54 protein-coding genes and 2 tRNA genes (2 of these 56 running past the window's edge) are annotated in these 56,437 nt (G+C 64.1%); 34 read left to right on the forward strand and 22 right to left on the reverse strand.

The genetic code is table 11. From position 1 onward, the window contains the following. On the forward strand, window positions 1-1,874 hold the 3' portion of the coding sequence (locus tag P2G62_RS12865; protein ID WP_275735305.1) for an alpha/beta fold hydrolase. Its footprint begins 184 nt before the window's first position; only the last 1,874 of its 2,058 coding nucleotides appear in the window; the start codon falls outside the window, past its left edge; the stop codon is at window positions 1,872-1,874. A gap of 101 nt (window positions 1,875-1,975) precedes the next feature. Here the strand turns inward: P2G62_RS12865 and mnmA are convergent, their stop codons facing one another. After that, window positions 1,976-3,115, reverse strand: coding sequence for a tRNA 2-thiouridine(34) synthase MnmA (mnmA, locus tag P2G62_RS12870; protein ID WP_275735306.1), 1,140 nt, complete (start codon window positions 3,113-3,115; stop codon window positions 1,976-1,978). Between the two features lie 126 nt (window positions 3,116-3,241). Here mnmA and P2G62_RS12875 point away from each other — a divergent pair, with 126 nt between their 5' ends. The 6 genes from P2G62_RS12875 (at window position 3,242) to P2G62_RS12900 (ending at window position 11,106) form a co-directional block, all read left to right on the forward strand. Next, window positions 3,242-3,520, forward strand: coding sequence for a DUF1153 domain-containing protein (locus P2G62_RS12875; protein WP_275735307.1), 279 nt, complete (start codon window positions 3,242-3,244; stop codon window positions 3,518-3,520). Window positions 3,521-3,615: 95 nt separating this feature from the next. Continuing rightward, entirely contained in the window at window positions 3,616-4,329 is a 714-nt protein-coding gene (locus tag P2G62_RS12880) for a response regulator transcription factor (protein ID WP_275735308.1), read from the forward strand. 71 nt (window positions 4,330-4,400) lie between these two features. Then, on the forward strand, window positions 4,401-6,527 hold the full coding sequence (ligA, locus tag P2G62_RS12885; RefSeq protein WP_275735309.1) for an NAD-dependent DNA ligase LigA: 2,127 nt from the start codon (window positions 4,401-4,403) through the stop codon (window positions 6,525-6,527). Further along, complete coding sequence (gene recG / locus P2G62_RS12890; RefSeq protein ID WP_275735310.1) at window positions 6,524-8,614, forward strand: ATP-dependent DNA helicase RecG; 2,091 nt, start codon at window positions 6,524-6,526, stop codon at window positions 8,612-8,614. The genes ligA and recG overlap by 4 nt, the downstream gene beginning before the upstream one ends. A 75-nt stretch (window positions 8,615-8,689) precedes the next feature. Beyond that, window positions 8,690-10,765 carry a PAS domain-containing methyl-accepting chemotaxis protein gene (locus tag P2G62_RS12895; protein ID WP_275735311.1) on the forward strand — a complete coding sequence of 692 codons (2,076 nt, stop codon included), beginning with the start codon at window positions 8,690-8,692 and terminating at the stop codon, window positions 10,763-10,765. A gap of 218 nt (window positions 10,766-10,983) precedes the next feature. After that, the gene (locus P2G62_RS12900) at window positions 10,984-11,106 is read left to right on the forward strand and encodes a hypothetical protein (protein WP_275735312.1); all 123 of its coding nucleotides are present in this window, start codon (window positions 10,984-10,986) and stop codon (window positions 11,104-11,106) included. 151 nt (window positions 11,107-11,257) lie between these two features. Here P2G62_RS12900 and P2G62_RS12905 read toward each other — a convergent pair whose 3' ends face one another. After that, window positions 11,258-12,661 (reverse strand): methyl-accepting chemotaxis protein, encoded by a 1,404-nt coding sequence (locus tag P2G62_RS12905; protein ID WP_275735313.1) that lies wholly within the window; start codon window positions 12,659-12,661, stop codon window positions 11,258-11,260. 48 nt (window positions 12,662-12,709) lie between these two features. Then, complete coding sequence (locus P2G62_RS12910) at window positions 12,710-13,138, reverse strand: iron-sulfur cluster assembly scaffold protein (protein ID WP_275735314.1); 429 nt, start codon at window positions 13,136-13,138, stop codon at window positions 12,710-12,712. A gap of 61 nt (window positions 13,139-13,199) precedes the next feature. Between P2G62_RS12910 and hisI the strand changes: the two genes are divergently transcribed. After that, window positions 13,200-13,562: a phosphoribosyl-AMP cyclohydrolase gene (gene hisI / locus P2G62_RS12915; RefSeq protein WP_275735315.1), complete on the forward strand. Its 363-nt coding sequence runs from the start codon at window positions 13,200-13,202 to the stop codon at window positions 13,560-13,562. A 20-nt stretch (window positions 13,563-13,582) separates the two neighbouring features. On the opposite strand, the gene gluQRS is transcribed toward hisI, so the two are convergent. The 7 genes from gluQRS to P2G62_RS12950 all read right to left on the reverse strand — a co-directional run bounded on the left by gluQRS (window position 13,583) and on the right by P2G62_RS12950 (window position 21,072). Further along, a complete protein-coding gene (gene gluQRS, locus P2G62_RS12920) occupies window positions 13,583-14,422 on the reverse strand; it encodes a tRNA glutamyl-Q(34) synthetase GluQRS (RefSeq protein ID WP_275735316.1) in 840 nt (279 codons plus the stop codon). 1 nt (window position 14,423) lies between these two features. Continuing rightward, window positions 14,424-15,764 (reverse strand): methylenetetrahydrofolate--tRNA-(uracil(54)-C(5))-methyltransferase (FADH(2)-oxidizing) TrmFO, encoded by a 1,341-nt coding sequence (trmFO, locus tag P2G62_RS12925; protein WP_275735381.1) that lies wholly within the window; start codon window positions 15,762-15,764, stop codon window positions 14,424-14,426. A 46-nt stretch (window positions 15,765-15,810) separates the two neighbouring features. Further along, window positions 15,811-16,161 carry a DUF6614 family protein gene (locus tag P2G62_RS12930; protein ID WP_275735317.1) on the reverse strand — a complete coding sequence of 117 codons (351 nt, stop codon included), beginning with the start codon at window positions 16,159-16,161 and terminating at the stop codon, window positions 15,811-15,813. Window positions 16,162-16,329: 168 nt separating this feature from the next. Beyond that, window positions 16,330-17,040 carry a porin gene (locus P2G62_RS12935; protein WP_275735318.1) on the reverse strand — a complete coding sequence of 237 codons (711 nt, stop codon included), beginning with the start codon at window positions 17,038-17,040 and terminating at the stop codon, window positions 16,330-16,332. Between the two features lie 8 nt (window positions 17,041-17,048). Then, window positions 17,049-19,790: a DNA gyrase subunit A gene (gyrA, locus tag P2G62_RS12940; protein ID WP_275735382.1), complete on the reverse strand. Its 2,742-nt coding sequence runs from the start codon at window positions 19,788-19,790 to the stop codon at window positions 17,049-17,051. A gap of 221 nt (window positions 19,791-20,011) precedes the next feature. After that, entirely contained in the window at window positions 20,012-20,494 is a 483-nt protein-coding gene (locus P2G62_RS12945; protein WP_275735319.1) for a disulfide bond formation protein B, read from the reverse strand. Continuing rightward, window positions 20,494-21,072 (reverse strand): YqaA family protein, encoded by a 579-nt coding sequence (locus P2G62_RS12950; protein WP_275735320.1) that lies wholly within the window; start codon window positions 21,070-21,072, stop codon window positions 20,494-20,496. The genes P2G62_RS12945 and P2G62_RS12950 overlap by 1 nt, the downstream gene beginning before the upstream one ends. Window positions 21,073-21,206: 134 nt before the next feature. On the opposite strand from P2G62_RS12950, the gene P2G62_RS12955 reads away from it, so the two are divergent. The 6 genes from P2G62_RS12955 (at window position 21,207) to P2G62_RS12980 (ending at window position 30,565) form a co-directional block, all read left to right on the forward strand. Continuing rightward, window positions 21,207-22,049, forward strand: coding sequence for a neutral zinc metallopeptidase (locus P2G62_RS12955; protein ID WP_275735321.1), 843 nt, complete (start codon window positions 21,207-21,209; stop codon window positions 22,047-22,049). A 60-nt stretch (window positions 22,050-22,109) separates the two neighbouring features. Next, window positions 22,110-22,193 (forward strand) — tRNA-Leu (locus P2G62_RS12960). A gap of 849 nt (window positions 22,194-23,042) precedes the next feature. Beyond that, window positions 23,043-26,834: a Hint domain-containing protein gene (locus P2G62_RS12965; RefSeq protein WP_275735322.1), complete on the forward strand. Its 3,792-nt coding sequence runs from the start codon at window positions 23,043-23,045 to the stop codon at window positions 26,832-26,834. A 231-nt stretch (window positions 26,835-27,065) separates the two neighbouring features. Beyond that, window positions 27,066-27,869 carry a Hint domain-containing protein gene (locus P2G62_RS12970; protein ID WP_275735323.1) on the forward strand — a complete coding sequence of 268 codons (804 nt, stop codon included), beginning with the start codon at window positions 27,066-27,068 and terminating at the stop codon, window positions 27,867-27,869. Between the two features lie 161 nt (window positions 27,870-28,030). Then, window positions 28,031-30,181: a Hint domain-containing protein gene (locus tag P2G62_RS12975; protein ID WP_275735324.1), complete on the forward strand. Its 2,151-nt coding sequence runs from the start codon at window positions 28,031-28,033 to the stop codon at window positions 30,179-30,181. Window positions 30,182-30,310: 129 nt separating this feature from the next. Continuing rightward, complete coding sequence (locus P2G62_RS12980; protein WP_275735325.1) at window positions 30,311-30,565, forward strand: hypothetical protein; 255 nt, start codon at window positions 30,311-30,313, stop codon at window positions 30,563-30,565. A gap of 92 nt (window positions 30,566-30,657) precedes the next feature. Here P2G62_RS12980 and P2G62_RS12985 read toward each other — a convergent pair whose 3' ends face one another. Beyond that, window positions 30,658-30,855, reverse strand: coding sequence for a DUF1127 domain-containing protein (locus P2G62_RS12985; protein WP_275735326.1), 198 nt, complete (start codon window positions 30,853-30,855; stop codon window positions 30,658-30,660). 87 nt (window positions 30,856-30,942) lie between these two features. Here P2G62_RS12985 and P2G62_RS12990 point away from each other — a divergent pair, with 87 nt between their 5' ends. The 5 genes from P2G62_RS12990 to P2G62_RS13010 all read left to right on the forward strand — a co-directional run bounded on the left by P2G62_RS12990 (window position 30,943) and on the right by P2G62_RS13010 (window position 35,793). After that, window positions 30,943-32,355: a PLP-dependent aminotransferase family protein gene (locus P2G62_RS12990; protein WP_275735327.1), complete on the forward strand. Its 1,413-nt coding sequence runs from the start codon at window positions 30,943-30,945 to the stop codon at window positions 32,353-32,355. Continuing rightward, window positions 32,352-32,864 (forward strand): hypothetical protein, encoded by a 513-nt coding sequence (locus P2G62_RS12995; RefSeq protein WP_275735329.1) that lies wholly within the window; start codon window positions 32,352-32,354, stop codon window positions 32,862-32,864. Before P2G62_RS12990 ends, P2G62_RS12995 begins: the two co-directional genes overlap by 4 nt. 153 nt (window positions 32,865-33,017) lie before the next feature. Further along, a complete protein-coding gene (locus P2G62_RS13000; RefSeq protein WP_275735330.1) occupies window positions 33,018-33,896 on the forward strand; it encodes an ABC transporter permease in 879 nt (292 codons plus the stop codon). Continuing rightward, complete coding sequence (locus P2G62_RS13005; RefSeq protein WP_275735383.1) at window positions 33,896-34,702, forward strand: ABC transporter permease; 807 nt, start codon at window positions 33,896-33,898, stop codon at window positions 34,700-34,702. The genes P2G62_RS13000 and P2G62_RS13005 overlap by 1 nt, the downstream gene beginning before the upstream one ends. A 14-nt stretch (window positions 34,703-34,716) precedes the next feature. After that, window positions 34,717-35,793, forward strand: a complete 1,077-nt coding sequence (locus P2G62_RS13010) for an ABC transporter ATP-binding protein (protein ID WP_275735384.1) — start codon at window positions 34,717-34,719, stop codon at window positions 35,791-35,793. Between the two features lie 149 nt (window positions 35,794-35,942). Here the strand turns inward: P2G62_RS13010 and typA are convergent, their stop codons facing one another. The 5 genes from typA to P2G62_RS13035 all read right to left on the reverse strand — a co-directional run bounded on the left by typA (window position 35,943) and on the right by P2G62_RS13035 (window position 40,035). Continuing rightward, the gene (gene typA, locus P2G62_RS13015) at window positions 35,943-37,763 is read right to left on the reverse strand and encodes a translational GTPase TypA (protein ID WP_275735331.1); all 1,821 of its coding nucleotides are present in this window, start codon (window positions 37,761-37,763) and stop codon (window positions 35,943-35,945) included. 71 nt (window positions 37,764-37,834) lie between these two features. Further along, window positions 37,835-38,164: an SMR family transporter gene (locus tag P2G62_RS13020; RefSeq protein ID WP_275735332.1), complete on the reverse strand. Its 330-nt coding sequence runs from the start codon at window positions 38,162-38,164 to the stop codon at window positions 37,835-37,837. A gap of 2 nt (window positions 38,165-38,166) precedes the next feature. Continuing rightward, window positions 38,167-38,784 carry a YitT family protein gene (locus P2G62_RS13025; RefSeq protein WP_275735333.1) on the reverse strand — a complete coding sequence of 206 codons (618 nt, stop codon included), beginning with the start codon at window positions 38,782-38,784 and terminating at the stop codon, window positions 38,167-38,169. A 118-nt stretch (window positions 38,785-38,902) separates the two neighbouring features. Continuing rightward, window positions 38,903-39,316, reverse strand: a complete 414-nt coding sequence (locus tag P2G62_RS13030; protein ID WP_275735334.1) for a hypothetical protein — start codon at window positions 39,314-39,316, stop codon at window positions 38,903-38,905. Between the two features lie 101 nt (window positions 39,317-39,417). Further along, the gene (locus tag P2G62_RS13035) at window positions 39,418-40,035 is read right to left on the reverse strand and encodes a YitT family protein (protein ID WP_275735335.1); all 618 of its coding nucleotides are present in this window, start codon (window positions 40,033-40,035) and stop codon (window positions 39,418-39,420) included. Window positions 40,036-40,234: 199 nt separating this feature from the next. Here P2G62_RS13035 and P2G62_RS13040 point away from each other — a divergent pair, with 199 nt between their 5' ends. Then, window positions 40,235-40,360 (forward strand): hypothetical protein, encoded by a 126-nt coding sequence (locus tag P2G62_RS13040; protein WP_275735336.1) that lies wholly within the window; start codon window positions 40,235-40,237, stop codon window positions 40,358-40,360. 166 nt (window positions 40,361-40,526) lie between these two features. Next, window positions 40,527-40,766, forward strand: a complete 240-nt coding sequence (locus tag P2G62_RS13045; protein ID WP_275735337.1) for a hypothetical protein — start codon at window positions 40,527-40,529, stop codon at window positions 40,764-40,766. A 76-nt stretch (window positions 40,767-40,842) separates the two neighbouring features. Here the strand turns inward: P2G62_RS13045 and P2G62_RS13050 are convergent, their stop codons facing one another. The 5 genes from P2G62_RS13050 to P2G62_RS13070 all read right to left on the reverse strand — a co-directional run bounded on the left by P2G62_RS13050 (window position 40,843) and on the right by P2G62_RS13070 (window position 44,086). Further along, complete coding sequence (locus P2G62_RS13050) at window positions 40,843-42,057, reverse strand: NADP-dependent isocitrate dehydrogenase (protein ID WP_275735338.1); 1,215 nt, start codon at window positions 42,055-42,057, stop codon at window positions 40,843-40,845. Window positions 42,058-42,157: 100 nt separating this feature from the next. Next, window positions 42,158-42,565: a hypothetical protein gene (locus P2G62_RS13055; protein ID WP_275735339.1), complete on the reverse strand. Its 408-nt coding sequence runs from the start codon at window positions 42,563-42,565 to the stop codon at window positions 42,158-42,160. Then, the gene (locus P2G62_RS13060) at window positions 42,562-43,158 is read right to left on the reverse strand and encodes an HD domain-containing protein (protein WP_275735385.1); all 597 of its coding nucleotides are present in this window, start codon (window positions 43,156-43,158) and stop codon (window positions 42,562-42,564) included. The genes P2G62_RS13055 and P2G62_RS13060 overlap by 4 nt, the downstream gene beginning before the upstream one ends. 2 nt (window positions 43,159-43,160) lie before the next feature. Then, window positions 43,161-43,427 (reverse strand): hypothetical protein, encoded by a 267-nt coding sequence (locus P2G62_RS13065; protein ID WP_275735340.1) that lies wholly within the window; start codon window positions 43,425-43,427, stop codon window positions 43,161-43,163. After that, complete coding sequence (locus P2G62_RS13070) at window positions 43,427-44,086, reverse strand: alpha/beta hydrolase (protein WP_275735341.1); 660 nt, start codon at window positions 44,084-44,086, stop codon at window positions 43,427-43,429. The genes P2G62_RS13065 and P2G62_RS13070 overlap by 1 nt, the downstream gene beginning before the upstream one ends. Before the next feature lie 215 nt (window positions 44,087-44,301). Between P2G62_RS13070 and P2G62_RS13075 the strand changes: the two genes are divergently transcribed. From P2G62_RS13075 to P2G62_RS13125, 11 genes are all read left to right on the forward strand, one after another. Then, a complete protein-coding gene (locus tag P2G62_RS13075; protein WP_275735342.1) occupies window positions 44,302-44,760 on the forward strand; it encodes an Rrf2 family transcriptional regulator in 459 nt (152 codons plus the stop codon). Between the two features lie 127 nt (window positions 44,761-44,887). After that, the gene (locus P2G62_RS13080; RefSeq protein WP_275735343.1) at window positions 44,888-45,952 is read left to right on the forward strand and encodes an aminotransferase class V-fold PLP-dependent enzyme; all 1,065 of its coding nucleotides are present in this window, start codon (window positions 44,888-44,890) and stop codon (window positions 45,950-45,952) included. A 14-nt stretch (window positions 45,953-45,966) separates the two neighbouring features. Further along, window positions 45,967-47,487, forward strand: coding sequence for a Fe-S cluster assembly protein SufB (gene sufB / locus P2G62_RS13085; RefSeq protein WP_275735344.1), 1,521 nt, complete (start codon window positions 45,967-45,969; stop codon window positions 47,485-47,487). 102 nt (window positions 47,488-47,589) lie between these two features. Beyond that, window positions 47,590-48,132 (forward strand): hypothetical protein, encoded by a 543-nt coding sequence (locus P2G62_RS13090; RefSeq protein ID WP_275735345.1) that lies wholly within the window; start codon window positions 47,590-47,592, stop codon window positions 48,130-48,132. A 24-nt stretch (window positions 48,133-48,156) separates the two neighbouring features. Continuing rightward, window positions 48,157-48,786: a hypothetical protein gene (locus P2G62_RS13095; protein ID WP_275735346.1), complete on the forward strand. Its 630-nt coding sequence runs from the start codon at window positions 48,157-48,159 to the stop codon at window positions 48,784-48,786. Between the two features lie 29 nt (window positions 48,787-48,815). Continuing rightward, window positions 48,816-49,586 carry a Fe-S cluster assembly ATPase SufC gene (gene sufC / locus P2G62_RS13100; RefSeq protein WP_275735347.1) on the forward strand — a complete coding sequence of 257 codons (771 nt, stop codon included), beginning with the start codon at window positions 48,816-48,818 and terminating at the stop codon, window positions 49,584-49,586. After that, complete coding sequence (locus P2G62_RS13105) at window positions 49,586-50,878, forward strand: SufD family Fe-S cluster assembly protein (RefSeq protein ID WP_275735348.1); 1,293 nt, start codon at window positions 49,586-49,588, stop codon at window positions 50,876-50,878. The genes sufC and P2G62_RS13105 overlap by 1 nt, the downstream gene beginning before the upstream one ends. Window position 50,879: 1 nt before the next feature. After that, entirely contained in the window at window positions 50,880-51,371 is a 492-nt protein-coding gene (locus P2G62_RS13110; protein WP_275735349.1) for a YIP1 family protein, read from the forward strand. Further along, window positions 51,368-51,952 carry a YIP1 family protein gene (locus P2G62_RS13115; protein ID WP_275735350.1) on the forward strand — a complete coding sequence of 195 codons (585 nt, stop codon included), beginning with the start codon at window positions 51,368-51,370 and terminating at the stop codon, window positions 51,950-51,952. Before P2G62_RS13110 ends, P2G62_RS13115 begins: the two co-directional genes overlap by 4 nt. Window positions 51,953-51,963: 11 nt before the next feature. Then, complete coding sequence (locus P2G62_RS13120) at window positions 51,964-53,184, forward strand: cysteine desulfurase (protein WP_275735351.1); 1,221 nt, start codon at window positions 51,964-51,966, stop codon at window positions 53,182-53,184. A 157-nt stretch (window positions 53,185-53,341) separates the two neighbouring features. After that, window positions 53,342-53,418 (forward strand) — tRNA-Arg (locus P2G62_RS13125). A gap of 136 nt (window positions 53,419-53,554) precedes the next feature. Here the strand turns inward: P2G62_RS13125 and hpbA are convergent. Then, entirely contained in the window at window positions 53,555-55,591 is a 2,037-nt protein-coding gene (hpbA, locus tag P2G62_RS13130) for an N-methyl-L-proline N-demethylase HpbA (RefSeq protein ID WP_275735352.1), read from the reverse strand. Between the two features lie 167 nt (window positions 55,592-55,758). Between hpbA and P2G62_RS13135 the strand changes: the two genes are divergently transcribed. Beyond that, entirely contained in the window at window positions 55,759-56,388 is a 630-nt protein-coding gene (locus P2G62_RS13135) for a TetR family transcriptional regulator (protein WP_275735386.1), read from the forward strand. Window positions 56,389-56,390: 2 nt separating this feature from the next. Next, window positions 56,391-56,437 carry the beginning of an NAD(P)-binding domain-containing protein gene (locus P2G62_RS13140; protein WP_275735353.1) on the forward strand. 697 nt of this gene lie beyond the right edge of the window, so only the first 47 of its 744 coding nucleotides appear in the window; its start codon is at window positions 56,391-56,393; its stop codon lies off the right edge, out of view.

Here is a 56,437-nt window from a genome sequence, read left to right on the forward strand (position 1 = left end):
GCAAGGCCGCGCCCGCGCAAACGACCGAACAGGAGACGCATGTGAATCAGATCAAGGTAGAGCCCGCCAAGGCAGAACCTGCCGTGAAATTGCCGGTGCCGCTGGCCCCCGCAGCCGAAGCGCCGTCCGAAACCGAAGTCAAGCGCAGCGCCGAAGAGGCTTTTGCAAGCCTTGACCATTACGTTCATGCCCAGATGGCCAAGCTCGAAGGTGGGATCTCGCCGATCTCGCTGGGTCTGGCCTATTCCGACTGGGCCGCGCATCTGGCGATGAGCCCGGGCAAACAGGCCGAACTGGTCTGGAAATCCTCGCGCAAGGTGCAGCGCCTGATGGCCGAGATGATGTGCCAGATGATGGGCGGCGACGGCGTGCCCTGCGTCGAACCGCTGAAACAGGACCGTCGTTTCTCGGGGCCGGAGTGGTCGAAATTCCCGTTCTCGCTCTATTCGCAGAGCTTCCTGCTGGCGCAGCAGTGGTGGCACAACGCCACGACCGGGATTCACGGTGTCGAGGACAAGCACGAAAAGGTGGTCGAATTCTATGGCCGTCAGTTGCTCGACATGTTCTCGCCGTCGAATTTCCTGGCGACCAACCCGCAACTGATCGCGCGGACCAAGGAAGAAGGCGGCAAGAACCTGTTGCGCGGCGCGCAATACATGATCGAGGACATGGCCAAGAAGCTGAGCGGCAAGGACGACGCCGCCTCGATCGAATTCACCCCGGGCGAGGAAGTCGCCTGCACGCCGGGCAAGGTGGTGTTCCGCAACCGCCTGATCGAGCTGATCCAATACGCGCCGACCACCGAAAAGGCGCATGCCACGCCGCTGTTGATCGTGCCGGCCTGGATCATGAAATATTACATCTTGGATCTGGCGCCGAAAGACAGCCTGATCAAGTGGCTGGTGGGGCAGGGCTTCACCGTGTTCTGCATCAGCTGGAAGAACCCCGACGAGGGCGACCGCGATCTGGGCTTTGACGACTATCGCCGTCTGGGCCCGCTGGCCGCGCTTGACGCGATCCAGGCGATCACCGGCGCCAAGAAGGTGCATGGTCTGGGCTATTGCCTCGGCGGGACCCTGATGTCGGTTACGGCGGCGGCGATGGCGCGTGACGGCGATGATCGTCTGGCCTCGCTGACGATGCTGGCGGCGCAGGTCGATTTCACCGAAGCGGGCGAGTTGAGCCTGTTCACCAATGCCGACCAGCTTGCGCTGCTGGAAGACATGATGTGGGACGAAGGCTATCTGGACAAGACCGCGATGGCCGGCACCTTCTCGATGCTGAAATCGCAGGATCTGATCTGGTCCCATATGGTGCGCGAATACATGATGGGCGAACGCGAGGCCGCGTCGGAACTCGGCGCCTGGTCGAAAGACGCGACCCGGATGCCCTACAAGATGCATTCGGAATACCTGCGCCATCTGTTCCTGAACAACGATCTGGCCGATGGCCGGATGGTGGTGGACGGCGCGCATATCTATCTGGCCGACATCAAGGCGCCGGTCTTTGCCGTGGCCACCGAACACGACCACATCGCGCCGTGGAATTCGGTGTTCAAGCTGACCTATCTGATCCGCAGCGGCGTGACCTTCGCGCTGGTTTCGGGCGGGCACAATACCGGCATCGTCGCCCCTCCGGGCAGCCCGCGGGCCAAGCACCGGCTGATGAGCCACGAACCGGGCAGCGCCCATCCGGGGCCGAAGGAATGGGCCGCCAGCGTGCCGAAGGTTCCGGGGTCGTGGTGGGGCCCCTGGGCCGAGTGGATGCGCAAGACCGGGGGGGGCGAGGATGTGACCCCGCCGCCGATGGGCAATGCCGAGGCCGGTTATCCGGTGATCGAGGCTGCGCCGGGCAGCTATGTGATGATGCGCTGATCGCGGTCGGCCATCACGGTAAAAAGGGCGCCATCGCGGCGCCCTTTTTCATTGGGGGTTTCAGTCAGTGTGTCGGATAGGCAGGGCGTCGGACAGGCGCCTCAGCGCCCTTTCCAGATCCAGCCGCCGCCCAGAATGCGCGTGCCTTCGGGCGCGTAGAAGACGCAGGCCTGACCGGGGCTGACGCCCTCTTCGGGGGACAGCAGTTCGACCTCGGCCTCGGTCGCCGAAATCGGACGGATCACCGCCGGGCGCGGCGGCCGGGTCGAGCGGACGCGCACCAGCACCTGCCATTCCGGCTGGCTCTCGAAAGGTGCATCGCCCAGCCAGTTGATCTCGCGCACCGGGATGATCCGGGTCGACAGCGCCTCTTTCGGGCCGACGATCACGCGTCGGCTGTCCGGCTCCAGTTTGACGACATAAAGCGGATCGCCCAGGCCGCCGATGCCCAGACCGCGCCGCTGGCCGATCGTGTAATGGATCACGCCCTTATGCGTGCCCAGAACATTGCCCGCCATATCCACGATCTCGCCCGGGTCGGCCGCACCGGGGCGCAGCTTTTCGATCACGCTGGCATAATTGCCGTTCGGCACGAAACAGATGTCCTGACTGTCGGGCTTGTCGGCCACCGCCAGCCCGTATTTCGCCGCCAGCGCCCGGGTTTCGGCCTTGCTGGCCAGATGTCCCAGCGGGAAGCGCAGATAGGCCAATTGTTCGGGCGTGGTCGAGAACAGGAAATAGCTCTGGTCGCGGTTCGGATCGGCCGCCGAATGCAGCTCGGGGCCGTTTTCACCCATCTTGCGCTGGATGTAATGCCCGGTGGCCATGCAATCGGCCTCCAGATCCTTGGCGGTTTCCAGCAGATCCTTGAATTTCACCCGCTCGTTGCAGCGGATGCAGGGCACCGGCGTCGCGCCCGCCAGATAGGCGTCGGCAAACTCGTCGATCACCGCCTCGCGGAAGGTGTTTTCGTAATCCAGCACATAATGCGGAAAGCCCATCGCCTCGGCCACGCGGCGGGCGTCGTGAATGTCCTGCCCCGCGCAGCACGCGCCCTTTTTCGCCAGCGCCGCGCCGTGATCGTAAAGCTGCAGCGTGACGCCCACGACATCATAGCCTTCCTCGGCCAGTTGCGCCGCCACGACCGAGCTGTCGACCCCCCCCGACATCGCCACCACGACCCGGGTTTCGGACGGGGGCTTGGCAAAACCGAGGGAATTGAGTGGAAATTCCGTGCGCATCTGAAGGGTCCTTTAACCAGACCCGGAGGAATATAGGAAAATGCGAACTACTCACAACCCCACGTTTCACCCGTCGTTAAGGCGATAAGCGCATCTTGGGCCCCACGAAGATGAAGGGGTGTGCCCATGTATCTGAAAAAAGTCGATGGTCCGCGCTCGGTCACCTTGCCGGACGGCACGATTCTGACCCGTGCGGATCTGCCGCCGAAGGAAACCCGACGCTGGGTCGCCTCTCGCAAGGCCGTGCTGGTGCAGGCTGTTGCCCATGGGCTGATTCCGCGGGCCGAGGTTCTGGAACGCTATGATCTGTCGGAAGAAGAGTTCGCACTCTGGACCGAAGCCGTGCAGAAGCATGGCATTGCCGGGCTCAAGGTAACGGCCATCCAGAAATACAGACAACTTTAGGTTGCAATGTAACAAAATCGTGCGAAGGTAACTGGGCGTTAACCAATTGCTGCAAAGGTGAATGGTGATCGAGGGATTAATGCGGAGAACCCAGGATGCGGATTTTGTTGGTGGAGGACGATCCCACGACCTCTCGCAGCATCGAACTGATGCTGACCCATGCTAATTTGAATGTCTATTGCACCGACCTTGGTGAAGAGGGAATCGACCTCGCCAAGCTCTATGACTACGATCTGATCCTGCTGGATCTGAATCTGCCCGATATGAACGGACACGAGGTTTTGCGTCAGTTGCGGCTGTCGCGTGTCGACACGCCGATCCTGATCCTGACCGGCGCCGACGATACCGAGAACAAGATCAAGGGGTTTGGTTTCGGTGCCGACGATTACATGACCAAACCGTTCCACCGCGAAGAGCTGGTGGCGCGCATTCATGCGATCATCCGGCGTTCGAAAGGTCATTCGCAATCGGTCATTCGCACCGGCAAGATCTCGGTCAACCTTGACACGAAAACCGTCGATGTGGGTGGCAAGCCCGTGCATCTGACGGGCAAGGAATACCAGATGCTGGAGCTGCTGAGCCTGCGCAAGGGCACCACGCTGACCAAGGAAATGTTCCTCAACCACCTTTACGGCGGCATGGACGAACCGGAACTCAAGATCATCGACGTTTTCATCTGCAAGCTGCGCAAGAAACTCTCCGAAGTGACGGGGGGCGATAATTACATCGAAACCGTCTGGGGCAGGGGCTATGTGCTGCGCGATCCCGACCCGGGCGAGATGGATCGCCGTGTCGCTGTCGGCGCCTGAAACAGGGGCCTCCCCTCTGGACGCTCCCTTCGGCTGACCCTATCACTTGAGGCCAGCCGAGGGGGAAGATGATGACGGGAACCGATACACCCGATGTGAGCCAGCTGACGCAGGCAGAGGCCGCGGCCGAGCTGCCGGGGCTGATCGCGGCGCTGGAGGCGGCCAATACCGCCTACCATACGCTCGACGCGCCCGAGATTTCGGATGCCGAATATGATCGGCTGAAGCGGCGTCTGGCCGAAATCGAGGCGCGCTTCCCGGCACTTGCCCGCCCCGACAGCCCGACACGCAAGATCGGGGCCGCTGTGGCCGAAGGCTTCGGCAAGGTCACCCACGAAGTCCGCATGCTCAGCCTGGAAAACGGCTTCTCGGACGAGGATGTCACCGATTTCGACGCCCGCGTGCGCAGCTATCTGGGGCTGTCCCCCGACGCGCCGCTGCCCTGTACCGCTGAACCCAAGATCGACGGTTTGTCGCTGTCGCTGCGCTATGAACGCGGCGTTCTGGTGCAGGCCGCCACCCGCGGCGATGGTGAGGTCGGCGAAAACGTCACGGAAAACGCCCGCACCATCGCCGATATTCCGCAGCGCCTGACCGGGGCGCCCGACCTTCTGGAAGTGCGTGGTGAAGTCTATATGAGCCACGCCGATTTTGCCGCGCTCAACGCCCGTCAGGCCGAGCGGGGCGAGAAACCTTTTGCCAATCCCCGCAACGCCGCCGCCGGATCGCTGCGGCAACTGGATGCGCGGATCACGGCCGCGCGCCCGCTGCGTTTTTTTGCCTATGCCTGGGGGGCGCTCTCCGAACCCTTGTCCGATACCCAGATGGGTGCGATCAACCAGCTGAAAACGCTTGGGTTTCAGGTGAACCCGTTGACCGTCTTATGCGACGGGCCGCAGGACCTGCTGGCGCAATATCGCGCGATCGAACAGGCCCGCGCCAGCCTTGGCTATGACATCGACGGGGTGGTCTACAAGGTTAACGATCTGGGATTGCAGCGCCGTCTGGGGTTTCGTTCGACCACCCCGCGATGGGCGATTGCGCATAAGTTTCCGGCCGAACTGGCCTGGACCCGGCTGGAACGGATCGAAATTCAGGTCGGGCGCACCGGCGCGCTCAGCCCGGTTGCGCGGCTCGCGCCGGTGACGGTGGGCGGTGTCGTGGTCTCGAATGCGACGCTGCACAACGAGGATTACATCGCCGGGCGCGATTCCAAGGGCGCGCCGATCCGCGGTGGCAAGGACATTCGCGAAGGCGATTGGGTGCAGGTCTATCGCGCGGGCGACGTGATCCCCAAGGTCGCCGATGTCGACCTGTCGCGCCGCTCTGCCGACGCGCAACCCTATGAGTTTCCTCATAAATGCCCGGAATGCGGGTCGGATGCGATCCGCGAGGAAGGCGATGCGGTGCGGCGATGCACCGGCGGGCTGATCTGCCCGGCGCAGGCGGTCGAGAAGCTGAAGCATTTCGTCAGCCGTGGCGCCTTCGATATCGAAGGGTTGGGCGCAAAGCAGGTCGAGGCGTTCTACAGGGACGGCTGGATACGCGAACCGGCCGACATTTTCACCCTGCAACAGCGCTTTGGCAGCGGCTTGCAGCAATTGAAAAATCGCGAAGGCTGGGGGCCGAAATCGGCGCAAAACCTGTTCGATGCGATCGAGGACAAACGTAAAATTCCGCTGGCCCGGTTCATCTTTGCCCTGGGGCTGCGCCATGTCGGCGACAGCACGGCGACGCTTCTGGCCCACCAGTTCGGCACCTGGGAGCGGTTGGCCAAAGTGGTCGAAGAGGCCGACAATTTCCAGGGCCCCGCGTGGGAGGAACTACTGGCGATCGATGGCGTGGGCGAAACCACCGCGCGTTCGCTGATCGCCTCGCTCAATCATTCCGCCGACGCGCAAGCGGTGAAGAACCTGTTGCAATGGGTCACGCCCGAACCCGCGCAGCCCCGCGCCGTGGCCGACAGCGAAATTGCCGGGCTGACGGTGGTGTTCACCGGCACGCTGGAGCGGATGACTCGGGCCGAGGCGAAGGCCCGGGCCGAGGCGCTTGGCGCCAAGGTCGCGGGCTCGGTCTCGGCCAAGACCGACATTCTGATTGCCGGTCCGGGGGCGGGGTCGAAGGCGAAGAAAGCCGCCGAACTGGGCGTGCGCGTCATCGACGAAGACGCCTGGTTGGCGATCGCGGGGGGGACATGACGGGGCGGCCGCCGATCCTGTTTCCTCTGTTTGCCGAGGTCGAGACCCTGCCGGGGATCGGCCCGAAAACCGCGCAGAGCTTTGCGGCAGCGGGTCTGGCGCGGCCACGCGACGTGGCGTTGACCCTGCCGCATTCGGTGATCGACCGCCGCCCCGTCGCGACGATCCGCGATGTGGTGCCGCCCGCCATCGTCAGCGTCGAGGTCAGTGTCGAGGCGCATATTTCGGCGCGCACCCGGGGCGGACCCAGCCGTGTGCAGGTGCGCGATGCGCAGGCGGAATTTCAGCTCGTATTCTTTCACGCGCGCGGAGATTTCCTGACAAAACAGCTGCCTGAGGGCGAACGGCGGATCGTTTCGGGCAAGCTCGAACTTTTCGACGGGATTGCGCAGATGGTCCATCCCGACCACATCCTGCGCCCCGACGAGGCCGACAAGCTGCCGCGGTTCGAGCCGGTCTATCCGCTCAGCGCGGGCATCACCCAGCGGCAGATGGCGCAGGCGGCGGCCGGGGCGCTGGCGCGATTGCCCGATCTGGAGGACTGGATCGACCCGTCGCTGAAGGCGCGCGAGGGCTGGCCCGATTGGGCCGATGCGCTGCGTGCGGCCCATGCGCCCGCCAGTGTGGCCGACACGGCCAGCACCGCACCCGCCCGCGCACGTCTGGCCTATGACGAATTGTTCGCGCATCAGATGACGCTGGCGCTGGCCCGTCGGCAGGCCCGCCGCACCAAGGGCCGGGTGACCCGGGGCACCGGCGCGCTGGCGCACAAGGTTCTGGGCGCCTTGCCCTACACGCCCACCGCGGCGCAGACCCGCGCGATTGCCGAAATCACCGCCGACATGGCCGAGCCGCGCCGAATGAACCGTCTTCTGCAGGGCGATGTGGGCGCGGGCAAGACGCTGGTCGCGTTCATGGCGCTGCTGGCGGCGGTCGAGGCGGGCGGGCAGGGCGTGATGATGGCGCCGACCGAAATCCTTGCGCGACAGCATCTGGATGGTCTGGCGCCGCTGGCGGCCTCGGCGGGGGTGCGGCTCGACATCCTGACCGGCCGCGACAAGGGGGCGGAGCGGGCGGCCAAGCTGGCCGATCTGGCGGCGGGACGGATCGGTATTCTGGTCGGCACCCATGCGGTTTTCCAGAAAGACGTTGTTTTTCAGGATCTTCGCCTTGTCGTTATTGACGAGCAGCATCGGTTTGGCGTGGCGCAACGGATGGAACTGGGCGCAAAGGGGGCTGCGGCGGACGTTCTGGTGATGACCGCAACGCCGATCCCGCGCAGCCTGGCGCTGGCGCAATATGGCGATATGGACCTGAGCCTGCTGAACGAAAAGCCGCCCGGGCGCCAGCCGGTGAAGACCGCGCTGATTTCGACCGCGCGGCTGGACGAGGTGGTGGCGCATCTGGCCCGCGCGGTGGCCGAGGGGCGGCAGGCCTATTGGGTCTGCCCTCTGGTCGAGGAAAGCGAACATGTCGATCTGGCCTCGGCCGAGGAACGCTTCCGCAGCCTGCGCGCGGCCCTGGGCGAGGGGATCGTGGGGCTGGTGCACGGTCAGATGCCGGTGGCGGAAAAAGACGCGGCCATGGCCGATTTCATCGCCGGGCGCACGCGCGTTCTGGTGGCGACGACGGTGATCGAGGTGGGCGTGAACGTGCCCGCAGCCTCGATCATGGTGATCGAACGGGCCGAGACCTTCGGTCTGGCGCAATTGCATCAGCTGCGCGGGCGGGTCGGGCGCGGGGCAGCGGAATCGACCTGCCTGATGCTCTATCAGACGCCGCTGAGCGAAACCGGCGAGCGGCGCCTGCAGATCCTGCGCGAGACCGAGGATGGGTTCCGCATCGCCGAAGAAGACCTTGCGATGCGGGGCGCGGGCGATGTGATCGGCACTGCGCAATCGGGGCTGCCGCGGTTTCGTATCGCCGATCTGGAGCGGCAGGCGGGCCTGATGGCGGTGGCGCAAAGCGATGCGCGCGCGCTGCTGACGACCGACCCCGACCTGACCGGACCGCGCGGGCGCGCGGCGCGCATCGCGCTGTGGCTGATGGAGCAGGACCGGGCGATCCGGCTGATCGACGTCGGTTGAGAGAGTGGCGCCTGTTAATCGGCGCCTAAGATTTTCGCGATATGTGGGAGGGGCCATCAGGGAAAGGGTCCATCCGTGCATTTTCTGCGCCGTTCCGCACCGCAAAACCAAATCCGGGTCGAGGACGAGTTGGCGGCCATCTTCGGCGCGCATCTTGTTCTGCGTTTCGATCCGCAGGGCACGATCCGCGAGGTGAATGACACGTTCTGTGCGCTGACTGGCCATGCGCGCACGGCCGTGGTGGGGCAACCCTACGGCGTTCTGCTGCGTGCCAAGGATAGGGACCTGCCCGAAACCGCCGCGATCTGGTCGGCACTCGCCACGGGCGAGGCGGTGAACCGGATCTTGCCCTGGCTCAATGCCGCAGGCGAGGAAACCTGGCAGGATGTGACCTTTACGCCCGTGAAGGATGCATCAGGAAAAATCTTGCATGTGCTCGCCCTGGCGCGGGAAATCTCGAATTTCCATTTGCGCAGACGCGACAATCGCAGCCAGGTCGATGCGGTGAAACGCTCGATGGCGGTGATCGAATTCAATCTGGATGGCACAATTCTGGATGCCAATGACCTGTTTCTGGCGACGATGGGCTATCGGGCCGATGAGATCAGGGGAAAACATCACCGTATCTTCGTTGATCCGGCCGAGGCGTCCTCGCCGGACTATGCCGCATTCTGGGCGCGCCTGACCGCGGGATCTTCGGAAAAAGGGCAGGTCAAGCGGCTGGACAAGGCCGGGAAGGTGCGCTGGCTGGAAGCGACCTATGAGACGCTGATCGACCCCGAGGGGCGGCCCTTCAAGGTGGTGAAATATGCCTTCGACATCACGGAGGCGAAAAACATGGCTGCGGATGCGGCTTCGCAGATTGCCGCGATTCAAAAGGTGCAGGCCGTGATCGAATTCGATCCGCTGGGCAATATCGTGCAGGCGAACCAGAATTTCTGTGATGTCATGGGCTATGACGCGGCCGAGATTATCGGCAAGCATCACGGTATCTTCGTCGATCCCGGCTACCGCCAGTCGGCCGACTACGAGGCGTTCTGGGACAGGCTGCGTGCCGGCACTCCGATCGAGGACAAGTTTGAACGCATCGGCAAGGGTGGGCGCCGGGTGTATATTCGCGCCAGCTACAACCCGATCCGCGACGCCGCCGGGAAGGTCATCAAGGTGGTGAAATTTGCCATCGACATGACGCTGTTTCAGGTCACCGCCGACACGATGCTGCACGGGCTCAAGAAGCTGGCCGCGGGGGATCTTTCCGTGCGGCTGACGCAAAACCTGGGCGAACTTGATGCGATTCGGGTCGAATTCAATACGGCGATCGAAAAAATCGAAAGCGTGATCGGTGGCGTGATCGAGCGATCGCGCAGCATCTCGGGCGAGACCGAGGCGATCACCGGCGCAACCAACGAACTGGCGCGGCGGACCGAACATCAGGCCGCAACGCTGGAGGAAAGCGCGGCGGCGCTGGCGGAATTGTCCAGTTCTGTGAAGACCGCGGCCGCAATGGCTGTCGCTGCCGAACAGAAAGCCGCCCGTGCGCGCAGCGATACCGCAGATTCGGCCCAGGTGGTGGGCGAAGCGGTAACGGCGATGGATGCCATCGCGGATTCGTCGCGTCAGATTTCGTCGATCACCAATGTCATCGACGATATTGCCTTCCAGACCAACCTTCTGGCGCTGAATGCCGGGGTCGAGGCGGCGCGGGCCGGTGATGCCGGGCGCGGGTTTGCCGTGGTCGCCTCGGAGGTGCGGGCGCTTGCGCAGCGCTCCTCCGAGGCGGCTAAGGAAATCGAGCATCTGATTTCCGCCTCGCATGCCCAGGTCGATCAGGGGGTGAAGCTCGTCGGTCAGACCGGCGATGCGCTGCGCACGATCCAGGCTACGGTCATGGATATCCATGAAAGCGTGATGCAGATCTCGAATGCGGCGCAGGAACAGGCGACCGGACTGGCGGAAATGAATGTGGCGGTGAACCAGCTGGATCAAGCGACGCAACAGAACGCAGGTATGGCCGAACAAACAAACGCATCAGTGCAAAGCCTGCGGACGTCTGTGCAGGACATGCAATCCGACGTCGCCTTCTTCGCAGTCGAGCCCGAGGCGGGGGCAGATCACCGGGTTGTGCCGGAGGCGTTCGCGCGGATCGCCTGATACATGTCGCACTTCACCGTGCACGGGGCGGTGTCAGACAATGGCGCCAGTCCTGACCGCGATGACAGCAACGCGTCAACCGCCGGGCCATATGTCGCGGGTTGGAACAACCGCAAAAGACCTTTGGACAGGGTATGTTTTCATTTTGTTCTCAAAAATGGTTTACATTGAGTGAACAATGTGAGAACAAATAAACAACAAGGAACGGAGGTCACCAGATGCGTCAAGATTTGAAAGAGATTTTCGCCCGGAACCGTTCGGGTCTTCTGCACGATGCCTTGGGGGCGATGTCGCTTTGCATCACCTTCGTTGCCGTCCTTTATTTTCCGGGTCTGTTCTAAGACCCAATCCTGTCACTGCCTCGCGCTTTCGCCTGCCGCACCTGTCCCCAAACCTGCGGCCCGCCTGTCCCAAGGCACACTGGCCTTGAAAGCGCTACTATGCACCGCCATCCCCGGATGGCGGTGTTTTTTTGAGATTAGCCGATGAAACTCAGAATCTGTAGCCGATCCTGAGCCCGCCCCAATGCTGCCCATTGACGATGATCGGCGCGGACAGATCCTTCATCAGGACATATTGGCCACCCCCCATGTCCCGGCGATAGATCTGCAACACGAAAGGCGCGTGCGATTGACCGGCTCGCAACCCGACCCGATCGTTGAATATCCGCCGGTTCCGGCAATTGGCGGCATTCCAGACCGGATCAGGACTTTGCGGATGCGAGAACCTGCGGTTATGCGTCGGAAGATAGCCATTCCGATCGACCGCGGCGCAAAAGACGATGTGAGGGTCCAGATCAAGCGCGGCCTCCTGGATGGCGGGCAAAACCGCATCGGTGAACCGGGTAAAAGACGCCATGACTTGCGGGGGATCGGTGCCCGGAATCTCCGTGTACCGCTGGCTGAACAGCTCGGCCTGGGTGATCCGTCCGCTGCGGATACCTTCCGCAAAGGCGTCACCGACGTGTCGCGCCGCCTTCTGTGCAAAGCGGATCAGTGCGCTATCCGCAATCGCACCGCCCATCACCACCGCATCCTGCACGATGGTTTCACCGACTGAAATTAGCCCATTGATACGCTTGCGGGCCGATTGCACCTGTGCGGCGGTCTCCTCCATGCCGGTGCTCATCCGGGTGAAGGCGGGCGCAAACCGGGCATTCGCACCGCGCACGGTTTCCGCGCGTTCGGCAATATCGGCCACCGCCGCGCGGGTTCGGGCGACGCTTTCGGTCATCTGCCCCATGGCGGTATCGGACTCGGCCGCCCCGGTCAGAACCGCTTCGGCATGGCCCGAAATCGCGCCGGCTTCCTTGCGCAGCACGTCGATACCTTCGCTCAATCCGGTCACCGCCGTACCGATCCCTTCCGCGGCATTGGCCGTCTTGCGTGACAATTCGTTGATCGCCTCGGCTACCACGGCAAAGCCGCGCCCGGCATCGCCGGCACGCACCGCCTCGATCTTGGCATTAATGGCCAGAATATTGACCTGCGTCGCAATCGCGCGAATTTCGGTGTTTTCCGCCTGCACCGTGGCCAGCGTTTGCGTCACCTCGGCCATGCGATTCACCACTGACTGCACCCAGCCGGCGATTTTGCGCGCGTGATCGCCGGTTTCGCGCAGCTGTGCGACGGTTTGCGCGACCGCCTCCATCGTGGTCTGCGCGGCGCCCGAGACCAGATCGACCCCGGAAATCACGCGGGAATTGGCCTCTTGCACGGTGCCGGCAGCGCCCTGTGCTTCGCTCAGCAATGCCAGTTGCGCGGTCGTTGTGGCGGCCAGAGTGTCAAGTGCGCCGGCCACGTCGACGATGTCACGGCCAAGCGTCAGCGCCTGATTGGCGATGCGGTCCAGCGGCGCGCCCGAGGGGGCCCCGGGCGTTTGGGAAAGATCGTTCATGGGCGCTCCGACGAGAATTTCCCGAAGCCTAGCCCAGTCGCCTTTCGCTCAGGTTAATGCCAGCGCCGCCAGTGTCGCATCGGGCGCCAGCAGGATCGAGGCATGCCGGTTGGGGTAATCGCGCGCGGCGGTCAGCACCTCGTAATCGGCAAAGGGCGGCTGCGGCACCGACCCGCCTTTCAGCATGGCGGCCAGTTCTGCGCGCAGCTGCTGCACCTGGTGCGCGTCGCAGCCGATCACCGCCGCGCCGAAGATCGCGGCCGACGCCTGCCCAAGCGCGCAGGCATGCACCTGCTGACTGTAGTGCGTGATCCGTCCCGCCTCGGTCCGCAGGGCCACCGTCACGGTCGAGCCACAGAGCGGCGCGCGTTTGGTGGCCGTCGCTTCTGCGTCCGGTAGCGGGTCGGTATGCGGCATGTCGGCGGCCAGCGCGAGGATGCGCTGCGAGTAAAGCTTCATCAGATCGGCGTCGCTCATGGCTTTCCCCTTGCTGCGTTGCGCGATAGATAGGACGCCACGCCGCCAGAGGAAAGATGCGATGCCCTTCGATATTGCCAGCCTGAAATTCGATGCCAAGGGCCTGATCCCCGCAATCGCGCAAGATCCCGCGACGGGCGAGGTCTTGATGATGGCCTGGATGAATGCCGAAAGCCTGGCGCGCACGCTGGAAACCGGGCAGGTGACCTATTGGTCGCGCTCGCGCAATGCGTTCTGGGCCAAGGGCGAAAGCTCGGGCCATGTGCAGAAGCTGATCGAGCTGCGGGTGGATTGCGACCGCGATTGCCTGCTGCTGCTGGTCGATCAGACGGGCCCTGCCTGTCATACCAATCGGCGCAGCTGTTTCTATACCGCCCTGCGCGAGGGGGACGAGGTCGAGATCATGAAACCGATGGCAGAGTAAGCGGGCGCCCGGGCGCGGTGTCAGCCCAGCCCGACCATGCGGCGGATATCTGTGGGGCTGGCGCCTTCTGCGCGGTATCTGGACAGGGCACGCGCATCGTCGCGCTTGGCCAGACGTTTGCCGTTTTCGTCCCGTATTAGTTTGTGATGGCAATAGGCTGGCGTTGGAAGTTCAAGTAACTTCTGAAGTATCACATGGATTTTCGTTGCCTCGAACAGATCGGCGCCGCGGGTGACCTGGGTCACGCCCTGCGCCGCGTCGTCCAGCACCACGGACAGGTGATAAGAGGTGCCCATATCACGCCGCGCCAGCACCACATCGCCGACGGTGTCGATCATCTGCTGTGGCGTGATCTGGTGAACGCCGCGGTGTTGATCGCATATTTCTTCGAATGAACAATGGGTTGCAGCGCGTTTCATGTCCAGGCGCATGGCCGTGTCGGGCAAGGGTCGGCCGGGGCGGTGCGCGCCGGTCTGGCGGCAGGTGCCGGGATAGATGATGCCGTCGGGGCCCAGGGGCGCGCCCTCCTGCGGGGCGCTGGTTGCGGCCTCGATGTCGCGCCGGCTGCAGGTGCAGCTATAGATGATCCCGTTTTCCCACAATCTTTCAAGGGTTTGCCGGTAGATATTCAGGCGTTCCGACTGACGCATCACAGGCCCGTCCCAAGTGATACCCAGCCAGCGCAGATCGTCATAGATCTGCGCTTCCCATGCCGGTTTGGCGCGTTGCCGGTCGATATCTTCGATCCGCAACAGGAAGCGCCCGCCCGCCGCCCGGGCCATGTCATGCGCCAGCAGAGCGCTATAGGCATGGCCCAGATGCAGGGGCCCGGTCGGGCTGGGCGCGAACCGGGTAATCACCTTAGCTTTGCTCCGCAAGCCATTGATTAAACGTTTCTTTGGCGCGATCTGTGTAACCTTTGTAGCGATCCTTGCGGCCTTTGCGGCCGCCGCGCGCTGCGTCCAGTGGCGGGAACAGGCCGAAGTTCACATTCATCGGCTGAAAGGTCTTGGCCTCTGCGCCGCCGGTAATGTGGTTCACCAGACTGCCCATCGCGGTTTCGTAGCCAGGGGGCGGCAGGTCGCCGCCCTTGATCTCGGCCGCCGCCATACGCCCGGCCAGCAATCCCATTGCGGCGCTTTCGACATAGCCTTCGACCCCGGTAATCTGCCCGGCGAAGCGGATATTGGGGCGCGATTTCAGCCGCATCCGGGTGTCCAGCAGCGTGGGAGAGTTGATGAACGTGTTGCGATGAATTCCGCCAAGCCGCGCAAAACTGGCCTCTTCCAGCCCGGGAATCATTTTGAAAACAGACGTTTGCGCGCCATATTTCATCTTCGTCTGGAAGCCGACGATATTGTAAAGGGTGCCCAGTGCATTGTCGCGGCGCAGCTGCACGACGGCATAGGCCTTTTCCTCGGGCTTGTGCGCATTGGTCAGGCCCACCGGCTTCATCGGACCGTGGCGCAGGGTCTCGCGGCCGCGTTCGGCCATCACCTCGATCGGCAGGCAGCCATCGAAATAGCCCGCGGTCTCGCCCTCGTGAAACTCGGTCTTTTCGGCCGCCAGCAGGGCGTCGATGAAGGCCTCGTATTGCGGCTTGGTCATCGGGCAGTTGATATAGGCGGTCTGTTCTTCCAGCGTCTCGCCCTTGTCGTAGCGGCTTTGCTTCCAGGCGATATCCATGTTGATCGTCTCGGCATAGACGATGGGGGCGATCGCATCGAAGAAGGCCAGCGACTCGGCGCCGGTATGCGCGCGGATGCTTTCGGCCAGCGCGCCCGAGGTCAGCGGACCGGTCGCGACGATCCAATGGCCATGCTCGGGCAGGGCGGTCACTTCCTCGGTCGAGAAGCTGATCAGCGGATGGGCCCGCAGCGCGGCGGTGACGGCGCCGGAAAAGGCGTCGCGGTCCACCGCCAGCGCCCCGCCCGCGGGCAGGCGGTGGCGCGTGGCCATCTCCATCAGCAACCCCGAGGCCGCGCGCATTTCCCAATGCAGCAGGCCCACGGCATTGCGTTCGTCATCGTCCGAGCGGAACGAGTTCGAACAGACCATTTCGGCGAAATCGCCGGTGCGATGCGCGAAGGTTTCCACCTTGGGGCGCATTTCGTGAAGCACGACGGGCACCCCGGCCTGGGCTGCCTGCCAGGCAGCCTCGGACCCGGCCATGCCGCCGCCGATGATGTGAAGCGTTTCCATGCGCGCGTGATAGCGCCCCGGCGCGCGCGGTGCAATCATGCCCGCGTCAGATCAAGGCGATGCGTTCGCGCCGTTCGGGGTCGGGGAAGGGGCGATACAGTCCCATGTCGACGCGGGCGATCATGCCATGCATCAGTTCGTAATGTCGGGCAGAGATGTCGTCGCTTTGCCCTGCGGCATGAAAGGCGCGTTCCAGCGCGGCCATATCCGCGACCTCGATTTCCAGCAAAAAGTCGGTATGGGCGCCCGAGGCCAGCCCCAGCTTGCGCCGCATCAGCCGCCAGCCCTGCACCTCGCCGCTGGCGCGCAGCGTATCAAGCCAGGATTCGACCGCGCTGGCGAATGTCAGCGCGCGCGCGTCGCTTTTGAGTTCGATCATGCAGTGATAGAGGTTCATCGCATCCTCCGCTTTCGCGGCCAGAGAACCATGAAGCCGTTGAAATTCCCTTAAGCGCCGCAGGCAATCCTCCTGCGGCGGGGGTGGCGCCCGGGATCGGCGCGTCGCGCAGCAAAAAGGGGCGCCTGTCGACGCCCCTTGTGCAACTTTGCGATCCGGGGGGGCGGCTCAGCCACCCACCAAGCCCGGGAAGAAATCGACGAAGCCGCGGCGGTCGAAAGTCGTGCCGCCCTGCTGGCCGAAGGTCGCCTTGATGCCGACGCCGATATAGCTTTCGCTGGTTTTGCCATCGAATTCCATCACGCCCACTTCGCCGGTCATCTTGAGGCCCGGGCTCAGGTCATAGGCGGCGGTCACGCCCAGCTGGGTGATATCGGTGTCTTCGATGTCCATATAGCCAAAGCGCCCGCCCAGATCGAACTGGTCGTTCAGCGCATAGGCGCCGCTCAGCGTCAGCGCGTTGGCATCGGCGCCGTCACCGTCGACATGGGTCAGCGCGCCGTCATAAGAGATCAGCCCATACTGGCCCGCCGCTTCCGCGCCGTAGAAATCGACGCTGCCGTTTTCAACCCAGTCGCGGCCCACGAACAGGCCGACTGCGGTGGCATCGTTCAGGTGGTAGCCGCCGTGCAGCGTGAAGGCATGCGAGTCGAGATCGGTATCGTCGAGCAAGCGCAGCGCCATGTCGCCTTGCACCGAGAACTGGGGCGAGAACGCATATTCCATCGACCCCGACAGTTCGGATTTGTTCGCGCCGCTCAGGTCGTTGCCCACGAAAGCGCCATAATCGAAGCCGACTTCGGCGTTGACGACCTCGGCCATGCCGACCTGCGGCAGTGCCGCCGCCGTGCACAGGACGGCAGCCAGAAGCTTTTTCATCTCAGACCTCATGTGTTTCCCTCTGAATTCGAGGGGGTTTGTTGTTCTTCTTCTTCATCGCTCTGTTCGGCGATGCGTGCAACCGAAACCACTTCTTCACCCTTGGCGGTGTCGAACACTTTTACGCCACCAGCCGAGCGCGAACGGAAGGAAATCCCCGCCACGGGGCAGCGGATCGACTGGCCGGTCGAGGTGGCCAGCATCACCTGGTCGGTTTCCTCGACCGGGAAGGAGGCGACGAGAGCGCCTGTCCGCTCGGTCATCTTGAAGGCGCCCACGCCCTGACCGCCACGGCCGCGCACCGGGTAGTCGTGGCTCGACGAGATCTTGCCTACGCCTTTGGCGGTGATCGTCAGGATCAGGTTCTGCGCCGCGCGCATTTCGGCATAGCGCTCATCCGAGAGCACACCTTCGCCCGCCTCGACGGTCTCGTCCTCGACCTCGGCGCTGTCTTCCTCGCCAGCTTCGGCGCCCATCTCGGCACGGAAGCGCTTGAGGAAGGCGGCCCGTTCCCAGGGCTCGGCCTCGAAATGGCGGATCACCGACATCGAGACGACCTTGTCCCCCTCGGCCAGACGCACACCGCGCACGCCGGTCGAAGAGCGGCCCTTGAAGACGCGCACTTCCGGCACCGGGAAGCGGATCGCGCGGCCGCCGGCCATGACCAGCATGATGTCGTCATCTTCCGAACACATCCGGGTGTCGACCAGCGTCACGCCTTCGGGCAGTTCCATCGCGCGCTTGCCGTTGCGCATCACCTTGGCGAAATCCGACAAGGCATTGCGCCGCACGTCGCCATCCGAGGTGGCAAAGAAGACCTGGTAATCGTCCCATTCCTCTTCGGGCGCATCGACGGGCATCAGCGAGGCGATCGAGACCCCCTGCGGGATCGGCAGGATGTTGATGATCGCCTTGCCCTTGGCGGTGCGCCCGGCCAGCGGCAGGCGCCAGCATTTGAGGCTGTAGACCATGCCATCGGTGGTGAAGAACAGAAGCTGCGTGTGGGTGTTGGCCACGAACAGCGTGGTCACCACATCGTCTTCCTTGGTCGCCATCGAGGACAGGCCCTTGCCGCCGCGCCGCTGCGCGCGGAATTCGGCCAGCGAGGTGCGCTTGATATAGCCGCCCGAGGTGATGGTCACGACCATGTCCTCGCGCTCGATCAGATCCTCGTCGTCCAGATCGCCGGCCCAGTCGACAATCTCGGTGCGGCGCGGCACGGCGAACTGTTCGCGCACTTCGCGCAGCTCGTCCGAGATGATCGCCATGATCCGTTCGCGCGAGCCCAGGATTTCCAGATAGTCGCGGATCTTCGCGGCCAGCGCCTGCAGCTCGTCGGTGACTTCCTGCACGCCCATCGCGGTCAGACGCTGCAGCCGCAGGTCCAGGATGGCCCGGGCCTGAATCTCGCTCAGGTTATAGGTGCCATCGTCGTTCATCGGATGCAGCGGGTCGTCGATCAGCCGCAGATATTCGGCGATCTCATGCGCGGGCCAGCGCCGCGTCATCAGCTTTTCGCGGGCCTCGGACGCATCGGCCGAGGCGCGGATGGTGCGCACCACCTCGTCGACGTTCGACACCGCCACCGCCAGACCGCACAGGATGTGGCTGCGCTCGCGTGCCTTGCGCAGCTCGAACGCGGTGCGCCGTGCCACCACTTCCTCGCGGAAGGTGATGAAATGGGTCAGAAAATCGCGCAGGGTCAGGGTCTCGGGGCGGCCGCCGTTCAGCGCCAGCATGTTGCAGCCGAACGAGGTTTGCAGCGGCGTGAAGCGATACAGCTGGTTCAGCACCACATCGGCGGTCGCATCGCGCTTCAGTTCGATCACCACGCGCACGCCGACCCGGTCGGATTCATCGGCAATATGGGCGATGCCCTCCAGCCGCTTGTCGCGCACCAGTTCCGCGATCTTCTCGATCATCGCGGCCTTGTTCACCTGATAGGGGATTTCCTCGACGATGATCGCATAGCGGTCCTTGCGGATTTCCTCGATCTTCGTCTTGGCCCGGATGATGACGCTGCCGCGCCCTTCCAGATAGGCCTTGCGCGCGCCGCCGCGGCCCATGATCTGCGCGCCGGTCGGGAAATCCGGGGCGGGGATGATTTCCATCAGCGCCTCGGTCGACATGTCGGGATTGTCGATCAGCGCCAGCGTCGCGGTGCAGACCTCGCCCAGGTTGTGCGGCGGAATGTTGGTGGCCATGCCGACGGCGATGCCGCCCGCGCCATTGACCAGCATGTTCGGGAACCGCGCCGGCAGCACCGTGGGTTCGCGGTCCTTGCCGTCGTAGTTGTCCTGAAAGTCGACCGTGTCTTTTTCGATGTCGGTCAGCAGGAAGGCCGAGGGCTTGTCCATGCGCACTTCGGTGTAGCGCATCGCCGCCGCCGAGTCGCCGTCCATCGAGCCGAAGTTGCCCTGACCGTCCAGCAGCGGCAGCGACATCGAGAAATCCTGTGCCATCCGCACCAGCGCGTCATAGATCGCCGCGTCGCCGTGCGGGTGGTATTTCCCCATCACGTCGCCGACCGGACGGGCCGATTTGCGATAGGGCTTGTCATGCGTGTTGCCGGTCTCGTGCATCGCATAGAGGATGCGCCGGTGCACCGGCTTCAGCCCGTCACGCAGATCGGGAATCGCGCGCGACACGATCACGCTCATCGCGTAATCGAGATAGGCTGTCTTCATCTCTTCGGCGATGGAAACCGTCGGCCCGTCATAGGTCGGGCGTTTGGGGCCTTCGTCGAGGATTTCCGGGGTCTCGGGGGTGTCGGTCACACGCGTCTCGTTCTTCTAGATCTTGTTGGCCCGACTTATAACCTATCCCAGCGCTTGGGCGCAATCGCGAAGGCTGTGCCTCTGGCTGACCGGCGGATCTGAGTATTTTTGCCAAGAAGAAGCGGCAGGGCTTCTCCTGGCCCAAATACTCCCGCCGGAGGCATCCGGGGGTGGCCGGGCGCTGCGGGCAGGGATCAGGCGCCGCGTCGGGCGGCGCGGTAGGCCATGACCCAGAGCACCGCGAAGGCCAGCGACCCCACGGCGTTCAGGTTGGCCATGGTGATGCCGAAGATGTCCCACACGATTTCATCGCAGCGCACCAGCGGTGCGGCCTGGATCTGCGCCAGCAGGTCGGTGGCCGATCCGGTGCCCACCGGGTTCGAGGTGCAGCTGTCGGGGCCGGCGAAGATGTGCCGCTCCACCCCCGAATGATAGATCCCGAGCGCGGCGGTGGTCAGTGCGGCCAATGCGCCGAAGAAGGCCAGTGCCAGCGGCAGGCGGAACAGCACGATCATCCCGCCCAGAACCGCCGCCACCAGATGTGGCCAGCGTTGCAGGATGCACAGATCGCACGGCGGGTAGCCCAGCGACTGGAAGATCAGCGCCCCGATCAGCACCGCGGCCGATCCGGCGGCGGCCAGGGCAATCATCTGACGGGGGGACAGGAAGGTCAGCATCACAGATACCTCAGCGCATAGAAGCCGCCGATCAGCAGCACGACGAAAGCGGTGAACAGCGGGCCAAGCCAGCGTTCGATGAAGGCCTTGATCGGCGCGCCGAACTGCCACAGCAGGCCCGCCACGATGAAGAAGCGCAACGCGCGCGCCAGCACCGACACGCCCATGAACAGCGGCAGCGACAGCTGTGTCGCCCCCGAGAAGATCGTGATGACCTTGTAGGGGAAGGGCGTGACACCCGCCACCAGCACCGCCCAGCCGCCGTATTCATTGAAGCGGGCGGCCAGTTGGTCGAACTGATCGGCCTTGCCGTAGAATTCCAGGATCGGCTGGCCCAGCGTATCCATGAAGCCATAGCCGATCGCATAGCCCAGACAGCCGCCCAGCACCGAGGCCAGCGTCGCCACCGCAGCGATCACGAAGGCCCGGTGGCGTGCGGCCAGAATCATCGGGATCATCAGCACGTCGGGCGGGATCGGAAAGACCGAGCTTTCGATGAAGGCCACAGCAGCCAGTGCCCACATGGCATGGCGGTGTGCGGCCAGGCCCATCGTCCAGGTGTAAAGCCGTTGGATCATTCGTTGCCCTCGCGTCGCGCCCCTTGTGCATCGCCCGCCCGTGCGGTGCCGTCAAGCGGCGGTTGCGAAATTGCTCTGTCGTGCGCTGCCGCAAGCGGTTACTCTCGGCATCGTGACTGTGGAGGGGGTTAGCGATGAAGTGGCAGGGGCGGCGCGGCAGCGCGAATATCGAGGACCGGCGCGGGCGCTCGGTCGGGCGCGTGGGCGGGATCACCGGGATGGGGGCGATCGCGGTGCTGCTGATCGGCTATTTCCTGGGGGTCGATGTGACGCCCTTGTTGCAAAATGGCGGCCAGAGCGTGCAGACCAGCGGCGAACTGAGCGCGCAGGATCGTGCGATGGGGGATTTCGTCTCGGTCACCCTGGCCGATACCGAGGAAATATGGTCCGAGATCTTCGCGACCGAGCTGAACCGGACCTATCATCCTGCGACGCTGGTGTTGTTTTCCGAGGTCACGCAATCGGCCTGCGGCAATGCCTCGGGCGCGACGGGGCCGTTCTATTGCCCCAATGACCAGAAAGCCTATCTCGATACCGCGTTCTTTACCACGCTGTCGCAACAGCTGGGCGCGGGCGGCGATTTCGCGGCGGCCTATGTGGTGGCGCATGAGATCGCCCATCATGTCCAGGACGAGCTGGGGATTCTGGACAAGGTGAACGCCCTGCGTGCCCGCAGTTCCGAAGCGCAAAGCAATGCGCTGTCGGTGCGCATCGAATTGCAGGCTGATTGTTTCTCGGGGATCTGGGCGCGTCATGCGGCCGAGACCTTCGGTTCGATCGAGCCGGGCGATGTGGCCGAGGCGATGAATGCTGCGGCCCGGATCGGTGACGACACGCTGCAACGTAATGCCGGCCGCCGCCCGATGCCCGACAGCTTCACTCACGGCACCAGCGAACAGCGCCAGCGCTGGTTCGCCACGGGCTTCGAGAGCGGCGATCTGGGCGCCTGCGATACTTTCGCGGCGCGCAATCTGTAGGCCGATGCACGCGACCCCTCTTGTCTTGCGGCGCGCGGGCGGCTAAATCGGCATCAGCTGGCCCGAGTGGTGGAATGGTAGACGCAGGGGATTCAAAATCCTCCGCCGCGAGGCGTGCGAGTTCGAGTCTCGCCTCGGGCACCAGCTTTCCTGACAGGAATCTTGTCGCAATATGACATGCGTGCCTTCTGCCATGCGGGGCAGGGGGCGATCACGCCGTTTGCGGCCCTGAATTTATCTGAGAGTGATTCGACGGCTCTGCGGTGCGCCTGCCGAACAAAGCATCGCTTTCGATGTATTTGATCGCAAAACAAGAACAATCCCCGATTGGGGATTGTTCCTGAAGTGGCGCGAATGCGGTGCGTGAATGGAAACTCGAGCGGGGGGCTACTGTTTCCGTATTGCAGACAGTTGGGGGACTGTCTTTGCACGTTATGCGTGTATCAATTTATTCCGATTTCGTCCTGGTTGCAAGAGTTCTGGAAAAACTGGTTTTGCGCCGTGGGTTTGGGGGTCGTGGGCTTTGTCCGCAACGAAACAATCGCAGCGGACAAGAGACAACCAACCACGGAAAACAGACCAAAATAAGGCAAGGCCCTCCTGCAATGTGGCGAAAACAAGGCAGTTTCCCCTTTCCCCGTTCTTACCCGGCGGCTATCACTCACATAGCCCGATTGGGGGGCGAGATGGCCATGGGGGTGGCCAGTGAAGAGTGACGGCATCTTCGGATGTGCAGTTGGTTGTTGATGTGGTGCTGCTGATGACGGGAATGGGCTGCTGTTCCGTCCTGATTCGATAGTCTCGGTTTGCAAGACCCGCTTCGGCGGGGGTGTTGTCTGCATCCTCCTCTGTGCGCTCGGCGTGCGGTCCCCTCGCATTTGCAAGGCAGGTTTTCGGGCCTGTCGGTATTGGTCTCTGGCGTAGCCATCTTGCGCCGGAACTGCATTTGGGCGTGCGGGTCAAGGACCGGCGGGCGGTGAAGGAGAGATTGGGATGACTTGGACGACCTGCAACAGCGCACCCGACGCACGCAATGACAGCGCGACGACGGAGTTCAATACCGCGGTCACGGTCACGGTTCTGGCCAATGACTTCGACCCGGATTGCGATCCGCTGCGTGTGACCGGCACCTCGGGCAGCGCCAATGGCACGGTTACCGTCAACGCGAACGGCACGATCACCTTCACCCCCACGGCGGGGTTTTATGGCACCACGAGCTTCACCTACACGATCACCGACGGCCATGGCGGCTATGACACCGCGACCGTGACGGTGACGGTGTGCGAACCGCCCAGTGATGGCATCGTGTCGGGCACCGTCGGCGCCGATCTGATCGACACCACCTATACCGGCGACCCGGATGGCGACATGGTCGACCACAACGATGCGATCCTGCCTGGCGAGACCGGCGATGACGACATCATCAAGGCAGGCGCGGGCAATGACACGATCCTTGCGGGCGCTGGCAATGACGAGGTCTATGGCGAGGATGGCGACGATCTGATCTACGGCGGCGCGGGCAATGACTATCTGTCGGGCGGCGCGGGCGACGACACTTTCGTCGGCGGCACGGGCAATGACACCTATGAGGGCAATACCGGGCTCGACATGATCGACTATTCCGCCTCGTCGGCGGGGGTTTCGGTCAATCTGAGCACCGGCGCACTGTCGGGCGGCGATGCGGCGGGCGATGCGATCGCCGGTGGCATCGACGGGGTGATCGGCTCGGACTATGCCGACAGCCTGGTGGGCTTCGACCATGAGGGCACCACGCCCGAGGACACCTATACCAACGTGTTCTATGGCAATGGCGGCGATGACACGATCCAGGGGATGGGCAGCGACGACAGCCTGTATGGCGGTGCGGACGATGACAGCATCGAGGGCGGCGCGGGCAATGATTTCATCCAGGGCGACGGCGTCAGCGCGGCCACGGGCGGCGGCGAAGCGCTGAGCGTCGATTGGGCTGCGTTCAAGCAGGATTGCGGCACCATCGTTTCCGGTTCGTCCTATGACATGGGCGGGGTATCGGTCACCTTCGGGTTCACCGCGCAGGATTCCGGCGCCACGGCCTCGGTCTATAACGCAACGCAATATGTCGAAAGCGGCGACGGGCTGAGTGCGGCCACCGGCCTGCAGCTCTACGGTTGCGGCGGCGAAGGCGGCATCGACAACACCTCGACCACCACACTGAGCTTCGCGGCCACGGACGAGGCCTATGGCGATACGGTCAGCGACGTGACCTTCCGCATCAACGACATCGACGTCGGGCCGAACACCGACTACCATCAGGACATCGTGACGATCCGCGCCTATGACGCGGACGGCAATCTGCTGCCGGTGACCTATACGGTCGAAGGCGGTCAGACGGTGTCGGGCAACACGATCACTGCACACGATCTGGACAGTTCCGGCACGATCAGCCCGGCCTCGGCCACCGGCTCGGTTCTGGTGCAGATCTCAGGCGAGGTGGCCCGGATCGAGATCGACTATGACAACGGCGGTTATTCGGATCAGGCGATCACCCTGACCGACATCAACTGCGTCACCACCGATGGCGACGAGACCGGCGCGGAAGGCGATGACACGCTTCTGGGTGGTGCGGGCGACGACACCATTCTGGGCGATGGCGGCAATGACCTGCTGACCGGCGGCACCGGGGCGGACAGCCTGTCGGGCGGGGATGACCGGGACAGCTTCTTCGTGGCCAGCGCCTCAGAGGGCGTGGGTGACGTTGTGGACGGGGGCGAGGGCGGCGACGACTTCGACGTGCTCGACCTGACCGGCGCGGGCCCGGTGAACGTCATCTATGACGATACGAACCCCGAAAACGGCACGGTCGAGTTTCTGAATGCCGATGGCGATGTCGTGGGCACGCTGGAATTCACGAATATCGAACGGGTGATCGCCGATCAGGGCGACGGTATCGTCGAGGGCACCGAAAGTGCGGATCTGATCGACTACGATTACACCGGCGATCCCGAAGGCGACATGATCGACCACGAGGATGCGCTGATCGCGGGCGACGCGCCCAATGACGACCGGGTGCTGGCCGGGGCGGGCAACGATACCGTCTATGCCGGTGCGGGCGACGATACCGTGGCGGGCGAAGAGGGCGACGATCTGCTTTATGGCGGGGCGGGCGACGACAGCCTGACCGGCAGCTATGGCGATGACACGCTTTATGGCGGCACCGGCAACGACACGCTGGACGCAGGCCCCGATGGCGACGTGCTGTATGGCGAAGAGGGCGACGACCGGCTGTTGGGCGGACCGGGCGAGGATCTGCTGGATGGCGGTCTGGGCAACGATACGATCATCGGCGGCGGCAACGGCGACACGATCGTCGGCGGCGATGGCAGCGACTCGGTCGAGGGGTCGCAAGGCAATGACCTGATCGACACCTCGGGCAGCGCGCCCAAACCCGATCTGGCCTATCCGGGCCTGTGGACGGCGGACGCCGACCCGAATGACGACAAGGACACCGTCTATGGCGGGGATGGCAACGACACGATCACCACGGGCGACGACGCCGATTATGTGGATGGCGGCGAGGGCAATGACGTCATCAACGCGGGCATCGACGCCGATACCGTCTATGGCGGCACCGGAAACGATGTGATCACCTCGGGCGAGGGCAGCGACTTCGTCGATGGTGGCGATGGTGATGACACCATCTATGGCGGTGTCGGCCCCGGCTATCCGGATGCGATCAATGTGCCCGACTCCACCGATCCGGTGCAGAACAACGGTGACGACACGATCCATGGCGGCGCGGGCAACGATGTCATCTATGGTGAAGATGACAACGACCTGATCTATGGCGAGGACGGCAACGATTACATCGACGGCGGTATCGACGGCGACACGATCTATGGTGGCGCGGGTAGCGACACGATCGTGGGGGGTGGCGATAACGACCTGCTGGTGGGGGGCGCCGATGACGATACCTTCATCATCAACACCGTCGGGCTGAACGGCGTCAACAACGTTACCGTGGACGGCAGCTGGGAAGGCAACGACAACGATACGCTCGATTACTCGGCGCTGCTGGCGCAGGGTTACGAGGTGGTCAATCTGGTCAAGAACCCGGAAACCAACGGCAATCCGGGCTTCAACGGCCAGATCCAGCTGTATAACCCGACCACAAACCAGTGGGCCAATATCAACTTCACCGATATCGAGAACATCGTGCCCTGTTTCACGCCGGGCACGCTGGTGGCGACGCCGCGCGGTGAAAAACTGGTCGAGGATCTGGCGGTCGGCGACAAGGTCATCACGCGCGACAACGGTCTGCAGGAAATCCGCTGGGTGGGGCGGCGCGATCTGAGCCGGACCGAGCTGATGTCGGCGCCGCATCTGAAGCCGGTGCTGATCCGCGCGGGCAGCTTGGGCAACGGTCTGCCGGATCGCGATATGCTGGTGTCGCCCAACCACCGGATGCTGGTGGCGAACGAGCGCACCGCGCTTTACTTCGAAGAACACGAGGTTCTGGTCGCGGCCAAGCATCTGGTCGACAACCGCGGCGTGAAGACGGTCGAAACGCTGGGAACCAGCTACCTGCACTTCATGTTCGATCGCCACGAGGTTCTTCTGGCCAATGGCTGCTGGAGCGAAAGCTTCCAGCCGGGCGATCAGACGCTGGGCGGCATGGGGAATGCGCAACGCAGCGAGATCTTCGAGCTGTTCCCCGAGTTGAGAACCGCCGAGGGTGTCGAAAGCTACGGTGCCGCGCGCAAGACGCTGAAACGGCACGAGGCCAAGCTGCTGATGCTGGGCGGCTGAGGCGCCCGGCCCGATGATTGCAGGCCCGTGGAGCAATCCGCGGGCCTGAATTGCCATGTTCTTCCGGCCCGAAATGCCGTTGTTGCGCTATCCGAAACGAAGAGTTCCGGGGCGATTATGGCATTTTTGCGGCAGTTCAGCTTTTGTTAAACGCAAGCCTGCAGTATCGTGACACTTGGGGGCGTTCTGAGTTCCTGGGTTGTGTTCCCATGGTGTCTCGAGGGCGAAAAAATGACCGTTGCAGATCTTCATCTGCTTGCGTCGGGCAGTTCCATGTCGCGCGCAGGCGTCGGTGCCGAGGCCTTTGCCGAGCAGGGGCCGGATGCTGTGCGCGAGTTGCGGCTGGCGTTCCGCGGCTTCGATCAGATTGACGGGACCATCACCGCGCGCACTGCCGGGGGCGCGTCTCTGTTCGACGGCGACACCCGCGAATTTTCCGGGCTCATCCCCTGTTTCACACCGGATTCACTCGTCGCGACCGAGCGGGGGCTTTGCGCCGTGCGTGACCTGACTCAAGGCACCCGCGTTGTCACCCGTGACAACGGGCTGCAGCGCGTGCTTTGGATCGGGCAGCGCCGCTTTGGCTGGCGCGCGCTGGGCCTCAACCCGTTGTTGCGTCCGGTCCGCATCGCGGCGGGCGCGCTGGGCGGGGGGCTGCCTGAACGGGACATGCTGGTCTCGCCCAACCATCGCTTCCTGACGCAATTGCCCAATGACGGCGCCGGCGGGGAATGCCTGAGCATGGCGCAAAAACTGGTCGGGCTGGATGGGGTCAGTACCGTTGCCTGCCCGGAGGTCGATTATGTCCAGATCCTGTTCGAGAGGCATGAACTGATCCTGGCCGATGGCTGCTGGTCCGAAAGCTTTCAGCCAACGCGGATGACCTTGCCCGCGCTGGCGCCCGAGGCGCGCGCCACGCTGTTGCAGATCCTTCCCGATCCGGGGCTTGCCGATGATGCGCCGCTTTATACGCCGGTGCGGCCGCTGCTGGAAACCGGGACAGTCGATCCGAACACTCCGGTCGTTCGCAGCTAGGTCGTTGCGCTTGTGTGCCCCGCGACCTCAGGCCCGGAATCCGGCCTTGATCCGGCCATAATTGCGCCCGGAAATTAACCAGAACCAGACCGCAAACCGCCACCTTCCGCTGCGAGAACAGGCAGTGAAACCCGCTTTGGCGGGCGCAGTGCGAGGCGGTCATGGCGACGATTAACGGTTCAAATGGTGACGATACCCTGTCGGGCACGACCAGAAACGACACGATCAGCGGTCTTGCCGGCGATGATTCGATCACGGGCAATGCAGGCAACGATCTGCTGCTGGGTGGGGATGGCAACGATACGTTCGAAGGCGGTGCCGGGACCGATACGGTCTATGGCGGGGCGGGCAACGATGTCTGGCTGGCAGGCGACAGCCAGTCGGGCTCGGATCAGGTCTATCTGGAAGAGGGCGACGACCTTGCCTATGCGGGCTGGTTCACCAGTGGTACGCCCGACATTCTGGATGGCGGCACCGGCAATGACACGATCTCGCTCGAGGCCATTCCCGGCAATCACGGCATTACCCTGAACGATGACGGCACCTCGAGCACGGTCGCCTTCACCTCGGTTGTGCTCAATTTCGAGAATGTCATCGGCAACAGTGGCGAGAACGCGCTGACCGGCAACTCGGCCGCGAACATGCTTGACGGTCAGGCGGGCAATGACACCCTTTCGGGGATGGCCGGTAATGACACGCTGATCGGCGGCGATGGCGCGGATTCGCTGCTGGGGGGCACCGGCGACGATTCGCTGCGCGGCGATGCCGGTAACGACTTTCTGTCGGGCGGCGATGGTAACGACACCCTCTTGGGGGGCGCGGGCGCGGATTCGATCCAGGGCGATGCGGGCAACGATCTGATCGACGGCGGCACCGAGAATGACACGATCTCGGGCGGTGACGGCAACGACACGATTCTGGGCGGGACGGGTGCGGATTCGTTGCGCGGGGATGCCGGCAATGACTCGCTGGATGGCGGGGCGGATAACGATACGCTCGACGGCGGCATCGGCGATGACACGTTGCATGGTGGTGCGGGGGCGGATGCGCTCTGGGCCAGTTCGGGCATGGACTACGCCGATTACTCCGATTCCGGCGCGGCGGTGAACATCAACCTGGGCACCGGCGCCGCCTCGGGCGGCGATGCGGCGGGCGATACCCTGTCGGGTGTCGATGGTCTGTTCGGGTCCGCCTATAACGATACGCTGGTCGGTTTCGACGGCAGTTCCACCGTGCCGGGCGATGCCTATACCAACGTGTTTTATGGCAATGCCGGCAACGATTACATGGACGGGGCCGGGGGCGACGACAGCCTTTATGGCGGTGCGGACAACGATACCGTTCTGGGCGGGGCGGGCAATGACCTTGTCGACGGTGGCAGCGGCAATGACAGCCTGTCTGGCGGTTCTGGCAACGATACGCTGTCGGGCGGCGACGGGAACGACACGCTGTCGGGGGGCGATGGCAACGACTACCTTGATGGCGGCACGGGATACAACGTTTACAATGGGGGCCTGGGGTCGGATACGATCCGGCTGCAGGAAGGCTCCAGCGGTGTCGTTGACGGATCGGAAGATGGCGATAATTCCGATTATGACGTTCTGGTGCTCGACCGCGATGTCTCGACCATCACCTATGACGAGAACGATCCCGAAAGTGGCGTGATCCACTGGGCCAACGGGTCGACCACAACCTTCACGAATATCGAGAAAATCCAGTATGTCCCGTGCTTTACGCCCGGAACCCTGATCGAGACGCGCGATGGTCCGATTCCGGTCGAGGCATTGCGGCCCGGGCAGAAGGTGCTGACCCGTGACAACGGCTATCAGCCGCTGCGCTGGGTCGGGCGGCGCGATCTGACCGCGGTCGATCTGGCGTTGAGCCCGCAGTTGCAGCCGGTGCGGATTGCGCGCGGCGCCCTTGGCAACGGCCTGCCCGAAGCTGACATAATTGTGTCGCCACAGCACCGGATGCTGCTGACGGGCACCCGCGCCGAACTGTTCTTCGGCGAGGCCGAGGTTCTGGCGGCGGCTGCGCATATGGTCGGTCAGCCGGGGATCGAACGGCTGTCGGTGACGCGGCTCAGCTATCTGCATGTGATGTTCGATGCCCATGAAATCATTCGGGCCGATGGTGCCTGGACCGAGAGCTTCCAGCCGGGGGATCTGACGTTGCAGGGCATGGATGACCCGCAGCGCGATGAATTGTTTGCAATTTTCCCGGAATTGCGCGAGGCGCAGGGCGGGCGTGCCTGGGCCTCGGCGCGGCTTTCCCTGAAGGCGCATGAGGTGCGGGTGTTGATGGCCGCCTGAAGCTTGTGGCGCATCGGTCCCGGTTCGTGCGCAACCCCGCCGCGTCACGCGCCCGTGAATTGACCGGCGCCGAGGATGGGCGCATGGAAGACTAACCGATACAAAACAAAAAACTTCGGGCAGTTTGACATGACACAATCCGGTTTCCAAAGCCCCTCTGGGGGGTTCGATTTTCTTGGCCTGCGCAAGGGGCGTCGTGGCGATGTCGAAATCGTTTACGACGATGGCGTGGCGCGGCGCAGGGTCTGGCGCGTGCAGGGCGCGGTCAGCGAAAGCCAGCTGGGCGAGGCCTTGTCGCGTGCGGCGCGCGAATTGCGGGTGTTGCCCGCGCTTTACGCCGAGCTGAAAAAGCGCTCGATCTCTATCGAGGCGGTTCTGGGGTGATCCCGGACGTTATTTCAACGTATTGATTTTGAATAAAAAGAGGCCGGGCAAAGCCCGGCCCAGGAAGAGGATCCGACAGGGGACTGCGGCTCCTATTCTTGCCAGAACGGGCGATGCGCCTCGCGTTCGGCCAACACCGGGTTCAGACCGATATCGCGCAGCATATGTGCATCCAGCCGGGCCAGCGCCGCGCGGGTGCGGCGGGTCTCGATCCACTTTGCAACGCGGCGCGCCGACAGGGGCGAGCGGGGGGCAGTGGCGGGCGAGCGGCGCAGCGACAGGCTGAACATGGGGCACCTTTTCTGTGTTGATACAATCTGATGATTTCTGCTAAGTGGAAACTACAAAACCAATACAATGCAATCCAGAGAAACATTGTGACTGATACAAGTTGGAAGCCGGATCTCGCCGTTCAGGCCGGGCCGAAGTATCTTGCGCTGGTGCGTGCCCTGCGTGACGGGGTGCGGCGCGGCGATCTGGCACCCGGCGTGCGCCTGCCTACCGTGCGGGATTTGGCCTGGAAACTGGGGGTTACGCCGGGAACCGTGGCGCGCGCCTATCAGATTGCCACGCAAGAAGGGCTGCTGGAAGCCGCCGTCGGGCGGGGCACTTTTGTATCGACACAATCGCGCCGACTCGGCCCGACCGAACCCTTGTATCGTCAGCCGCTGATGGACCCGGACGATCACGACGGAATCGTCGACCTGCGCTCGCCGCAACTGCCCGATGTGGGGCAGACCGCTGCGCTGGCCCGCGCCATGGCCGAGGCGGCCGAGGGCATCGGGCGGCAATACCTCGAATATCCGGGCCTGCGCCGCGATCGCTATTGCCGCGAAGCGGCGCTGGAGTGGTTTTCGGGTTGCACGATGGCGTCGATGATTGACGCCGACGATCTGGTGCTGACCCATGGCGGGCAGAATGGCATCAACATCGTGTTGCAATGCTGTTTGCGCGGTGACCGGCCCGTGGTGCTGTGCGAGGAACTGGCCTATCCCGGCTTTCGCCATGCCGCGCGGCTGAACCGGGCCGAGGTGGTGCCGGTTGCGCTGGACGAAGAGGGGATGATCCCCGCCGCGCTGGATGCGGCGTGCCGGCGTCACGGCGGGCAGGTGGTCTGCGTCACGCCTGATGCGCAGAACCCGACCGCCGCGCAGATGGGCCCCGAGCGGCGCCGCGCGATCGTCGAGGTGGCGCGCAAACACGATCTGCAGATCATCGAGGACGATTGCTACACCGCGCCGGTCTCGGGGCTGGACAGTCTGCGCGCGCTGGCCCCGGAACGCTGCTGGCATGTGACCTCGCTGTCCAAGACGATTTCGGCGGGGATGCGGTTTGGCATCGTCGTCGCCCCCGAAGGCATGGGCGAGGCCGGGCGCCTGACCGCACAACACAGCTTCTTCGGCCTGCCGCGCCCGGTGACCGACATCGTGACCCGGCTTCTGATCTCGGGCGAGGCGATGGCGCTGCGCCATGCCGCGCAAGAGGTGATGGGCCGGCGTCTGCAGATGGTGGTGCAGGCGCTTGGCGATCAGGACATCTCGTGGCAGCCGGGGCTGAGCTTCCTGTGGCTGCGGCTGCCCTTGGGCTGGCGCGGCTCGACCTTCGCGCGGGTGGCCGAAGCCGAGGGCGTGCTGCTGCGCTCGGCCGATGAATATGTGCTGCAGGACGGCCATGCGCCCAATGCCGTGCGTATCGCGATGGCGGGCGGCGTGCCCGAAGAACGGTTCCAGCGGGCCATCGGGCGGCTGGTGCGGATTTTGGAAAACCCGCCCGGGGATATCCCGGTATGACCGGGGCCGGCGCCCCCGATGCGGACTGGCTCCGCCCGCTATGGCCCGAGGAAGACTGGCCCGAGCGGTTGCTGACCCATTTCGTCGGCGGGCAGTGGCGCGCGCCTCTGGGGCAGGGATTGCGGGTCGGGCCGGACGGGCTGGCGGTGGTGCAGGCCGGGGTGGCGGATTATGTCCGGGCCCGGCATGCGATCCTGGAGGCCTTGCCCGTCTGGCAAGGCCAGAGCGCCGAAATGCGCCGGGCTGCCTTGCCTGCGGCGCTGTTGTCCGGGGGGGCGGCGGCGCCCGCGATTGGGCCGATTGCGCTGATCGACGCCGTGGCCGCAGATCATGCCGCGCATCTGGGGGCTGCACTGCTGGCGGGGCAGGGGGCGCTGATCCTGTCGGACCCGTGCAACCCGCGCGCGGCCTGCACCCTGGTCGCAACGCTGGCGCGCAGCCCGCTGCCGGCGGGCGTGATTGCCCTGCTGCATGGCGCCATGCCCGAGGCCCGGGCTGCCCTAGGGTAACCCCCGTGCCGCGCTGCCGCAATTTTCAGCGCGCGCCAAAAAACACCGCAATTCCCCGCATCGCCAGCGCACGGCCCCCCTTTCCTCTGCCAATCCCATATGCAAACCTGCCTCCGAAGCGCCACCACGAGCGCGTTCAGGGAGACAGTGCGGATGTCAGACACCCCGCTCAGCCGATTGGCCCGTTCCGAGGCCGCCAATGGCTATGCCATGATCAGTCCAACGGCGATCTACGCCATTCTGATGCTGGCCGCGCCATTGATCACCATCGTTGCCTATTCCTTTTTCAAGGACGGCTATCTGACGGTCATTCACGAGTTCACGCTCGACAACTATATCGCCACCTGGTCGGACCCGATCTTCCGGGCGATCCTGCTGCGGTCCTTGATCGTGTCGGGGCTGGTGACGCTGGTCACCGTGGTGCTGGCGTTTCCGATCGCCTATTACATCTCGTTCAACGTCAGCGCCTCGCGCAAGTCGCTGTGGATCTTCCTGATAACCATTCCGTTCTGGACCTCGTATCTGATCCGGGTGTTCCTGTGGAAGGTGATCCTGGGCTATAACGGCGTAATCAACTCGTTCCTGGGTGCACTGGGCCTGGACGATCCGCTGCGGATGCTGAACACCGTGGGCGCAATCGCCGTCACGCTGGCGCATGCCTATGCACCCTTTGCGATCCTGCCGATCTTCGTGGCGCTCGAAAAGATCGACCGTTCGCTGCTGGAGGCAGGGCAGGATCTGGGCGAAAGCCGCTTCATGACCTTCCTGCGCGTCACCCTGCCGCTGGCGATGCCGGGCGTGGTGGCGGCGGTGCTGATCGTCTTCATTCCGACCATCGGGGATTATGTGACGCCCGAGCTGATCGGTGGCGGCAAGCTGCCGATGGTGGCCAACATGATCCAGGCGCAGATGCTGCCGCTGGACAACAAGCCGATGGGCTCGGCCATCGCGGTTTCGGCGATGGTGGTGGTCACGGTGATCTCGCTGGCCTTCCTGTTCCTGAACCGCAAGTTCCTGAGGGGGCAGAAATGATGAAACTCCCGCCACTTCGGATCTATGCGCTGGCCTATCTGGTGTTTCTCTATGCGCCGATCGTGCTGCTGCCGATCTTCGCGTTCAACGACGGCACGATCATCGCCTTCCCGCTCAAGGGGTTCACGACCGAATGGTTCGCCCAGATGCTTGCCAATGACACGCTGGGGCGGGCGCTGAAGAACTCGCTGATCATTGCGGTCAGCTCGGCGGTGATGGCCACCTGTTTCGGCATCTTCGCCGCGCGCGCCGCCTCGCGGTTCAATTTCCCGGGAAAGGGCGGGATCATCGGGCTGATCATGCTGCCGCTGGTGCTGCCCGAAATCATCGTGGCGGTGTCGCTGCTGGTGGTGTTGCTGGGCATGGGGGTGACGCTGTCGATCTTCACCGTGATGCTGGGCCATATCCTGATCTGCACGCCCTATGCCATTGCGATCCTGAACACCGCGTTCAATTCGCTCGACCGCTCTCTGGAAGAGGCGGCCTATGACCTGGGCGAGACGAAATGGTCCACCTTTCGGCTGATCACCCTGCCGCTGGTGATGCCGGGGCTGATTTCCAGCTTCCTGATTTCGTTCACGATCTCGCTGGACGAATTCATCATCGCCTTCTTCCTGGCCGGGAACGAACCCACGCTGCCGACCTATATCTTCTCGCAGCTGCGTTTCCCCAAACAGATCCCGATGATCATGGCGCTTGGCACCTGCCTGGTGCTCGCCTCGATCGTGCTTCTCACCATTGCTGAATATTTCCGCCGCCGCGGCATCGCGCGCACTGGCGGCAAGGATACCGGAGGCTTCCTGTGACCACCCGCCCCACCATGATCGAATTTCGGGACGTCCATAAATATTATGGCGATTATCACGCGTTGCGCGGCATCACCGCGCAGATCCGCGCGGGCGAGTTCTTCTCGCTGCTGGGCCCCTCGGGCTGCGGCAAGACCACGCTTTTGCGCACCATCGCGGGGTTCGAGGACATCTCCTCTGGTGCGGTGCTGATCGACGGCAAGGATATGTCGCAGGTGCCGGCCAACAAGCGCCCCACCAATATGGTGTTTCAGTCCTACGCGATCTTCCCGCATCTGAGCGTGCAGCAGAACGTGGCCTTCGGTCTGCGCCGCGATACCCGCCCGCAGGCCGAGAAGGACAAGATGGTCGCCGAGGCGCTGGAGATGGTCGGCCTGAAAGGCTATGGCGCGCGTGCAGCCCATGCCCTTTCGGGTGGCCAGCGTCAGCGCGTCGCACTGGCCCGCGCGCTGATCCTGAAACCCAAGGTGCTGCTGCTCGATGAACCGCTCTCGGCGCTCGACAAGAAAATGCGCGAACAGATGCAGGTCGAACTGATCAAGCTGCAGCGTCAGGTCGGCATCACCTTCGTTCTGGTCACCCATGACCAGGAAGAGGCGCTGGTAATGTCGGACCGGATCGCGGTGATGTTCGAGGGCGAGATCGCCCAGCTCGCCGATCCCGAAACGCTCTATCGTCGCCCCAATTCGCGCCGCGTGGCCGATTTCATCGGGGTGATGAACTTTCTGCCCGCCAAGGTCCTGGGCGAGGCGGGCGGTCATATTCAGGTCGAAGCCGCGGGGCTCGGGGCGTTCGACATCGAGGCGCAGCAGGCCCCCGGCGCCGTGACCGGCGGCGAGGCCTCGGTGGGCTTCCGCCCCGAAACCCTGACCATCCTGTATGAAGGCCAGACCGCGCAGGACCGCGAAACCGCGGGCACCATCGACGAGGTCGTCTATTACGGCGACATGACCTATTACGACGTCAAGCTCGACGGGGTCGCGGCGCCGGTGCGGATCTCGATGCGTAACGTCTTCGGCCGCCCGGTGCTGGATGTCGGCACCCGCACCCGCGTGGCCTGGTCGCCCGGCGCACTGGTGCTGTTCCGCTGACAAGAAAAAGGGGGGCGCTGCCCCCCTCGCGGCTGTGCCGCTCACCCCCCGGGATACTGCGACCAAGGTGAAGCAGGCTGCTTTCAGCTTGGCATAAATATCCTCGGGGGTCCGGGGGCAGACAGCCCCCGGCGCTCTCGGTTGTCGCCTCAGCCCTCGGTCTTGGACATCCGCTTGCGTTCATGCGGGTCCAGATAGCGCTTGCGCAGGCGCACGATCTTCGGCGTGACCTCGACCAGCTCGTCGTCGTTGATATAGGCGATGGCTTCTTCCAGGCTCAGACGGGTGGGCGTGGTCAGGCGCACGGCCTCGTCGGTGCCCGAGGCGCGCACGTTGGTCAGCTTCTTGCCCTTGAGCGGGTTGACCTCCAGATCGTTGTCGCGCGAATGCTCGCCGATGATCATGCCGGTATAGACCTGCTCTTGCGCGCCGATGAACAGCTTGCCGCGTTCTTCCAGGTTCCACAGCGCATAGGCCACCGAAACCCCGTTCTCCATTGAGATCAGCACGCCCTGGCGGCGGCCGGTGATCGGGCCCTTGTAGGGCGCCCAGTCGTGGAAGATCCGGTTCAGCACGCCGTTGCCGCGCGTGTCGGTCATGAACTCGCCCTGATAGCCGATCAGCCCGCGCGAGGGCACATGGGCCACGACGCGGGTCTTGCCATGCCCGGCGGGGCGCATCTCGACCAGATCGCCCTTGCGGTTGCCGGTCAGCTTTTCGATCACGACACCCGAATATTCGTCATCGACATCGACGATGACCTCTTCGATCGGCTCCAGCCGTTCGCCGTTCTCTTCGCGGAAGATCACGCGCGGGCGCGAGATCGACAGTTCGAACCCTTCGCGGCGCATGTTCTCGATCAGAACGCCCATCTGCAATTCGCCACGCCCCGAGACGATGAAGGCCTCGCCGCCGGGGGTGTCCTCGACGCGGATCGCAACGTTGGTTTCGGCTTCCTTCATCAGGCGCTCGCGGATCACGCGCGACTGCACCTTGGAGCCGTCCTTGCCGGCCAGCGGGCTGTCGTTGATGCCGAAGGTGACCGAGATCGTCGGCGGGTCGATCGGCTGCGAGGGCAGGGCGGTGTCGACATCCAGCGCGCAGAGCGTGTCGGCCACGGTGGCCTTGGTCATCCCCGCGATCGAGACGATATCGCCGGCCACCGCCTCGTCGATCGGCTGCTGGCTCAGGCCGCGGAAGGCCAGGATCTTGGTGCAGCGGAACTGCTCGATCCGCTCGCCGGTGCGCGACAGCGCCTTCAGCGTTTCACCGACTTTCAGCGTGCCCGCCTCGACCCGGCCGGTCAGGATGCGCCCGATGAACGGGTCGGCGCCCAGCGTGGTGGCCAGCATCTGGAACGGCTCGTCGGCGCGGAATTCCTGTTTCGGCGGCTCGACATGTTTCAGGATCAGGTCGAACAGCGCCGACAGATCCTTGCGCGGCCCGTCCAGATCGTTATCGGCCCAGCCGCCGATTCCGCTCGCATAGACATGCGGGAAATCCAGTTGCTCGTCGCTGGCGCCAAGGTTGGCGAACAGGTCGAACACCTCGTTCAGGGCGCGGTCGGGTTCGGCTGCAGGCTTGTCGACCTTGTTCAGCACGACGATGGGCTTGAGCCCCAGTGCCAGCGCCTTGGAGGTCACGAATTTCGTCTGCGGCATCGGGCCTTCGGCCGCGTCGACCAGCAGGCAGACGCCGTCGACCATCGACAGGATGCGTTCCACCTCGCCGCCGAAATCGGCGTGGCCGGGGGTGTCGACGATATTGATGCGCGTGCCCTTCCATTCGACCGAGGTCGCCTTGGCCAGAATGGTGATGCCGCGTTCGCGCTCGATGTCGTTGCTGTCCATCGCGCGTTCGGCCACGGCCTGATTCTCGCGGAAGGCGCCCGATTGTTTCAGAAGCTGGTCGACCAGCGTGGTCTTGCCGTGGTCAACGTGTGCGATGATCGCAATATTGCGAAGGTCCATATGATCCGCCTGTTCGTGGTTTGGCCCGGCCTTAGTCGAAAAGCGCGCATTATGCCAGCCCGAAGCGCGGCTTAATGCGTAGAGGCGTTGGAAAACAGGTTTATGACCAGAATTCCGGCGATGATCAGCCCGATCCCCAGAATTGCGGCCAGATCCAGCTTCTGCCCGAAGATCAGCCAGCCCGAGCCCGCGATCAGCACCATTCCGATGCCCGACCACAGTGCATAGGTCACCCCCAGCGGCAGCACCTTGAGCACCAGCGCAAAGAACCAGAACGCCCCACCAAAGCCCGCCAGCACACCCAGACTCGGCCAGAGGCGGGTGAATTGCTGGCTGGCCTGCAGGCAGGCGGAACCGAAGGTCTCGAACGCGACGGCGATCAGCAGGTAGACATAGGTCATCATCAGGTCACGATATACCAGTCGCGCCGATGGTTGAAGGCGATCACCGCATTCAGGATCAGCGCCCCCAGAAGCGACCAGGCCACGCGGTCGGCGGGCAGCAGAAAGATCGCGACGGAAAACAGCGTCAGGTCGTGGATCAACTGGGTCCAGCCCGCCTTGAAGCCGAACTTGTCCTGCAAGATCACCGCGACGATCGACACGCCCCCCAAAGACCCCGAATGGCGAAACAGCCCCAGCAGGCCCACGCCCGCGCTGATCCCGAACAGTGCGGCGGCGGCACCGGGGTGGACATGGCCGATCTGCAAAAGCGGTTTGAGCGCCTCGGCCATGGTCGAAACCAGCGTAACCGTGCCCAGGCTTTTCAGGCAGAAGGTCAGCCCCCGCGCCCAATAGGCAAAGCCGTAGAACGGAATATTGATGACAAAGAAGACAAGGCTGAAATTCCACCCCGTCACATAGGACAGGATCAGCGCCAGCCCCGCGGTGCCCCCGGTCACGAGCCCCGCCGCACGCAGCAGGTGAATTCCCAGTGCCGCCTGCGCCGAAGCGATCAGCAGGCCCTGGATATCCTCGAAGAGGGTATAGTGTTTCGGCGTGGCGGTAAGGTCAGGATGCATGACCTAAATATGCCGCACTGCGGCGTCCGCGTCCATTGCGCGAAACGCATGGCGGGTTTGCGGGCAGTGGGGGTGGGGCAGGCGGGGGCCGTTATGCGCCCTGCCTGCCCGTAGCTGCTCAGCGTGCGATCACCAGCGCCTCGCCGCCTTGGGTGTCGAAACTGATCACATAGCTGCGGCCCTGGATCTGCGCCTTGACCCGGGATTTCCGGGTCTGGACCCCAAGTGCGGAGAAGAAGCGCGCCCGTAGCGCCTCGGGGTCGGCCACATCCGAGGTGGTCACGGCGCATTCGAACCGGGCCTTGGTAAAGACGTTGACCTGAATCGATTCGTCCGTGCGTTTGCGCGCGCCCATGAAGCTGTTGGCGCCCAGATCGGTGATCTTGAAACCCTGTTTCTGCGCGGCGGCACGCAGCGCGGGCACATTGTCCAGCTGCGCCATGCACAGCCCGCGGAAGGTTTCGACCGGATCGGCAAATGCCGGGGCTGCCAGAAGGCAAGCCATTGCCAAAGCGACAGATTTCAATTTCATCAGGAAAATCCTCGTGACCATGAAACAAAGCGGGATACTGCATCCCGCAGCTCCCGCGATAGGCGATTGCGCGCTGTCCGTCCAGCGGTGGCGCGCGCCTCTCAGGTCGCGATATAACGGTCGCGGCGGTGGTTCATCGCGATCACCAGATTGACCACCAGCGCCCCCAGAAACGACCAGGCGACGGTGGTCACATCGCGCAGGGTCAGCGCGATCGCAAAGACGCAGGCATCAAAGATCAGCTGGGTCCAGCCCGCCTTGAAGCCCGTCTTGTCCTGGATATAGAGCGCCATGATCCCCACGCCGCCCAGGGATGCCCCATGTCGGAACAGCGCCAGCAGCGCCGAGCCGGACAGGAAGCCGAACAGCACCGCGCCCACCGCCGGGTTGAGCGTGGCAAAGCTGACATATTGCGGCAGGTAGATCGAGATCACCGAGAGCATGGCAACCGCGATGAAGGTCTTGAGCACGAAGACCGGCCCCAGCCGTTTGTAGCCGAACCAGTAGAACGGGATGTTGATGACGAAGAACACCGGGCCGAAGCTCCAGCCGGTGGCATAGGAAATCAGCACGGCCAGACCGGCGGTCTGCCCGGTGACAAGGCCCAGATGGGTCAGGATGACGATGCCGAAGGCCGCCATCAAGGTGCCATAGCTCAGCCCCTGCGCATCATCGAGCAGGGTATGGCGGGCGGGGTTTTCGGCGATGATCTCGGTCATGCGTTCTTGTCTCACGGCGCGGGCGCGGCGGCAAGAGGGACAGAAGCACTGTCGTATCGCGCCGCCGCAGCGCGGTCTGTGGCCGCAATGTCGCAGGTTTACGCAATTTTCGGCGCGGTGGCGCGTTCCGGTTTGGCGCGACTCAGCGAGGCAGGCCATAAACCCGCCATCCGGCAATTTCAGGAAGAGGGAGCGGATCATGTCACACGTATACGCTTACGCTCCGATTGCCGGTGGGCTGACCTGGGCCGCCAAGGGCACCACCGCGGGCACCCGCGCATGGACCGCCGCAGGCACCCAAGCCGGGGCACACCGACAGGTGTAATCCGCCGCCCGGATCGCGGGATCTCCCGCTCCGATCTTCCTGTTAACCCCGGACCGTTCCGCAACTGAGCAAGGCATGCCTTTGTCTGGCGTGTCGTGACCGCAGGGCCCCGGGATTTCTGTCACCAAAACCAGAAGGCCGGTCGCACCCATGCGCCGGGAATCCCATGACCAAAACCGAAGTGCACCCGGGGGTGACCCCGCTTCCCTCGATTGAAACGATGATCGCCCTGCATGGCGCGCGCCGCGTGCTGTGGGCGGCGTTGGCCGCGCTGCTGCGCGGGCAGGGCGCACGCCCGCTTGCCGCCCGGCTGACCGAACTGGACGATCACATGCGCCGCGACATCGGCCTGCCGCCGAAAGGCGCCTCGCCCCCGCTGCCGGACTGGATCAAGCACAGCTGGTAAGCTGAGCATCGCCCTGCAAGGCATTGAAAACAAAAAGGGCCGGTCAGTGACCGGCCCTTTCCGCGATGTCAGGCGATCAGCCTTTCAGCGCCTTGTTCAGGTATTCGTCGACCTTTTCCAGATAGCCCATGGTGGTGAGCCATTTCTGATCGGGGCCGACCAGCAGCGCCAGGTCCTTGGTCATGAAGCCGTCCTCGACGGTCTGCACTGTGACCTTTTCCAGCGTCTCGGCAAAGCGCATCAGCTCGGCGTTGTCGTCCAGCTTCGCGCGGTGCTTCAGGCCGCCCGACCAGGCGTAGATCGAGGCGATCGAGTTGGTCGAGGTTTCCTTGCCGGCCTGGTGCTGGCGGTAGTGACGGGTCACGGTGCCGTGGGCCGCTTCGGCCTCGACCGTCTTCCCATCGGGCGTCATCAGGACCGAGGTCATCAGACCCAACGAGCCGAAGCCCTGCGCCACGGTGTCCGACTGCACGTCGCCATCGTAGTTTTTGCAGGCCCAGACGTAGCCGCCGTTCCATTTCATCGCGCAGGCGACCATGTCGTCGATCAGGCGGTGTTCGTAGGTGATGCCGGCAGCCTTGAATTTCTCTTCGAATTCCTGCTCGAACACTTCCTGGAACAGATCCTTGAAGCGGCCGTCATAGGCTTTCAGGATGGTGTTCTTGGTCGACAGGTACACCGGCCAGCCAAGGCTGAGGCCATAGTTCATCGAGGCGCGCGCGAAGTCGCGGATCGAGTCGTCAAGGTTGTACATCGCCATGGTCACGCCGGCCGAGGGGGCCTGGAAGACCTCTTTCTCGATCTCGGTGCCATCTTCGCCGACGAACTTGATCGTCAGCTTGCCCTTGCCGGGGAAGCGGAAGTCGGTGGCGCGATACTGGTCGCCAAAGGCGTGACGGCCAACCACGATCGGTTTGGTCCAGCCCGGAACCAGGCGCGGCACGTTCTTGCAGATGATCGGCTGGCGGAAGATCACGCCGCCCAGGATGTTGCGGATCGTGCCGTTGGGCGACTTCCACATCTGTTTCAGGCCGAATTCCTCGACGCGCTGCTCGTCGGGGGTGATGGTCGCGCATTTCACGCCGACGCCGTATTTCTTGATCGCCTCGGCCGAGTCGATGGTGATCTGGTCGTTGGTGCGGTCACGCTCCTCGATGCCCAGATCGTAATATTTCAGATCGATGTCGAGATAGGGCAGGATCAGCTTTTTCTTGATGAAATCCCAGATGATGCGGGTCATTTCATCGCCGTCGAGCTCGACGACGGGGTTGGCTACCTTGATCTTGGTCATAGTTCCCTCCTCGGTTGGGTGACTCGTTGGCGGCGTGATAGCCGATTTGCGCGGCTTTGGCTAGTGCGGTATGCTTTGGTATACCGAAAAAATCCCCCGGTCAGCGCGGCCGGCGTGCAGGCAGGCGGCACGCATCGTCAGAGCCCAACCGCGCGGCCACCGCCACCAGCGCCACAAGCACGAAAACCAGCAGCACCAGCGGCGTGTTGCGGGCAGCGACGCTGGCCCGCAGCGACACGCAATCGCCCAGCGTCAGCCCCAGCACGAAGGGCGTCAGCGCCAGCCCCAGCACCGCATATTCCAGCGCCGTGGCCTTGCGGGTGTGCCGGGTCAGCCGCACCAGCATCGGCGCGAAAAGCAGCGCGAGCGTCGGCCCGATCTGGGCCGCCTGCGGGCAGGGGGCGCCGTCGGCCGCGCGCAGCGGGGCGGGAAATTCCGGCAGCAGCAAGCCAAGGATCGCCGCCAGCAGCGCAAGGGACTGGAACATCATGTTCCAGCCGCTCGTCATCTGCCGCGGGCCGCAAACCAGGGGTGAATACGCGCGCGCACCCAGTCCCAGAGCCCGGGCAGACCGTCGCGGATTTTCACGCCGACGCGGCCCTCCAGCTGATCCCAGGTGACATCGTATTCCAGCCAGGACCCGCCGCCGCCTTCCAGGTTGAGCATCACCGGCTGCACCCGGTCCAGCGATTTGGCAAAGCGCGCGGTCGGGCTTTGCGCCGCCTCGAATTCGTGCCAGGCCGCTTTAAGATCGTCGGCCAGGTCATTGGGAAGAAGACTGAAAATCCGTTCCGCCGCGGCGGCCTCGGCGGCCTGGATCTCGGCCGCGCCATGGGCCTGACCGTTGCCGGAATGGATCGGCACATCGCCCACGTCGATTTCCACCAGATCGTGGATCAGCAGCATCTTGATCGCGCGCATTGCATCGACGCCCGGCCCCGCCTGATCGGCCAGCACCAGCGCATAAAGCGCCAGCGTCCAACTATGCTCGGCCGAGTTTTCACGCCGCGAATTATCGGCGATCGGGGTCGCACGGTAGACCGATTTCAGCTTTTCCGCTTCCAGCAGAAAGGCGAACTGTTGTTCCAGCCGCGCGCTCACGCTCAATGCCCGCCGCTTTCCGCTGGGCGGGGCGCGCTTGGCGCCTTCCCGCCCTCGCGCCGGGCGCGCAGCGTGTCGTCCAGAAACTTGCGCCCGCGCTGCGCCGACATCCGCAACCGGCACGAGGTCAGAAACGCCTCTTGCAGCGACGGCGAAGAGGTGCCGATCACCGAACCCACCGCCATGAACAGGCGGTCGTCGTCCAGTTCCTCCATCGCCGCCATCACATCGGCGGCCAGCGCATCGGCCAGCTCGTCGATCAGCGCCATCAGCGCGAGCCTTCCGTCAGGCGACGGCGCACATAGCTTTGCACCGTCTCGATCATCGGCTTCATATGCGCTTCGTCATCCTTGAAGAAGTGATCGGCGCCTTCGACCTCGTGATGGGTGATGGTGATGCCCTTCTGCTCGCGCAGCTTGCCCACCAGCGCGGCGGTGTCCTTGGGCGGCGCCACACGGTCGGCGGTGCCGTTGATGATCAGGCCCGAGCTGGGGCAGGGCGCGAGGAAGCTGAAATCATACATGTTCGCCGGCGGCGCGACCGAGATGAAGCCCGTGATCTCGGGGCGGCGCATCAGCAGTTGCATGCCGATCCAGGCGCCAAAGCTGAAGCCCGCGACCCAGCAATGTTTGGAATTCGGGTTCATCGCCTGCAGATAGTCCAGCGCCGAGGCCGCATCGGACAATTCGCCGATGCCCTGATCGTATTCGCCCTGGCTGCGCCCCACACCGCGGAAGTTGAACCGCAGCACGGTGAAGCCCATCTTGTGGAAGGCGTAATGCAGGTTATAGACGACGCGATTGTTCATCGTTCCGCCGAATTGCGGATCGGGGTGCAGAACAATCGCGATCGGCGCGTCGGGCGCGGCTTGCGGATGATAGCGGCCCTCGAGGCGACCTTCGGGACCGGGGAAAATGACTTCGGGCATCGTCTCTCGTCTGGTTTGATCCTGTTCCCATCGGGTGCGACCGCGCGTTTACTTGACGCTTTCGCTCAGACACCCTAGGACGGGACGACCCCCGGCGGGATGCCGGGAATTCGGGTGAATTTCAGTTAAGCGGCCCGAGGCGCGGCGTCAATGCTTTGCCCGGCATTTGGCCCGCCGCGCGGGCGTTTTGGGCGCAAACTGCCGGGAGGCGCGCGATGAAACTTTCGACCAAGGGACGGTATGCGATGGTGGCGCTGGTGGATCTGGCGACCACGGGCGCGGGGCAGATGACCTCGCTGGCCGAAATTTCCCGCCGGCAGGACATCTCGTTGCCCTATCTCGAACAGCTGTTCGTGCGGTTGCGCCGCTCGGGGCTGGTGGCGTCGGTGCGCGGCCCGGGGGGCGGCTATCGACTGGCGAAAGAGCCCAAGGATATTCGCATCAGCGATATTTTCGAGGCGGTGGATGAGACGGTCTCGGCGCTGCATGTCGGCGCGGGCGCTTCGGGCGGGGTCTGCGGATCGCGCGCGCAATCACTGTCGAACCGGCTGTGGGAAAGCCTGTCGGCGCAGGTCTTCGTGTTTCTGCACCAGACCACGCTGGAAGATGTGGTGAAGAACACGCTCAAACCCTGCCCGGCGGTGCCCTCGCTGTTCATGGTGGTGGACGAATGACAGATCTGCGCACGCCTGACGCCTGCGGGACGCTCCGCGGGGAGTATTTGGGCCAAAGAGAATGGCACATCTTCTTGGCAAAAATACTCCCGCCGGAGGCGTCTATCCGGGCCAAGGGGGCGGCGTGATGGCAGGCAGGCTGTATCTGGACTGGAACGCAACCACGCCGCTGCGCCCCGAGGCGCGCGCGGCGATGGTGGCGGCGATGGATGTGGTGGGCAACCCGTCTTCGGTCCATGCCGAGGGCCGCGCGGCGAAAGCCTTGATCGAACGCGCCCGGGCGCAGGTCGCGCAGGCCTTGGGCGCCGAGGGGCAGGACGTGATCTTCACCTCGGGGGCGACCGAGGCGGCGGCGCTGGCCTGTGCGGGCCGTGATCTGCATTGTGCCGAGGTCGAGCATGACGCGGTGCTGGCCTGGTGCCGGCCCGATCTGCCGGTGGCGCGCTCGGGCCGCGTCGGCGTGGCCGATCCGGGCGCCACGGCGCTGCAGCTGGCCAATTCCGAAACCGGGGTGCTGCAGGATCTGCCGCAAGGGCTGGCGGTCAGCGATCTGACGCAGGCGTTCGGCAAGGTGCCCTTTGCGTTCAACTGGCTGGGCTGCACCGCCGGGCTGATTTCGGCGCACAAGCTGGGCGGGCCCAAGGGCATCGGGGCGCTGGTGGTGCGGCGCGGCACCGAGGTGGCGGCCCAGTTGCGCGGCGGCGGGCAGGAAATGGGGCGGCGCGCGGGCACCGAGAACCTGATCGGCATCGCGGGGTTCGGGGCTGCGGCCGAGGCGGCAGCGCGCGATCTGGCGGCGGGTGTCTGGGAGGAAGTTGCGGAAATTAGAAATATTCTAAAATCAGCACTGGAAGCCGCCGCCGAAGATGTTATTTTCCCGGGGTGGGAGACTGACGAAACGGGAGAGGGCGCTGCGCGCCTTCCAAATACTTTGAACGTGCTGACGCCCGGCTGGAAAGGCGAGACGCAGGTGATGCGGCTCGATCTGGCGGGGTTTGCGGTATCGGCGGGATCGGCCTGTTCCTCGGGCAAGGTCCGTGCCAGCCGTGTGTTGCGTGCGATGGGCTATGATGAGGCTCAGGCGGGCTCGGCGATCCGGGTGTCGCTGGGGCCGGGAATTGGAAGAGACGAGGTCTTGCGCTTTGCCGACGCTTACGGCGCGGCACTTCGAAAACACCGCGCAAGGGTCTGACGCGGAAAGGAAAGATGGCTTTGGAACAAGAACTTGACGTCCGCGAAGGTGTGGATCGGGAAACCGTCGAGACCGTGGCGAACATGGGCTCGTACAAATACGGCTGGGAAACCGAGATCGAGATGGACTATGCCCCCAAGGGCATTTCCGAAGATATCGTGCGGCTGATCTCGTCCAAGAACGACGAACCGGAATGGATGCTGGAATGGCGTTTGGCGGCCTATCGCCGCTGGGTGACGATGGTCGAACCGAAATGGGCGATGCTGAACGTCCCCGCGATCGACTATCAGGATCTGTATTACTACGCCCGCCCGAAAAGCATGGAGACCAAGCCGAAATCGCTGGACGAGGTCGATCCCAAGCTGCTGGCGACCTATGAGAAGCTGGGCATCCCGCTAAAGGAACAGATGATCCTGGCGGGCGTCGAGGGCGCCGAGACGTATGTCGAGGGCGAGCGGCAGGTGGCCGTGGACGCGGTGTTCGACAGCGTTTCGGTCGGCACCACCTTCAAGGAAAAACTGGCGGAAGCCGGGGTGATCTTCTGCTCGATCTCTGAAGCGATCAAGGAGCACCCCGAACTGGTCAAGAAATACCTCGGTTCGGTCGTGCCGCAGACCGACAACTTCTTTGCGACGCTGAACTCGGCGGTCTTTTCGGACGGCTCGTTTGTCTATATCCCGCCGGGCACGAAATGCCCGATGGAGCTGTCGACCTATTTCCGCATCAACGCGGAAAACACCGGCCAGTTCGAGCGCACGCTGATCGTCGCCGACAAGGGCGCCTATGTCAGCTATCTTGAAGGTTGCACTGCGCCCAAGCGTGACATCGCGCAATTGCACGCGGCGGTGGTGGAAATCGTCATCCTCGAAGATGCCGAGGTGAAATATTCGACCGTGCAGAACTGGTTCCCGGGCGACGAGGACGGCAAGGGCGGGATCTACAACTTCGTGACCAAACGCGCCGATTGCCGGGGCGACCGCGCCAAGGTGATGTGGACGCAGGTCGAGACCGGCTCTGCGATCACCTGGAAATACCCGTCCTGCATCCTGCGCGGCGACGACACGCAAGGCGAGTTCTACTCGATCGCCATTGCCAACAACTGGCAGCAGGCGGACACCGGAACCAAGATGATCCATCTGGGCAAGAATTCGAAATCGCGGATCGTGTCCAAGGGGATTTCGGCAGGCCAGGCGCAGAACACCTATCGCGGGCTGGTCACCATGCACCCGCGCGCCAAAAACTCGCGCAATTACACGCAATGCGACAGCCTGCTGATCGGCGACAAATGCGGCGCCCATACCGTGCCTTATATCGAGGTGAAGAACAACTCGAGCCGGGTCGAGCACGAGGCCACCACCAGCAAGGTCGATGACGATCAACTGTTCTATTGCCGCGCCCGCGGCATGGACGAGGAAGAGGCCGTGGCGCTGGTGGTGAACGGCTTCTGCCGCGAGGTTCTGCAGGCGCTGCCGATGGAATTTGCGATGGAAGCACAAAGCCTTGTCGCGATCAGCCTGGAAGGTTCGGTCGGCTGATGCAACGGGTCACAGGCCATGGCTCCGGCACGAGTTTGCCCCAATTCGGGCAAACTCTGCTGATTGGTTCGGTTTCGAAACGAATCCGAGCCGGGGCAGGCCATGACCATTTCCACCGCATCCTTTTCCGAACGACTGAACCGTATCGAGCGCGAGCGGGCGCGCTTCAAGGGGCAGTTGACGCTGCATGTCGGCGATCAGGAACTGCATGTGCAGACGCTCGAACAGATCGGGGCGCAGGCCGGCGTGGAGGTGCCTGTGCGCCCGGCGTTCCTGTCTTTGCGGGTCATGGCGGCGGTTTTGCTGGGGCTGCTGGCGGTGCCGCTGTCGGTGGCAATCCGCGCGCGGGTCTTCGCGCTGCCCGGCGAAAAGGCGCAGGCGCTGAGCGACCCGCAGATGATTCTGGGGATCGGCGCGGCGCTGCTGGTGTCCGTGGTGCTGGCGCAGATCCTGCGACTGCGCGCCACGCCGCTGATCGCGGCGCAGGGCCTGGGCGTTGTGGCGGGCGTGGGCACGTTGCACAATCTGGCCTTTGCCGCGCCCGCGCTGGCGGCACAGGTGATTTCGCCCGACTGGGTCGCGGCGCAGCAGGCCTGGACCGAACCCGGCACGCTGATCCTGCACGGGACCGTTTTCGCCTTCTAAGCGGGCCCAACAGCGGGGGGCGCGATGACCGCCGCTAACCCGCAAACCCCCGGCAAGATGCCTGCACCGGGGCCGGAGCGCCCGGTTCTCACCCTGCCGCGGGTCGAGGCCGAAGCCGTGCGCGCGGCCTATGCCGGGGCCGAGGTGATCCTGGAATACGGGTCGGGCGGGTCCACCGTTCTGGCCGCCGAAATGCCGGGCAAGACGGTGTTCTCGGTCGAAAGCGATGCGGCCTGGCTTGCGGGCATGCAGAACTGGTTCGCCCACAATCCGCCGCGCGCCCAGGTGCATCTGCACCATGCCAATATCGGCCCGACGCGCGAGTGGGGCTATCCCGTATCGGATGCGAGTTTCCGGCGCTGGCCCTCTTATCCGGTTTCGGTCTGGGATCTGCCCGAGTTTCGTCACCCCGATGTGGTGCTGATCGACGGGCGCTTCCGCGCGGCCTGTTTCCTGACCACACTGTTTCGCATCACCCGCCCGCTGCGCGTCCTGTGGGACGACTACACCGGACGCCCCGAGTATCACGCGATGGAAGCGTTTTCCCCGCGCACGGGCACCATCGGCCGCATGGCCGTTTTCGACGCCCGCCCGACCCAAATCCCGGCCGAAAAGCTCGGCCTGATCCTGACAACCTACTTGCGCGCGATGTAATCGGCGCCGCTGACCCGAAGGACAGATCCATGTTGGAAATCAAGAACCTGCACGTCAAACTTGAAGAAGAAGACAAAGTTATCCTGAAAGGCGTCGACCTGTCGATCGCGCCGGGCACCGTGCATGCGATCATGGGGCCGAACGGCTCTGGCAAGTCGACGCTGAGCTATGTTCTGGCCGGGCGCGAGGGCTATGAGGTAACCGACGGGTCGGCCACGCTGATGGGCGAGGAACTGCTGGAGATGGAACCCGAGGAACGCGCCGCCGCCGGCCTGTTCCTGGCCTTCCAATACCCGGTTGAAATCCCGGGCGTGGGCAACATGACCTTCCTGCGCACCGCGGTGAACGCACAGCGCAAGGCGCGCGGCGAAGACGAGCTGTCGGCGGGCGAATTCCTGAAAGTCGTGCGCGCCAAGGCCGCCTCGCTCAAGATCGACGCCGAGATGCTGAAGCGTCCGGTCAATGTCGGCTTCTCGGGCGGCGAGAAAAAGCGTAATGAAATCCTGCAGATGGCCATGCTGGAGCCGAAGATGTGCATCCTGGACGAGACCGACTCGGGGCTTGACGTGGATGCGATGCGGCTGGTGGCGGATGGCGTGAACGCGCTGCGCGATGCCGGGCGGTCGTTCCTGGTCATCACCCACTACCAGCGCCTGCTGGACCATATCAAACCCGATATCGTTCACATCATGGCCGATGGCCGGATCATCAAGACCGGCGGCCCCGAACTGGCGCTGGAAGTCGAACAGAACGGCTATGCCGAAATTTTGGCGGCGCATGGTATCGAAGGGGTGCTCTGATGAGCGTGGCGGTCAAACAAACCCCGCTGGAGGCGCGTCTGGCGGCGCTCGATCTGCCCATGGGCGGGTTTTCGGCGCCCGCGCGGGCGGCGGCGCTGGATCGGCTGGCAGCGATGGGCCTGCCGGGCGTGCGCGATGAATACTGGCGCTACACCAACCCGGCCGAGCTGAACGCGGCCGGGGCGCCGCGTGCAAAAACCTTTGAAGTCAAGGACGAAGAGCCCATTTTTGATGCGATCGACCGCATCAAGCTGGTCTTCGTCGATGGCATTTTCGATGCGGACGCCTCGGATGATCTGGCGGCTGAGGGGCTGGAAATCAGCCGTCTGGCCGATGCGGATGGCACCGATATTCACTGGGCAAGCGCGCTGTACGGCACTCTGGAAACCGCCGGTCAGACCCCGGTCGCACGGCCCTTGGCGGCGCTGAATACCGCGGCGGCCACCGATGGTGTGCTGATCCGGGTCACGGCAAAGGTCAGCAAACCTGTCCATCTGATTTATGCCCATAAATCAGAGGATTCCGACCCGATCCTCCATCACTGCATCAAATTGGAAGAAAATTCCGAACTGACGCTGCTGGAAAACGGCCCCGCCGGGGCGCGGTTCAACAAGGTGCTGGAGGTGGACGTGGCCGCAGGCGCGCGCTTCCACCATATCCGCGCACAGGGCCGCGATCACGAACGCCGCGCGGTGACGCATATCTTCGCCCGCGTGGGGGCCGAGGCGCTGTTCAAAAGCTTCACCATGACCGCCAACGGCGTGCTGACGCGCAATGAATGCGTGATCGACATGGTGGGCGACGATGCGGTGGCGCATGTGGCGGGTGCGGCGCTTGGCGATGGTGCGGTGGCTGAATTCCACCATGACGACACGGTCTTCATCACCCACGGCGCCGAGCGTGGCGAAAGCCGGCAGGTGTTCAAGAAGGTGCTCAAGCATGGCGCGACCGGCGTGTTCCAGGGCAAGATCCTGGTCAAGCCCGGCGCGCAGAAGACCGACGGCTATCAGATCAGCCAGTCGCTGCTGCTGGATGACGACTGTCAGTTCCTGGGCAAGCCGGAACTCGAAATCTATGCCGACGACGTGAAATGTTCGCATGGCTCGACCACCGGCGCGCTGGACGAGACCGCGCTTTTCTACCTGCGTTCGCGCGGGGTGCCGCACGATCAGGCGGTGTCGCTGCTGGTGCTGTCCTTCCTTGCCGACACGATTGCCGAAATCGAGGATGAAACCCTGCGCGACGAAATCTCGGCCCGGCTCGAAGCCTGGCTTTCGCGGCATCGCGATTGAGATGGGCGCCGTCGACGACATCCTGCGCAGCTATCGCGCGCCGCGTGCGGTGATGCGGGCGCATCTGGCGCGCGGCCGGTCCGAGCCGCGCGCACTGACGCTGCTGCTGGCGGCGCTGGTGGTGATCTTCATCGCGCAATGGCCGCGGCTGTCGCGGCTCAGCTTCGAACAACCGGATCTGCCGATGACCGGGCTGATGGTGGGCACCGGGCTTGCGCTGTTGGCGATGGTGCCGGTGTTCTATCTGCTGGCAGCGGCCAGCCATCTGGGCGCGCGGGCGCTTGGCGGCACGGGCAGCGGCTACGGCGCGCGTCTGGCGCTGTTCTGGGCACTCTTGGCCGTGGCGCCGCTGATGTTGCTGCAGGGGCTGGTCGCCGGGTTTCTGGGCGCGGGCACGCAGCTGATTGCGGTCAGCGCCCTGGTCTTTGCGGCTTTCGTGCTGATCTGGTTTGCCGGGTTGCGGGTGGCCGAATTCGAAACGGAGACACCATGACCGAAGCCTTCCTGCGCGATCTGGTGATCCGCACGCTGCGCGATCCGCGCGGTGCGGCGGCACAGATCCTGGCGATGGGCCTGCCGATGCAGGCGCGCTGGCTGGCCCTGGGCGCGGTGATCGCCCTGTCGGCGGTTCTGGGCTCGCTGGCCGAGATCATGTTCGCCTTCGTCACCAAGATCGAACTGGGCGAGGGCAGCCCGGTGCCGATGGCCGTGGCGCAGGGTGTGCTGCTGATCTACGGCGCTGGCGCGATGACGGTTGTCGGGCGCTGGTGCGGCGGGCAGGGACGGTTTGCCGATGCGCTGCTGCTGCTGGTGTGGATGGAGTTCGTGCTGATCCTGGGGCAGGTGGTGCAGGTGCTGATGATGGTGTTCTTCCCGCTGTCGGCGGTGGTCGCCTCGGCGCTGCTTTTGGGGCTGATGTTCTGGCTGCTGGTGCAATTCACCGCCGCGCTGCACGGGTTCGAACGGCTGTCCACGGTTTCGGCCGGGGTGATCGTGACGTTTTTTGCCTCGGCCCTGCTGGCGGGGGTGATTTTGCTGAGCCTCGGGATCGTTCCGGTCCCCGTGGCGGGCTGAGGAGAGTTGCGATGTATGACGTCGAAAAGATCCGCGCCGATTTCCCGATCCTGTCGCGGCAGGTGAACGGCAAGCCGCTGGTCTATCTGGACAATGGCGCCTCGGCGCAGAAACCGCAGGTGGTGATCGACGCGATCACCCGCGGCTATGCCGAGGAATACGCCAATGTCCACCGCGGCCTGCATTACCTGTCCAATCTGGCGACCGAGAAATACGAGGGCGTGCGCGGTATCGTGCGGCGCTTCCTGAACGCGCCCTCGGAAGACGAGATCGTCTTCACCAGCGGCACCACCGAAGGCATCAACCTGATCAGCTATGCCTGGGCCGCGCCGCGCCTTCAGGCGGGCGATGAAATCGTGCTGAGCGTGCTGGAACATCATGCCAATATCGTGCCCTGGCATTTCCTGCGCGAACGGCAGGGCGTGGTGCTGAAATGGGTCGAACCCGAAGCCGACGGCAGCCTCGATCCGGCCCGCGTTCTGGCCGCGATCGGCCCGAAGACGCGGCTGGTGGCGGTAACGCAAATGTCGAACGTTCTGGGCACGCTGGTCGATGTGAAAACCATCTGCACGGGCGCGCGGGACAAGGGCGTGCCGGTGCTGGTCGACGGCTCGCAGGCCTGTGTGCACATGCCGGTGGATGTGTCCGATATCGGCTGCGATTTCTATGCGATCACCGGACATAAACTATACGGGCCAAGCGGTTCCGGGGCGATCTTCATCCACCGCGACCGGATGGCCGAGATGCGCCCCTTCCTGGGCGGCGGCGACATGATCGACACGGTAACCCGCGACACGGTAACCTATGCCAAGCCGCCGATGCGCTTCGAGGCCGGCACGCCCGGCATCGTGCAGCAGATCGGCATGGGCGTGGCGCTCGACTATCTGATGGGCATCGGCATGGCTAATATCGCCGCGCATGAGCATGCGCTGCGCGATTACGCGCAGTCGCGCTTTGCCGGGCTGAACTGGCTCAACGTGCAGGGCAATGCGCCGGGCAAGGGCGCGATCTTCTCGCTGACGCTGAACGGGCCCGCACATCCGCATGATATTTCGACCATCCTTGACAAGCGCGGCGTCGCGGTGCGGGCGGGCAGCCATTGCGCCATGCCTCTGATGCAGCATCTGGGGGTGTCGGCCACCGCGCGCGCCTCGTTTGGCATGTATAACACCATGGCCGAGGTCGATGCGCTCGTCTCCGCGCTGGAGCTGTGCCACGATCTGCTGGGCTGAGCCCCGGCGGCGCGAGCGCCCGGAACACTTGAACAAGGGGGCAGGGCGCGGGCGGTGTCCTGCCCTTCTTCTTGGCAAAAATACTCATCTTTCCCGCGGCCTCTCGCGCGAATTGCCCGTTGCAGGGCGCGCGGCCCTCGTCTATACCCCGCCTCAGGCACCCGTAGCTCAGCTGGATAGAGCGCTGCCCTCCGAAGGCAGAGGCCACAGGTTCGAATCCTGTCGGGTGCGCCATTCTTCTTGAAATTACAGGATATTGGCCTTCGGCTGCCGGTGCCGCGTCATCGGCATTTTGGCCCGCGTGTTCGACCTTCCTCCCGCGCGAAGGGTCCAGGACGCCCCGGCTTGCACGGGGTGCGGGCCGGGGCGGTTACAGGTCCTTGAGCAGGCGCAGCGCGTCATGGATTGCGGCATGGGTGTTGCGCGCCGCCACCGCGTCGCCGATGCGGAACAGGCGGAAACGGCCCTGCGGGTTGCGACGGATCTGCTGCACGGCGCCGCTTGTCAGCGCCTCGTAATCAACCTCACCCAGATTGGACGAGTGCGGCTTGAGTGCGAAATACAGATCGTCCAGCGGGCGCGTTCCATGGTTGACGACCACCTGATCGACCAGGCGCTCGCGCCGGATGTCACTGTAATCGCTGCCCAATGTCGCGCGCAGGGTGTTGCCCTCGCGCGTGACGGCCAGCAGCCGCCAGGTCACGGTGAATGTGGTGTCGCGGGCCTGTAGCGCGCGCATGTAGGGCACCAGGTTCATCGCCATCACCTCGGGGGCGAAGCTGCGATCGGGGGTCACGATCTCGACCGCGGCACCGCTGGTCGATATCCGGTCGGCGGCCTGCAGCCCGGCGTGATCGCCCGCATCGTCGAAGATCAGCACATTGCGCCCCGGCTTCACATCGCCCGACAGGATATCCCAGGCCGAGCACACCAGATCGTTGCCCGTGCTCAGCACCTCGGTATGGGGCAGCCCGCCGGTGGCGACGATCACCACATCGGGGGCGGTGGCCAGGATGTCGTCGGCCTCGGCATAGGTGTTGAAGCGGAAGTCGACGCCGTGCTTTTCACATTGTGCCATCCGCCAGGCGATGATCGAGATCATCTCGCGGCGGCGTTCGTCCTGCGCGGTCAGGCGGATCTGCCCGCCCGGCCGGTCGGCGGCTTCCAGCACCGTGACCGCGTGGCCGCGCGCGGCGGCGACCCGGGCGGCCTCCATCCCGGCGGGACCGGCGCCGACGATGGTGATGCGCCGGGGCGTGGCGGCGGGGGCGATGTCATGCGGCATCGTCTCTTCGCGCCCGGTGGCGGCATTGTGCAGACAGAACGCCATGCCGCCCTGATAGATCCGGTCCAGGCAGTAATTCGCGCCGACGCAGGGGCGGATGTCGTCTTCGCGGCCTTCGACGATCTTGCGCACCAGATGCGGGTCGGCCATGTGGGCGCGGGTCATCCCCACCATGTCGAGCTTGCCCGCGGCGATGGCATGGCGCGCGGTGGCGACATCGGGGATCTTGGCGGCGTGGAAGGTCGGGAATCCGGTCGCGGCGCGGATCTCGCCTGCGAAATCCAGATGCGGGGCGTTCTTCATGCCCTGAATCGGGATCAGGTCGGTCAGGCCCGGGTCGGTGTCGATATGGCCTTTTACCACGTTCAGGAAATCCACCAGACCGCTGTCTTTCAGCTTCTGTGACACCTCCATCCCTTCGGCGCGGGTCATGCCGCCGGGCAGATCCTGATCGCCGGTATAGCGCAGTCCGACGATGAACTCGTCGCCGCAGCGTTTGCGGATCGCACGCAGCACGTCGAAGGTGAAGCGCAGGCGGTTGTCCAGACTGCCGCCATAGGGCGCCTCCAGATCATTGGTCAGCGGCGACCAGAACTGTTCGAGCAGATGGCCATAGGCCTCCAACTCGATCCCGTCGACGCCCGCCGCCTTCATCCGCTCGGCCGCATCGGCGAAATCGCCGATGATCCGCGTCATGTCCCAGTCTTCCAGCCGCTTGGGAAAGGCCCGGTGCGCGGCCTCGCGTTCGTGGCTGGGCGCGACGACGGGCAGCCAGTCGCCCTTGTCCCAACGGGTGCGGCGGCCAAGGTGGGTCAGCTGGATCATCACCGCCGCGCCGTGATCGTGGCATTCGTCGGTCAGTTGTTTCATCCAGCCGACGACCTCGTCCTTCCAGGCCAGAATATTGTTGAACACCGGCGGGCTGTCGCGCGCGACCGCGGCCGAGCCCGCCGTCATCGTCAGCGCGACACCGGCCTTCGCGCGTTCGACATGATAGGCGCGGTAGCGGCCCTTGGGCATGCCGTCCTCGGGATAGGCGGGTTCGTGGCTGGTGATCATGATGCGGTTGCGCAGCGTCAGGTGTTTGAGCTGGTAGGGCTGCAAAAGCGGATCGTTGGTCATTCGGCGGGGCTCCGGTTGAATTTCTCAATCTCTCCCGCAAAATGTTCACATGTGTCAATTAATAAATCACGGGTGAACATTCTTGCCGCCCGCGGCCGATTTGCCTAGGATGTGGCATGGACAAGACAGAACAGACACAAGGCGACGCCTGCGCCCCCCCGCAGGCCATGGCCGAGGGGGCCGAAACCGGCTGGCGCGGCTCGCGCGAGGGGTGGCTGGAGGCGGCCTATGGCGCGCTGGTCAGCGAAGGTATCGACGCGGTCAAGATCAAGCCGCTGGCCGAAGGGCTGAAACTGTCACGCACCAGTTTCTACTGGTTTTTCGAAACGCGCGCGGCGCTGCTGGATGCGCTGGCCGAGATGTGGGAGGCGCGCACGACCACCCCGCTGTGCGCGGCCACCCGGGCCTATGCCGAGTCGGAAACCGAGGCGATGTTGAATGTCATCGGCTGTTTCCTGCGGCCCGAAACCTTCGACGCCGGGCTGGAATTCGCGATGCGCGGCTGGGGGCTGAAAGATCCCGCGATCATGGCGCAGATCACGGCCGCGGATCAGCGCCGCCTGACCGCGCTGAGCGACATGCTCGAACGCTGGGGGCATGGTCCGCAGGACGCCGATGTTCGTGCCCGCACGATCTATCTGGTGCAGATCGGCTATATCTCGATGCGCGCCGAAGAGAGCCTCGAAACCCGTCTGGCGCGAATTCCGACCTATGTCGAGATCTACACCGGCCACCCGCCCGCCCCGCGCGAGATCGCGCGGTTTCGCGCGCGCTTCGGCCTGAGCGCGGAGGCATAGCCATGGATCTGGGCTTCATCGGCACCGGCACGATCGCGGCCGCGGTGGT

The sequence above is a fragment of the Paenirhodobacter sp. CAU 1674 genome (genome assembly GCF_029222945.1).
GTDB lineage: Bacteria > Pseudomonadota > Alphaproteobacteria > Rhodobacterales > Rhodobacteraceae > Rhodobacter.

Excerpts from the sequence above, each read along its gene's own strand:
- P2G62_RS12980 (WP_275735325.1), top strand. The coding sequence starts at position 30,311 with ATGACACAATCCGGTTTCCAAAGCCCCTCTGGGGGGTTCGATTTTCTT.
- P2G62_RS13065 (WP_275735340.1), bottom strand. The coding sequence starts at position 43,427 with ATGGCGCTGATCGACGAGCTGGCCGATGCGCTGGCCGCCGATGTGATG.
- P2G62_RS13105 (WP_275735348.1), top strand. The coding sequence starts at position 49,586 with ATGAGCGTGGCGGTCAAACAAACCCCGCTGGAGGCGCGTCTGGCGGCG.
- P2G62_RS12955 (WP_275735321.1), top strand. The coding sequence starts at position 21,207 with ATGAAGTGGCAGGGGCGGCGCGGCAGCGCGAATATCGAGGACCGGCGC.
- sufB (WP_275735344.1), top strand. The coding sequence starts at position 45,967 with ATGGCTTTGGAACAAGAACTTGACGTCCGCGAAGGTGTGGATCGGGAA.
- P2G62_RS12945 (WP_275735319.1), bottom strand. The coding sequence starts at position 20,494 with ATGCTGACCTTCCTGTCCCCCCGTCAGATGATTGCCCTGGCCGCCGCC.
- P2G62_RS12875 (WP_275735307.1), top strand. The coding sequence starts at position 3,242 with ATGTATCTGAAAAAAGTCGATGGTCCGCGCTCGGTCACCTTGCCGGAC.
- P2G62_RS12950 (WP_275735320.1), bottom strand. The coding sequence starts at position 21,072 with ATGATCCAACGGCTTTACACCTGGACGATGGGCCTGGCCGCACACCGC.
- P2G62_RS13025 (WP_275735333.1), bottom strand. The coding sequence starts at position 38,784 with ATGCATCCTGACCTTACCGCCACGCCGAAACACTATACCCTCTTCGAG.
- P2G62_RS13000 (WP_275735330.1), top strand. The coding sequence starts at position 33,018 with ATGTCAGACACCCCGCTCAGCCGATTGGCCCGTTCCGAGGCCGCCAAT.
- recG (WP_275735310.1), top strand. The coding sequence starts at position 6,524 with ATGACGGGGCGGCCGCCGATCCTGTTTCCTCTGTTTGCCGAGGTCGAG.
- P2G62_RS13120 (WP_275735351.1), top strand. The coding sequence starts at position 51,964 with ATGTATGACGTCGAAAAGATCCGCGCCGATTTCCCGATCCTGTCGCGG.
- P2G62_RS13010 (WP_275735384.1), top strand. The coding sequence starts at position 34,717 with ATGATCGAATTTCGGGACGTCCATAAATATTATGGCGATTATCACGCG.
- P2G62_RS12985 (WP_275735326.1), bottom strand. The coding sequence starts at position 30,855 with ATGTTCAGCCTGTCGCTGCGCCGCTCGCCCGCCACTGCCCCCCGCTCG.
- P2G62_RS13030 (WP_275735334.1), bottom strand. The coding sequence starts at position 39,316 with ATGAAATTGAAATCTGTCGCTTTGGCAATGGCTTGCCTTCTGGCAGCC.
- hisI (WP_275735315.1), top strand. The coding sequence starts at position 13,200 with ATGCCCTTCGATATTGCCAGCCTGAAATTCGATGCCAAGGGCCTGATC.
- hpbA (WP_275735352.1), bottom strand. The coding sequence starts at position 55,591 with ATGACCAACGATCCGCTTTTGCAGCCCTACCAGCTCAAACACCTGACG.
- P2G62_RS13045 (WP_275735337.1), top strand. The coding sequence starts at position 40,527 with ATGACCAAAACCGAAGTGCACCCGGGGGTGACCCCGCTTCCCTCGATT.
- P2G62_RS12995 (WP_275735329.1), top strand. The coding sequence starts at position 32,352 with ATGACCGGGGCCGGCGCCCCCGATGCGGACTGGCTCCGCCCGCTATGG.
- P2G62_RS12905 (WP_275735313.1), bottom strand. The coding sequence starts at position 12,661 with ATGAACGATCTTTCCCAAACGCCCGGGGCCCCCTCGGGCGCGCCGCTG.
- P2G62_RS12935 (WP_275735318.1), bottom strand. The coding sequence starts at position 17,040 with ATGAAAAAGCTTCTGGCTGCCGTCCTGTGCACGGCGGCGGCACTGCCG.
- P2G62_RS13035 (WP_275735335.1), bottom strand. The coding sequence starts at position 40,035 with ATGACCGAGATCATCGCCGAAAACCCCGCCCGCCATACCCTGCTCGAT.
- mnmA (WP_275735306.1), bottom strand. The coding sequence starts at position 3,115 with ATGCGCACGGAATTTCCACTCAATTCCCTCGGTTTTGCCAAGCCCCCG.
- P2G62_RS13110 (WP_275735349.1), top strand. The coding sequence starts at position 50,880 with ATGGGCGCCGTCGACGACATCCTGCGCAGCTATCGCGCGCCGCGTGCG.
- P2G62_RS12930 (WP_275735317.1), bottom strand. The coding sequence starts at position 16,161 with ATGAACCTCTATCACTGCATGATCGAACTCAAAAGCGACGCGCGCGCG.
- P2G62_RS13005 (WP_275735383.1), top strand. The coding sequence starts at position 33,896 with ATGAAACTCCCGCCACTTCGGATCTATGCGCTGGCCTATCTGGTGTTT.
- P2G62_RS12880 (WP_275735308.1), top strand. The coding sequence starts at position 3,616 with ATGCGGATTTTGTTGGTGGAGGACGATCCCACGACCTCTCGCAGCATC.
- sufC (WP_275735347.1), top strand. The coding sequence starts at position 48,816 with ATGTTGGAAATCAAGAACCTGCACGTCAAACTTGAAGAAGAAGACAAA.
- trmFO (WP_275735381.1), bottom strand. The coding sequence starts at position 15,764 with ATGGAAACGCTTCACATCATCGGCGGCGGCATGGCCGGGTCCGAGGCT.
- ligA (WP_275735309.1), top strand. The coding sequence starts at position 4,401 with ATGACGGGAACCGATACACCCGATGTGAGCCAGCTGACGCAGGCAGAG.
- P2G62_RS13115 (WP_275735350.1), top strand. The coding sequence starts at position 51,368 with ATGACCGAAGCCTTCCTGCGCGATCTGGTGATCCGCACGCTGCGCGAT.
- P2G62_RS13020 (WP_275735332.1), bottom strand. The coding sequence starts at position 38,164 with ATGACCTATGTCTACCTGCTGATCGCCGTCGCGTTCGAGACCTTCGGT.
- P2G62_RS13055 (WP_275735339.1), bottom strand. The coding sequence starts at position 42,565 with ATGACGAGCGGCTGGAACATGATGTTCCAGTCCCTTGCGCTGCTGGCG.
- typA (WP_275735331.1), bottom strand. The coding sequence starts at position 37,763 with ATGGACCTTCGCAATATTGCGATCATCGCACACGTTGACCACGGCAAG.
- P2G62_RS13095 (WP_275735346.1), top strand. The coding sequence starts at position 48,157 with ATGACCGCCGCTAACCCGCAAACCCCCGGCAAGATGCCTGCACCGGGG.
- P2G62_RS13050 (WP_275735338.1), bottom strand. The coding sequence starts at position 42,057 with ATGACCAAGATCAAGGTAGCCAACCCCGTCGTCGAGCTCGACGGCGAT.
- P2G62_RS13080 (WP_275735343.1), top strand. The coding sequence starts at position 44,888 with ATGGCAGGCAGGCTGTATCTGGACTGGAACGCAACCACGCCGCTGCGC.
- P2G62_RS13040 (WP_275735336.1), top strand. The coding sequence starts at position 40,235 with ATGTCACACGTATACGCTTACGCTCCGATTGCCGGTGGGCTGACCTGG.
- P2G62_RS13135 (WP_275735386.1), top strand. The coding sequence starts at position 55,759 with ATGGCCGAGGGGGCCGAAACCGGCTGGCGCGGCTCGCGCGAGGGGTGG.
- P2G62_RS13070 (WP_275735341.1), bottom strand. The coding sequence starts at position 44,086 with ATGCCCGAAGTCATTTTCCCCGGTCCCGAAGGTCGCCTCGAGGGCCGC.
- P2G62_RS12965 (WP_275735322.1), top strand. The coding sequence starts at position 23,043 with ATGACTTGGACGACCTGCAACAGCGCACCCGACGCACGCAATGACAGC.
- P2G62_RS12910 (WP_275735314.1), bottom strand. The coding sequence starts at position 13,138 with ATGAGCGACGCCGATCTGATGAAGCTTTACTCGCAGCGCATCCTCGCG.
- P2G62_RS12975 (WP_275735324.1), top strand. The coding sequence starts at position 28,031 with ATGGCGACGATTAACGGTTCAAATGGTGACGATACCCTGTCGGGCACG.
- P2G62_RS13090 (WP_275735345.1), top strand. The coding sequence starts at position 47,590 with ATGACCATTTCCACCGCATCCTTTTCCGAACGACTGAACCGTATCGAG.
- P2G62_RS12900 (WP_275735312.1), top strand. The coding sequence starts at position 10,984 with ATGCGTCAAGATTTGAAAGAGATTTTCGCCCGGAACCGTTCGGGTCTT.
- P2G62_RS12970 (WP_275735323.1), top strand. The coding sequence starts at position 27,066 with ATGACCGTTGCAGATCTTCATCTGCTTGCGTCGGGCAGTTCCATGTCG.
- P2G62_RS13075 (WP_275735342.1), top strand. The coding sequence starts at position 44,302 with ATGAAACTTTCGACCAAGGGACGGTATGCGATGGTGGCGCTGGTGGAT.